The organism is Streptomyces sp. CA189 (assembly GCF_056428985.1).
Map to the genome: position 1 here is coordinate 1 of NZ_JBWJVM010000060.1, position 55,272 is coordinate 55,272.

General features: G+C 72.6%; 47 protein-coding genes, 2 pseudogenes and 1 riboswitch. Of the genes and pseudogenes, 23 read left to right on the forward strand and 26 right to left on the reverse strand.

Annotated elements, in window-relative coordinates; genetic code table 11:
* Window positions 1–174: 174 nt before the first annotated feature.
* Both AC061S_RS32210 and AC061S_RS32215 read right to left on the reverse strand, forming a co-directional pair.
* A complete protein-coding gene (locus AC061S_RS32210) occupies window positions 175–375 on the reverse strand; it encodes an Lrp/AsnC ligand binding domain-containing protein (RefSeq protein ID WP_478689462.1) in 201 nt (66 codons plus the stop codon).
* Window positions 376–509: 134 nt separating this feature from the next.
* Window positions 510–1,769, reverse strand: a complete 1,260-nt coding sequence (locus tag AC061S_RS32215; protein ID WP_478689417.1) for a hypothetical protein — start codon at window positions 1,767–1,769, stop codon at window positions 510–512.
* Window positions 1,770–2,127: 358 nt separating this feature from the next.
* Here AC061S_RS32215 and AC061S_RS32220 point away from each other — a divergent pair, with 358 nt between their 5' ends.
* The 8 genes from AC061S_RS32220 (at window position 2,128) to AC061S_RS32255 (ending at window position 8,929) form a co-directional block, all read left to right on the forward strand.
* Window positions 2,128–2,976 (forward strand): CAP domain-containing protein, encoded by an 849-nt coding sequence (locus tag AC061S_RS32220; RefSeq protein ID WP_478689418.1) that lies wholly within the window; start codon window positions 2,128–2,130, stop codon window positions 2,974–2,976.
* 181 nt (window positions 2,977–3,157) lie between these two features.
* Complete coding sequence (locus tag AC061S_RS32225) at window positions 3,158–3,721, forward strand: hypothetical protein (RefSeq protein WP_478689419.1); 564 nt, start codon at window positions 3,158–3,160, stop codon at window positions 3,719–3,721.
* 297 nt (window positions 3,722–4,018) lie between these two features.
* Window positions 4,019–4,798 (forward strand): thioredoxin family protein, encoded by a 780-nt coding sequence (locus AC061S_RS32230; RefSeq protein ID WP_478689420.1) that lies wholly within the window; start codon window positions 4,019–4,021, stop codon window positions 4,796–4,798.
* A complete protein-coding gene (locus AC061S_RS32235) occupies window positions 4,795–5,412 on the forward strand; it encodes a TlpA disulfide reductase family protein (RefSeq protein WP_478689421.1) in 618 nt (205 codons plus the stop codon). The genes AC061S_RS32230 and AC061S_RS32235 overlap by 4 nt, the downstream gene beginning before the upstream one ends.
* Window positions 5,409–6,143 carry a cytochrome c biogenesis CcdA family protein gene (locus AC061S_RS32240; protein ID WP_478689422.1) on the forward strand — a complete coding sequence of 245 codons (735 nt, stop codon included), beginning with the start codon at window positions 5,409–5,411 and terminating at the stop codon, window positions 6,141–6,143. The genes AC061S_RS32235 and AC061S_RS32240 overlap by 4 nt, the downstream gene beginning before the upstream one ends.
* Window positions 6,144–6,200: 57 nt before the next feature.
* Entirely contained in the window at window positions 6,201–6,761 is a 561-nt protein-coding gene (locus AC061S_RS32245) for a hypothetical protein (RefSeq protein ID WP_478689423.1), read from the forward strand.
* Between the two features lie 27 nt (window positions 6,762–6,788).
* Complete coding sequence (locus AC061S_RS32250) at window positions 6,789–7,520, forward strand: response regulator transcription factor (RefSeq protein WP_478689424.1); 732 nt, start codon at window positions 6,789–6,791, stop codon at window positions 7,518–7,520.
* A complete protein-coding gene (locus AC061S_RS32255; RefSeq protein WP_478689425.1) occupies window positions 7,517–8,929 on the forward strand; it encodes a HAMP domain-containing sensor histidine kinase in 1,413 nt (470 codons plus the stop codon). The genes AC061S_RS32250 and AC061S_RS32255 overlap by 4 nt, the downstream gene beginning before the upstream one ends.
* Before the next feature lie 22 nt (window positions 8,930–8,951).
* Here the strand turns inward: AC061S_RS32255 and AC061S_RS32260 are convergent, their stop codons facing one another.
* The 8 genes from AC061S_RS32260 to AC061S_RS32295 form a co-directional block, all read right to left on the reverse strand.
* Window positions 8,952–9,599 (reverse strand): TetR/AcrR family transcriptional regulator, encoded by a 648-nt coding sequence (locus AC061S_RS32260; protein ID WP_478689426.1) that lies wholly within the window; start codon window positions 9,597–9,599, stop codon window positions 8,952–8,954.
* Window positions 9,600–9,731: 132 nt separating this feature from the next.
* Complete coding sequence (locus AC061S_RS32265; RefSeq protein ID WP_478689427.1) at window positions 9,732–10,592, reverse strand: 3-hydroxybutyryl-CoA dehydrogenase; 861 nt, start codon at window positions 10,590–10,592, stop codon at window positions 9,732–9,734.
* Between the two features lie 147 nt (window positions 10,593–10,739).
* Window positions 10,740–11,915, reverse strand: coding sequence for an acyl-CoA dehydrogenase family protein (locus AC061S_RS32270; RefSeq protein ID WP_478689428.1), 1,176 nt, complete (start codon window positions 11,913–11,915; stop codon window positions 10,740–10,742).
* A 78-nt stretch (window positions 11,916–11,993) separates the two neighbouring features.
* A complete protein-coding gene (locus AC061S_RS32275) occupies window positions 11,994–13,169 on the reverse strand; it encodes an acyl-CoA dehydrogenase family protein (protein WP_478689429.1) in 1,176 nt (391 codons plus the stop codon).
* Between the two features lie 93 nt (window positions 13,170–13,262).
* Window positions 13,263–15,338 carry an acetate--CoA ligase family protein gene (locus AC061S_RS32280; RefSeq protein WP_478689430.1) on the reverse strand — a complete coding sequence of 692 codons (2,076 nt, stop codon included), beginning with the start codon at window positions 15,336–15,338 and terminating at the stop codon, window positions 13,263–13,265.
* A 1-nt stretch (window position 15,339) separates the two neighbouring features.
* Window positions 15,340–15,531 (reverse strand): ferredoxin, encoded by a 192-nt coding sequence (locus AC061S_RS32285; protein WP_478689431.1) that lies wholly within the window; start codon window positions 15,529–15,531, stop codon window positions 15,340–15,342.
* Window positions 15,528–16,865 (reverse strand): NADH-ubiquinone oxidoreductase-F iron-sulfur binding region domain-containing protein, encoded by a 1,338-nt coding sequence (locus tag AC061S_RS32290; protein ID WP_478689432.1) that lies wholly within the window; start codon window positions 16,863–16,865, stop codon window positions 15,528–15,530. Before AC061S_RS32290 ends, AC061S_RS32285 begins: the two co-directional genes overlap by 4 nt.
* The gene (locus tag AC061S_RS32295) at window positions 16,862–17,368 is read right to left on the reverse strand and encodes a hypothetical protein (RefSeq protein WP_478689433.1); all 507 of its coding nucleotides are present in this window, start codon (window positions 17,366–17,368) and stop codon (window positions 16,862–16,864) included. Before AC061S_RS32295 ends, AC061S_RS32290 begins: the two co-directional genes overlap by 4 nt.
* A gap of 403 nt (window positions 17,369–17,771) precedes the next feature.
* Between AC061S_RS32295 and AC061S_RS32300 the strand changes: the two genes are divergently transcribed.
* The 7 genes from AC061S_RS32300 (at window position 17,772) to AC061S_RS32330 (ending at window position 26,147) form a co-directional block, all read left to right on the forward strand.
* The gene (locus AC061S_RS32300) at window positions 17,772–18,977 is read left to right on the forward strand and encodes an aromatic ring-hydroxylating oxygenase subunit alpha (protein ID WP_478689434.1); all 1,206 of its coding nucleotides are present in this window, start codon (window positions 17,772–17,774) and stop codon (window positions 18,975–18,977) included.
* A 156-nt stretch (window positions 18,978–19,133) separates the two neighbouring features.
* Window positions 19,134–20,264, forward strand: a complete 1,131-nt coding sequence (locus tag AC061S_RS32305) for a polyamine ABC transporter substrate-binding protein (RefSeq protein WP_478689435.1) — start codon at window positions 19,134–19,136, stop codon at window positions 20,262–20,264.
* Between the two features lies 1 nt (window position 20,265).
* Window positions 20,266–21,189 (forward strand): ABC transporter permease, encoded by a 924-nt coding sequence (locus AC061S_RS32310; RefSeq protein WP_478689436.1) that lies wholly within the window; start codon window positions 20,266–20,268, stop codon window positions 21,187–21,189.
* On the forward strand, window positions 21,186–22,028 hold the full coding sequence (locus AC061S_RS32315) for an ABC transporter permease (protein WP_478689437.1): 843 nt from the start codon (window positions 21,186–21,188) through the stop codon (window positions 22,026–22,028). Before AC061S_RS32310 ends, AC061S_RS32315 begins: the two co-directional genes overlap by 4 nt.
* Window positions 22,029–22,033: 5 nt before the next feature.
* Entirely contained in the window at window positions 22,034–23,182 is a 1,149-nt protein-coding gene (locus AC061S_RS32320; RefSeq protein ID WP_478689438.1) for an ABC transporter ATP-binding protein, read from the forward strand.
* Between the two features lie 231 nt (window positions 23,183–23,413).
* A complete protein-coding gene (locus tag AC061S_RS32325; RefSeq protein WP_478689439.1) occupies window positions 23,414–24,730 on the forward strand; it encodes a flavin monoamine oxidase family protein in 1,317 nt (438 codons plus the stop codon).
* 79 nt (window positions 24,731–24,809) lie between these two features.
* Window positions 24,810–26,147 (forward strand): aminobutyraldehyde dehydrogenase, encoded by a 1,338-nt coding sequence (locus AC061S_RS32330; protein WP_478689463.1) that lies wholly within the window; start codon window positions 24,810–24,812, stop codon window positions 26,145–26,147.
* Here the strand turns inward: AC061S_RS32330 and AC061S_RS32335 are convergent.
* From AC061S_RS32335 to AC061S_RS32345, 3 genes are all read right to left on the reverse strand, one after another.
* A complete protein-coding gene (locus tag AC061S_RS32335) occupies window positions 26,137–26,712 on the reverse strand; it encodes a putative glycolipid-binding domain-containing protein (RefSeq protein WP_478689440.1) in 576 nt (191 codons plus the stop codon). The two genes, AC061S_RS32330 and AC061S_RS32335, sit on opposite strands and share 11 nt — an antisense overlap.
* Before the next feature lie 20 nt (window positions 26,713–26,732).
* On the reverse strand, window positions 26,733–27,260 hold the full coding sequence (locus AC061S_RS32340; RefSeq protein WP_478689441.1) for an Ohr family peroxiredoxin: 528 nt from the start codon (window positions 27,258–27,260) through the stop codon (window positions 26,733–26,735).
* Between the two features lie 2 nt (window positions 27,261–27,262).
* Window positions 27,263–27,325: riboswitch (guanidine-III (ykkC-III) riboswitch) on the reverse strand.
* Between the two features lie 213 nt (window positions 27,326–27,538).
* A complete protein-coding gene (locus tag AC061S_RS32345; RefSeq protein WP_478689442.1) occupies window positions 27,539–28,558 on the reverse strand; it encodes an AraC family transcriptional regulator in 1,020 nt (339 codons plus the stop codon).
* 199 nt (window positions 28,559–28,757) lie between these two features.
* On the opposite strand from AC061S_RS32345, the pseudogene AC061S_RS32350 reads away from it, so the two are divergent.
* Window positions 28,758–30,500, forward strand: a pseudogene (locus AC061S_RS32350) (discoidin domain-containing protein); the annotation flags it as partial.
* 436 nt (window positions 30,501–30,936) lie between these two features.
* On the opposite strand, the gene AC061S_RS32355 reads toward AC061S_RS32350, so the two are convergent.
* Complete coding sequence (locus AC061S_RS32355; RefSeq protein ID WP_478689443.1) at window positions 30,937–33,402, reverse strand: ATP-binding SpoIIE family protein phosphatase; 2,466 nt, start codon at window positions 33,400–33,402, stop codon at window positions 30,937–30,939.
* Window positions 33,403–33,624: 222 nt separating this feature from the next.
* Here AC061S_RS32355 and AC061S_RS32360 point away from each other — a divergent pair, with 222 nt between their 5' ends.
* Entirely contained in the window at window positions 33,625–34,440 is an 816-nt protein-coding gene (locus AC061S_RS32360) for a sulfite exporter TauE/SafE family protein (RefSeq protein WP_478689444.1), read from the forward strand.
* A gap of 53 nt (window positions 34,441–34,493) precedes the next feature.
* Here AC061S_RS32360 and AC061S_RS32365 read toward each other — a convergent pair whose 3' ends face one another.
* On the reverse strand, window positions 34,494–35,168 hold the full coding sequence (locus tag AC061S_RS32365) for a hypothetical protein (protein ID WP_478689445.1): 675 nt from the start codon (window positions 35,166–35,168) through the stop codon (window positions 34,494–34,496).
* 188 nt (window positions 35,169–35,356) lie between these two features.
* Window positions 35,357–36,238: a S1 family peptidase gene (locus AC061S_RS32370; protein WP_478689446.1), complete on the reverse strand. Its 882-nt coding sequence runs from the start codon at window positions 36,236–36,238 to the stop codon at window positions 35,357–35,359.
* Between the two features lie 526 nt (window positions 36,239–36,764).
* Between AC061S_RS32370 and AC061S_RS32375 the strand changes: the two are divergent.
* Window positions 36,765–37,934 (forward strand): annotated as a pseudogene (locus AC061S_RS32375) (collagenase); the annotation flags it as partial.
* A gap of 30 nt (window positions 37,935–37,964) precedes the next feature.
* Here the strand turns inward: AC061S_RS32375 and AC061S_RS32380 are convergent.
* Genes AC061S_RS32380 through AC061S_RS32390 form a run of 3 tightly spaced genes read right to left on the reverse strand, consistent with a single transcriptional unit; the run spans window position 37,965 to window position 42,059 of the window.
* Entirely contained in the window at window positions 37,965–38,606 is a 642-nt protein-coding gene (locus tag AC061S_RS32380) for a response regulator (RefSeq protein WP_478689447.1), read from the reverse strand.
* Between the two features lies 1 nt (window position 38,607).
* On the reverse strand, window positions 38,608–39,789 hold the full coding sequence (locus AC061S_RS32385) for a sensor histidine kinase (RefSeq protein WP_478689448.1): 1,182 nt from the start codon (window positions 39,787–39,789) through the stop codon (window positions 38,608–38,610).
* A gap of 5 nt (window positions 39,790–39,794) precedes the next feature.
* A complete protein-coding gene (locus tag AC061S_RS32390; protein WP_478689449.1) occupies window positions 39,795–42,059 on the reverse strand; it encodes an MMPL family transporter in 2,265 nt (754 codons plus the stop codon).
* A 188-nt stretch (window positions 42,060–42,247) separates the two neighbouring features.
* Here AC061S_RS32390 and AC061S_RS32395 point away from each other — a divergent pair, with 188 nt between their 5' ends.
* Window positions 42,248–43,201, forward strand: a complete 954-nt coding sequence (locus AC061S_RS32395; RefSeq protein ID WP_478689450.1) for a hypothetical protein — start codon at window positions 42,248–42,250, stop codon at window positions 43,199–43,201.
* Between the two features lie 51 nt (window positions 43,202–43,252).
* Here the strand turns inward: AC061S_RS32395 and AC061S_RS32400 are convergent, their stop codons facing one another.
* The 3 genes from AC061S_RS32400 to AC061S_RS32410 all read right to left on the reverse strand — a co-directional run bounded on the left by AC061S_RS32400 (window position 43,253) and on the right by AC061S_RS32410 (window position 44,103).
* Window positions 43,253–43,567: a hypothetical protein gene (locus AC061S_RS32400; RefSeq protein ID WP_478689451.1), complete on the reverse strand. Its 315-nt coding sequence runs from the start codon at window positions 43,565–43,567 to the stop codon at window positions 43,253–43,255.
* A gap of 57 nt (window positions 43,568–43,624) precedes the next feature.
* On the reverse strand, window positions 43,625–43,906 hold the full coding sequence (locus AC061S_RS32405) for a hypothetical protein (RefSeq protein ID WP_478689452.1): 282 nt from the start codon (window positions 43,904–43,906) through the stop codon (window positions 43,625–43,627).
* A 65-nt stretch (window positions 43,907–43,971) separates the two neighbouring features.
* Complete coding sequence (locus AC061S_RS32410; protein ID WP_478689453.1) at window positions 43,972–44,103, reverse strand: hypothetical protein; 132 nt, start codon at window positions 44,101–44,103, stop codon at window positions 43,972–43,974.
* A 213-nt stretch (window positions 44,104–44,316) separates the two neighbouring features.
* Between AC061S_RS32410 and AC061S_RS32415 the strand changes: the two genes are divergently transcribed.
* The 4 genes from AC061S_RS32415 to AC061S_RS32430 all read left to right on the forward strand — a co-directional run bounded on the left by AC061S_RS32415 (window position 44,317) and on the right by AC061S_RS32430 (window position 49,425).
* The gene (locus AC061S_RS32415) at window positions 44,317–46,134 is read left to right on the forward strand and encodes a glycoside hydrolase family 35 protein (RefSeq protein WP_478689454.1); all 1,818 of its coding nucleotides are present in this window, start codon (window positions 44,317–44,319) and stop codon (window positions 46,132–46,134) included.
* Between the two features lie 246 nt (window positions 46,135–46,380).
* Window positions 46,381–47,574: a serine hydrolase domain-containing protein gene (locus tag AC061S_RS32420; protein ID WP_478689455.1), complete on the forward strand. Its 1,194-nt coding sequence runs from the start codon at window positions 46,381–46,383 to the stop codon at window positions 47,572–47,574.
* Between the two features lie 175 nt (window positions 47,575–47,749).
* Entirely contained in the window at window positions 47,750–48,196 is a 447-nt protein-coding gene (locus tag AC061S_RS32425; RefSeq protein WP_478689456.1) for a hypothetical protein, read from the forward strand.
* A gap of 35 nt (window positions 48,197–48,231) precedes the next feature.
* Window positions 48,232–49,425 (forward strand): MFS transporter, encoded by a 1,194-nt coding sequence (locus AC061S_RS32430; RefSeq protein WP_478689457.1) that lies wholly within the window; start codon window positions 48,232–48,234, stop codon window positions 49,423–49,425.
* A 51-nt stretch (window positions 49,426–49,476) separates the two neighbouring features.
* On the opposite strand, the gene xdhC is transcribed toward AC061S_RS32430, so the two are convergent.
* From xdhC to AC061S_RS32450, 4 genes are all read right to left on the reverse strand, one after another.
* The gene (gene xdhC / locus AC061S_RS32435) at window positions 49,477–50,349 is read right to left on the reverse strand and encodes a xanthine dehydrogenase accessory protein XdhC (RefSeq protein WP_478689458.1); all 873 of its coding nucleotides are present in this window, start codon (window positions 50,347–50,349) and stop codon (window positions 49,477–49,479) included.
* Window position 50,350: 1 nt separating this feature from the next.
* Complete coding sequence (xdhB, locus tag AC061S_RS32440; RefSeq protein ID WP_478689459.1) at window positions 50,351–52,750, reverse strand: xanthine dehydrogenase molybdopterin binding subunit; 2,400 nt, start codon at window positions 52,748–52,750, stop codon at window positions 50,351–50,353.
* On the reverse strand, window positions 52,747–54,222 hold the full coding sequence (locus AC061S_RS32445; protein WP_478689460.1) for a xanthine dehydrogenase small subunit: 1,476 nt from the start codon (window positions 54,220–54,222) through the stop codon (window positions 52,747–52,749). The genes xdhB and AC061S_RS32445 overlap by 4 nt, the downstream gene beginning before the upstream one ends.
* A gap of 314 nt (window positions 54,223–54,536) precedes the next feature.
* Window positions 54,537–55,272, reverse strand: a 736-nt coding sequence (locus tag AC061S_RS32450) for a cytochrome P450 (RefSeq protein WP_478689461.1), incomplete at its 5' end; no start/stop codon positions are given.

A 55,272-nucleotide genomic window follows, 5' to 3' on the forward strand; every position in this document is an offset into this window, starting at 1 on the left:
TGAGCCGGGAGTATGCCGCCCGCTCACGAGCGAGCTTCTTACGTCCCTGCGGCTGCCGGTCCTCGCGGATCTCGAAGCCCATGCCACCCCTTGAACTGGGGTGTTGCAACGACTCCTAGAACCCAAGTTCCAGGGAGGGGCCCTGCGTGGAAGTGGCCTCCGGGGCGGCCCCGGTTACGGGGACTCGGCGGCCGGAGGCTGGTTCGCGGGCTCCAGCGCGAGGGTCTCGACCTGGCCGACGCCCCAGCCGTAGGCGAGCTTGTGCACTTCGAGGACGAAGAGCGATTCGGTGGTGACGACTCCGTCGATGTGGTGCATGCGCTCGTTGAGGAGGTCGGTGAAGTGCTCGGTGTCGCGGCAGATGACCTCGGCCAGACGGCGCTCTCGCCGTCACGCTGGAACTGGTCCGGGTGGCGCAAGGCCCTGCCGCATTCCACTTCGAGGCACGACACGCTGTTGGCGGTGCCGGTCACCGGCTCGTACGCGTCGCAGTCGGGGATTGCTGGACATCAGGATCCCTTCCGCTGCTCTTCCGACGTGCTCAGGGCGACCGCGTAGTCGCCCATCTGGGCGTCGAACGTCTTGCGGTAGAGCTCCTGATGGAACGCGACGAAGCGGAGCGCCGGAGCTCCGGCCAGCGGACTCCCCGTACGCCGCTGCAGCTCGTCGGCGCGTTTGCCCAGTGAGGTGAGCGTGCGGCGGTACAGCGTCGTCACATGGTCCAGCCGGGCTTCGAAGAGGGCCAGGGCCGATGCGGCGGGCAGGCCGCGGATGCCGTCCAGGCAGATGTTGAACTCACCGAACCGGACGTCCTTCCTCAGCCGTGTCAGCAGAACGCCCTCCTCCGCCTGCGCCTTCCACAGCAAGCCGGACAGGGTGAGGTCCTGCTCCCTGCCGGCGCGGGCGCGCAGCCGGGCGATCAGCAGCCGGCGGTCGTGCCCGTCCTGCTCCAGCAGCCGGGTTCCGACGTCCTTGACGAGTCGTACGACCAGCGCCGCGGCGGTGAAGAACCGTTCCAGGCTGCCGTCCCGCAGAGTCCGGGCGTAACGGGGGAGAGGGCGGACGACTTCGTTGATCAAGCCGGTGTAGTACGCGAGGGTCGAGATGGCCATGATGCTGTCCGTACCGGTGGAGATCAGCTCGGGCAGGGCTCCCGGCCGGTCCGTGACCAGCCGCTGGACCGCGTCGTAGCGCCCGGTGAGGCCGGTGATGAACACCTCCCGGGTGGCCAGGTCGCGTACCGCGTCGGCCAGGGCGATCCCGGACTCGATGTTCGCCAGCAGGCCGGGCACTATGGAGAACTCCAGTGCCCGGGGGTCCTCTTCGGGGTGGGCCTTCAGGTAGGCCCCGGCCAAGGACCGGTGCTCGGCCTCGTCGTTGCTGTGCACGGGGGCCGAGATCCGGTCGGCGGCGGTCTGCCAGTCGGGCAGGGCCTTCCTGGCCGGCAGGGGGTCCATCGCGCGCAGGCAGGCCACCGCGGCCGGATTGAACCTGCGCAGCAGGTCGCTCCTGGCGTCGGCTCCGGCGGAAGGTTCTGCCAGGCCGATGGCGAGGTTGTCGGACACGACCTCGTAGATCTGATGGACGCTCATCAGCGTGCTGTGGCCGACGAGGACGTCCACCTCATCGGGACGGAGCGGCAGGCCCGTGAGGAGCACGTCGGTCATGCGCACCAGCTCCTCCAGCCCGATGAGCCGGCGCCACCGCGGTGCGTACTCCGGCTGGTCGAGCAGCCGCAGAGAGGCTCGGCGCCAGGGACCGTCGGGCATGAGACCGAGGCTTTCCCGGTAGGCCCTCACGGTCCCTGACAATCCGGGTCCGGACGTCATGGCATGGTTCCCCTTCGTCGGCAGCTGTGTCGGTTGCGCTGTGCCCTCACTGGAGTCGGGTGGGGATCACGCGGAAGGTAGCCGTGTCATCGTCCTGTGCGATATACGCATCTCGGCCACCCCGGACCAGCCGCGGACATCCGCCCGCCCGGACGGTCGAGGACCGCCGTCGTTCCTGTGCCGAGTCTGCGGGCTTCCTTAAGGGACCTTGAAGAACGCCTCCGGGCCGCCGTTTTCGCTGGTCATCAGCCTACGCTCGGGGACCCGTCCTCCCTTCTCGCCGAGAGGTGCCACAGGCATGAGCCGCAGCCGAACCCCCGGAACTCCGACCCGAGTCGAGGCGCGACGGAAGAAGACGGTGCGTACCCGCATCGTGCTGTCCCTCACCGCGACGGCCGCGGTGGTGGCGGTCGGGGTCGCGGTGGCCGACTCCGACGAGGGCGTACGTGCGAGCGGGCAGAAGTCCGGGGCGGCGGGCTCGCGCAGTGAGGAGGCGACGGCAACTCCCTCTCCCTCCGCCCCCACACCCTCCGCCGACGCGGCGTCCGCGACGGGCGCGATGCCGTCCGCGACGCCCGCCGCCGAGGCCACCGGATCGGCCGCCCCCACGAAGTCGGCGGCGGAGAGCCGCCCGGCCCCCGCGGCGTCGACCCCGTCCGCCAAGCCCAAGCCCACCCGTACGCCCGCCGCGACCACCGGTGGCGGTTCGGGTGGTTCGGGCGGCTCCTCCGGGTCCTCCGGCGGATCCGGCTCCTCCGGTGCTTCCGCCACGGAGTCCGCGGTCCTCTCGCTGGTCAACAAGGAGCGGGCCGCGGCCGGGTGCGGTGCGCTGACCTCGAACGCCAAGCTGAGCGCCGCGGCACGGGCGTACAGCGACACGATGGCCCGCAGCGGCGTCATGTCCCACACCGGACCCGACGGGTCCACCATGACCACCCGCGTGGAAGCCGCCGGATACGGCTGGTCCCGCCTGGGCGAGAACATAGCCCGCGGCCAGGCGGACGCCGCCGCGGTCATGAACGCGTGGATGAACAGCCCCGGCCACAAGGCCAACATCCTCAACTGCGACTTCCGGGAGATCGGCATAGGCTTCCACAAGGGCGACGGCGGCCCCTGGTGGACGCAGAACTTCGGAACACCGAGGTAGGAACTCCCGCCGACCCCGTTCTCACCGGCCCCGTTTCCGCCTGCCCCGTTCCCATCTGCCCCGCTCCCCCGGGGCCGCCGACGTCCTCCGGCCCCTACGCGGGTCAGGAGGACGTCGGCGTTCCCGCCTGATCCGGGGGAGGCGGTGACGGGCGGTCCAGCGGGTCGGCCACTATGGGGCCGTGCCCCGAATTCCGCGCTACCTGCTCATATGGCTGTCGTGCACGGCCGCCAGCGTGACCGCCGTGCTCGCCACGGTCCAGTTCGTGGTCGGTTCGACCAGGCATACGCCTCCGGTCGCGCGGTCCGCTCCCATGGTCGTCGAGACGCCGCCCGCCTGGCAGGCGGCGCAGGGCCAGCCGCCGACCCCGCAGTCCCCGAGCGCCACCCCCGACGCTTCGCCCTCCGCGAGCGGGCGGCCGTCACCCCCGGCTTCGACGCCCACCCCCGTGAAGGCCCCGACGGGAACGCCCCGGACGGCGGCACCCAAACCGCCCGTCGACTGCGGCGGGAGCGGGCCGGGCCTCTACACCGTCCCCTCGGAGGGCGGCAAGGTCACCGTGCGCTACGGCAGCCGCGGCGTGTGCCTGATCTCCGCGGTACCCGGCCGCGGTTACAAGGCCGGCACGTCGCAGACCGCGGACGACACCCTGATCGTCACGTTCACCAGCGCGGACCACCGCTCGGTCGTCACGGCGACGATCACCCCGTCGGCGAGGGCCAGCGTGCGCGAGACGTCCCTCTGACCGCGACCGCCTGATCCCTTTTGCGGGTTTCACCCCCTTGTGCAAGCTCGTCGTCCGAGCTCCGGTGAAGCGGAAGGTGAGCTGTTCCTTAGGGGAACCTCAAGATCGCGCTCACCCGGTTCCAGCGGCCCCCGGCGGTCCTATGCTCGCGTCAGCCGAGCGGCCTTCGGTGCCCGGGCACGACTGCCCCGGCGATCCGTCGGGCCGTCGCGCCATCGGCTTCACCGATCCGGAAGGCGTCTCGCCCTTCCCGTATTCCGAACCGTGCCTTGGGGTGTCTTCGCCATGACTTCTCGCATGCTCCGACCCGTCCGTGCCGCCCGTCGCACGCCGCGCCTTCGCTCCGCCGCGACGCTGAGCGTGCGGCTGCCCCTGGCGGCCGCGGCCGTGGTCGCCGTCGGGCTGACCGCAGCGTGCGGTCCGTCCGCCCAGCCCACCGGCGCCGCCGCGCCGGCCACGGCCGGACAGCCGTCGCAGACCCTCCCCGCCGGGACGGAGTCCGCGTCCGCGGCGGCGTCCGCCGAGGCGTCCCCGACCGCGTCCGCCACGCCGTCGCCGTCAGCGTCGGCGTCCGCGCCGGCCGGTACTTCGGCCGGCGCCCAGCCGGCCCCCTCGCGCGCCCAGTCGGCCAAGCCCGCCCCCAAGCCGTCCCGCACCTCCGCAACGCCCACCCCGGCGGCCCGGATACCCGGCCCCGGCTACGACGGTTCGGCCGACGCGAAGAAGCTGATCGACGCGGCGCTGCGCGCGGCCAAGGCCGATGGGCGGATGGTGCTGCTCGACTTCGGTGCCAACTGGTGCGGCAACTGCAAGGCGGCCGACAAGGTGTTCGCCCAGCCGCAGACGGCATCGATCCTCGGAGCCTCGTACCACCTGGTCAAGGTGGACATCGGCGGCGACAGCTCCGCCAACTCCGCGCTCCTGCGCACGTACAGCCCCTCGGGCGGCACGTACAAGATGCCCGTCCTGGTCGTCGTCTCGCCGTCCGGCACGGTGCGCACGGACACCCACGTCACCGGCAATCCCGCCTTGACCCCGGACGGCATCAACTCCTTCCTCCGCCAGTGGGCGTCATGAGACGAGCGGTCCCGCGTCCCACCGCCCTGGCCGGTGCCGGCCTCGCGGTGGCGGTCGCCGGCTGCCTGTACGCCGCTGCGGGCTCCGCCTCCGGCCGAGGGGAGCCGACGGGCCCGGGGAGCGCCGCGGTCAGGACCACCTCCGCGTCCGCGGCCGAGGTCGTGGACTCCGGCGCCCGGCCGCAGGCTCCCGCGCTGGCGGGCGCCGACCTGGACGGAAACCCGGTCGGCCTCACCGAGTTCCGGGGCCAGGTCGTCGTTCTCAACGTCTGGGGATCGTGGTGCGGGCCCTGCCGGGCGGAGGCCGACGACCTCGAGCGGCTCAGCGGGCAGACCCGGGCCCAGGGCGTCCGGTTCCTCGGGATCAACACCCGCGACCGGGACCGCTCGGCGGCGCAGTCCTTCGTACGCGCACACGGCCTGGGATTCCCCAGCATCCACGACCCCGACGGCGAGCTCCTGCTCCGCTTTCCGCCCGCGCTCCTCAACCCGCAGACCATCCCCTCGACGCTGGTGATCGACCGCCGCGGCCGGATCGCCGTCAGCATCGGGGGAGCGGTCACCGACGAGGAACTGAGGCCCCTGCTCGCCCGCGTCGCGCAGGAGACGCCGTGACGGCACTCACCGGGATCGCCGCCGCCCCCGTGGCGTTCTTCGCGGGACTCGTCTCCTTCCTCTCGCCGTGCGTACTTCCGCTCGTGCCGGGCTACCTGAGCTACGTGACCAGCCTGTCGGTCTCCGACCTGGCGGACGCCCGCGGCGGGCAGCGCGGCCGCATGGCGGCCGGCGCGCTGCTGTTCGTCCTGGGCTTCACGGCCGTCCTGGTCTCCGGAGGCGCCCTGTTCGGCTACTTCGGCCGGACCCTGCTGGCCCACCAGGAGCTGGTCACCCGGGTGCTCGGCGTCTTCACCGTGCTGATGGGGCTGTCCTTCATGGGATTCCTGCCGGGCTTCACCCAGCGGGAGTTCCGCAGCCACCGGCGGCCCGTGCTCGGTCTGGCGGGCGCACCGCTGCTGGGGGCGGTGTTCGCGGTCGGGTGGACCCCGTGCATCGGCCCGACACTGGCCGCCGTACAGGCCCTCGCCTGGAGCGAGGCGAGCGCGGTCCGCGGAGCCCTGCTGATGGCGGCCTACTGCCTCGGGCTGGGCCTGCCGTTCCTCCTCGCGGCCCTGGCCTTCCGCCGGGCCCTGACAGCCTTCGGCCTGGTCAAACGGCATTACCAGTGGGTGCTGCGGGCCGGCGGCGGCATGCTCGTCCTCGTCGGCGTCCTGCTGGCCACCGGCGTGTGGAACGACCTGGTGTACCGGCTCCAGTTGTGGAGCGCGGCGTTCACCACCGCCGTCTAGGGCCGGCCCGGCCCCTCCCTTCCTTTTCTCACCCCTCCCCTGACGAAAGCACAGCCGATGAACGTCTCCCCGTACGCGCACCCCTCCCGCGCCGTCCGCCTCGCGGCAGCCCTGCTCTCCCTGGCCGCGCTCACGGCATGCGGCGAGCAGCACGCCGGGACCGCCTCGGCGCCCACGACGAGCTTCACCGAGAACGGGGTCACCGTCACGCTCTCGGTCTCGGACTGGCATCCGCCGAAGGCCACCCTGACCGCGGTCTTCACCCCCGAGGAGAAGGGGTTCCACCTGTACAGCACCGAGCTGCCGGCCGACGGAATCGAGGGCGTGGGCCGGCCGACCTCGATGGAGGTCACCGGCGTCCTGCGGGCGGACGGGAAGCTGACGGCCGCGGCGGACGTACGGACGATCAGCGTGCCCGGCGTCGGCGCCCCGGTCCCCGTCTACCCGGACGGCCCCGTCACCACCACACTGCCCGTCCGCCTGGACGGCAACGGGGACGCGACCGTACTGCTCGGGTACGCGAGCTGCAGCTCGGAGGAGGGCTGCACCATTCCGGTCTCCGACCGCCCCCTCCACCTGCGCGTCACCGACGAGGGCCCCGCCTTCGGCGACCGGTAGGAACGACCGTTCACCTAAGGTGTGCCCATGCCGAGCGTCCTGGTCGTCGAAGACGACCCCAGCATCCGCCAGTCACTCATCGAAGTCCTGGCGGAGCACGGGTATGCCGTACGCAGCGCCGGCGACGGGTTCGGCGCCCTGCGCGAAGTCACCCAGTCGCCCGTCGACGCGGTGGTCCTCGACCTGGGGCTGCCCGATCTGGACGGAGGAGACGCACTGCGCATGATCCGGGGCATCTCCTCCGTTCCCGTCCTGGTGGCCACCGCTCGTGACGACGAAGCGGAGATCATCCGGCTCCTCAACGCGGGCGCCGACGACTATTTGGTCAAACCCTTCTCCGGGGGACAGCTCGTCGCACGCCTCTCCGCCGTCCTCCGGCGCACCAGCCACCTGCCGCCCGCCCATGCCGCGCACGGCGTCCGGGGTACCCGGCCGGCGCCGGCGGCCGAACCGCTGCGCCCCACCACCGTGGGCGAGCTGGCGGTGGACCCCGGGGCGCGCACCGCGTACCTGTCCGGCCGCGAGCTCCGGCTCACCCGCCGCGAGTTCGACCTCCTGGCCTTCCTCGCCCACCACACCGGTCAGGTCGTCTCCAAGCGGCGGCTGCTGACCGAGGTCTGGCGCGAGCCGTACGTGGACGACCAGACCGTCGACGTGCACCTGTCGTCGCTGCGCCGCAAGCTCGGCGAACGCGCGGCGGCGCCGCGCTACCTGCTGACCGTCCGCGGCGTCGGCATCAAGCTGGTGGCGCCGCGGTGAGACGCTCCCTGGCCGGAGTGGCGCTCGCCGTCACGTCCATGGTCGCCCTCTCCTTCCTCATACCGCTCGCAGCCCTGGTGATGTCGCTCGTCAAGGAGCAGAGCGTCACCGCCGCCGAGCAGCGGGCCGCCGCCCTGGCACCCGTACTGACGCTCACCACGGATCCGTCCGCCCTGCGGGAATCCGCCGCCAGTCTGGACGCGGCCGAGTACATGGTCGTCCACCTGCCGGACGCCCCCGCCCTCGGCACGTCCCGAGCCCCCAAGGCGCTGCTCGAACGGGCCCAGCAGGGACGCGAGTCCATATCCGAGGGGGTTCCCGGCGGCTGGATCTGCCTGCAGCCGGTGGTCCTGCCCGGCGACCAGGTCGCCGTCATCGAGAACTTCGTCCCCGAACAGGAGCTGACCCGCGGGGTCACGGCCTCCTGGACGGTCATGCTCCTGCTCGCCGTCGGACTGGTCGGCGGTTCCGTACTGGTCGCCGACCGCCTCGGCGCGAAGGTCGTCAGGTCCTCCAAGAGGCTCGCCCACGCCTCCCAGGCCCTGGGCCAGGGCAATCTGGACGCCCGCGTGGACCCCATGGGCCCGAGGGAGCTGCGCGAGGCGGGCATCGCCTTCAACACCATGGCCCACCGGATGACCGAGCTGCTCGCCGTCGAACGCGAACTGGTCGCGGACCTGTCCCACCGGCTGCGCACGCCGCTGACGGCCCTGCACCTGGCCACGGAACGCATGGCCGGCTCACCGGAGTCGGCCAGGGTCGAGGCCGCCGTGTGCGCCCTGGAAACGGAACTCCGGGCCATCATCACCGCGGCCCGCACCCCGCTCGCCGTGGGCCCGATGGGGCAGGGCATGCTCGGCCCGGAAACGGGCACGGCCCACCACACCACGCGCCCGGGACCGGCCGGACCCCGCTGCGAGGCCGCGGACGTCGTACGCCGCCGGACCGCCTTCTGGGCGGTCCTGGCGGAGCAGCAGGACCGCCCCTGCTCCCTCGACCTCACCCAGGAGCCCGCGGCCGTCAGCCTTTCCGAGGACGACGTCGCCGCCGTGGTGGACGCGCTCATCGGCAACGTCTTCCGGCACACCCCGCCCGGTACGCCGTTCGCCGTGCGCGTCGCCCGCACCGCCCAGGCCGTGGAACTGGTCGTGGAGGACGCCGGTCCGGGCATCCCCGAACCGGACCAGGCCCTCTCCCGCGGAAGCAGCACCGGCTCCTCGGGGCTCGGCCTCGACATCGCCCGCAGGGCCGGGTCCGTCACCGGCGGCTCGGTGCGCATCGCCCGCGGACCCCGCGGCGGAGCCCGGATCACCGTGGTCTTCGGGCTGGCCGCACCCCTGCCGTCCGGGCGCGGGCCGCGCGCCTCGCGGCGGCGTACGGGATGGCCGCGGGCCTACCGCGCCCGGTGAAGGCCCGGGGCGGGCCGCACCGTCACACCGCTGGGGAGACCTTGGGGGAGAACCCCGGCGCGACCTCGGGGAAGACGGGGGCGATCCCGAGGGCCGGCGCGATCGCCCGCCAGATCGTCGCCTGGGCCGTGGCGAGGTCGACCCGGGGGTCCTCCAGCATCAGCCGGTTGCCGAGGCCGTCGCACAGGGCCAGCACCAGCGTGCCGACCTCGGCGACGTCGCAGTCGGTGAACTCTCCGGAAGCGATGCCCCGTTCCACGACCCCCGCGACCCAAGCGTGCAGTTGGTCGTACAGGTCGACGGCGAGGTGCCGGGCCGTGCTGTCGCGCAGGGCGCGCACCCACAGCTCCTGCCAGAGCTTCCAGTCCTGATGGAGCTCGGCGTCCGTGGGCAGCATGCTCTGTACGATCCGGGCCAGGACGGCGGCGGCCGGGAGCGAATCGTCCTCGCTGCCGGTGTCCGTGCCGGTCTTGGCGAAGGAGTGCGTCATCGCCTCGGCGAAGAGCTTCTCTCGGGTGTCGAAGTGGTAGTGGAGCAGGGCCTTCGAGACGCCGGCGGCCTCGGCGACCTTGCGCATGCTGACGTGCTCGAAACCGATGTCGGCGATCACTTCGCACGCGGCCGTGAGGATGCGCTCACGCGTTTCGAGTGCCCGCTCGGCTTTGGTCACGTGGGCTGCTCCCCGTGTCGGCACCCGTCGGACGGGGTGCGTGGGTGGGTGGAAGGGCCCCGGCGGCCCAGCCCGCCGGACCCCCATCCTCGCGCATGGGGTCTCCGGGCCGCGGCCGTCGGGGCACCGAGGTCAGGAATAGGTGTGGAAGCCCCGGCCGGTCTTGCGGCCGAGCAGCCCCGCGTCCACCATCCGGGCCAGCAAGGGCGGCGGTGCGTACAGCGGCTCCCGGTACTCCGCGTACATCGACCGGGCGATCGCCTGGACGGTGTCCAGCCCGATGAGGTCGGCCAGGGCCAGCGGTCCGAGCGGGTGCGCGCAGCCCAGGGTCATGCCCCGGTCGACGTCCTCGGCCGACGCGGTCCGCGACTGGACCATCCGTACGGCGGCCAGCAGGTACGGAACGAGGAGCGCGTTCACCACGAACCCGGCTCGGTCCTCGGCGCGGACGACCTGCTTGCCCAACACGTCGGAGGCGAACTCCCGCGCGCGCAGGACGGTCTCCGCGGAGGTGAGCAGGGAGGGCACCAGCTCGACCAGGGGAAGCACCGGGACGGGATTGAAGAAGTGGAGGCCGACGACCTGCTCCGGCCGGGACGTGGCCGCCGCCAGCCGGATGACCGGGATGGCGGAGGTGTTCGTCGCGAGTACCGCGTCCCTGCGCTCCACGACCCGGTCGAGCCGGGTGAAGACTTCCAGCTTCGCCCGCTCGTCCTCGGCCACCGCTTCGACGACGAGGTCCCGGTCGGCCATCCGGTCCATGTCCGTGGTCGTCGCGATCCGGCCCACCGCCGCGTCGTGTTCGGCGCCGGTCAGCTTCCCGGCGGCCCTGGCGCGGGCCAGGGAACGGGCGATGCGCTGCAGGCCGGCGTCCGCGGCCTCCCGGCTCGTCTCCACCACCAGCACGCCGCGCCCGGCGCGGGCGCAGACCTCGGCGATCCCGGAGCCCATCAGGCCGCACCCCACGATCCCGACGCGTTCGACATCGGCCATCGGTTCTCCCTCTTCGCACTCGAATGGTTCTCGCGCGGTTCATCTGCCGTGCTCGTGCGGTGCTCGTGCGCTTCCCGTACGGACGGGTGCGGCGGCGGTCCGGGCCGAGGGTCGCGGGTTCGGCCCGGACCGGACCGCCGCTCCGGGTCACACGGAGGACGGCATCCGCAGCACGCCGGTGCCGCGCTTGACGAGTTCGCCCGCGATGATCAGGCGCTGGATCTCGGAGGTGCCCTCCCAGATGCGGTCGACCCGCAGTTCGCGGTAGAGCCGCTCGACGGGGTACGAGCGGTCGTAGCCGCGACCGCCGAAGATCTGCAGGCACCGGTCGATGACCCGGCCGGACGCCTCGCTCGCCGACAGCTTGGCGATGGCGGCCTTCGCGTGCAGCGTCTTGCGGTCGAGGACGCCCTCGTCGACCTCCCACGCGACCTGGTGGGTGTAGGCGCGGTTGACGGCGATGTCGACGGCGCAGTCGGCGAGCATGCCCTGGATGAGCTGGAAGTCGGCGATGGGGGAGCCGAACTGGCGGCGGTCGACCGCCCAGTCGCGGGCGAGCTCCAGGGCCCGCTCCGCCGCTCCGATCGTGCGCGCGGCGATCATCAGCCGTTCCTCGGTGAACCAGGAGCGGGTGATGTCGTAGCCGGTGCCCACCTCCCCGAGCACGGCGTCCCCGGGCAGGCGGACGTCGGTGAAGGTGAACTCGGGGTGCTCGTAGACGAAGGTGTGCATCCAGCGGGGCACCCGGGTCATCTCGATGCCCGGGGTGTCCTTGTCGACGAGGAACAGGGTCGGTGCCCGCTCCTCCCCGGCGGCCGCGAGCACGATCATGAAGTCCGCGTGGTCGCCCACGGTGACGAACCACTTCTCGCCGTTCAGCACCCAGCCGCCGTCCTCCGTACGCGTCGCCGTGGTCCGCAGGCTCTGCGGGTCGGAGCCGGCCTCGGGCTCGCTCACCGCGTAGCAGTCGCGGCGCCGTCCCCGGATCACCGGGACGAGGTACCGCTCGCGCTGCTCCGGCGTGCAGAAGGACAGGGCGTTGGCCGGACGCCACACCATGTCCCACAGGGCGCCGGTGAGCCGTCCGAGCTCGGCCTGGACGGTGACCTGCTCCAGGATGCTCAGGCCGGCGCCGCCCCACTCCGCGGGCATGTTGACGGCCTGGAGGCCGCTGTCGAGGACGGCGTCGCGGATCTCGGTGTGGGCCTGCGGGGGCAGGCCGTTGTTCTCCTCGCAGTCGAGCTCGTACTTCGTGATGAACCCGGTGAGGGCGCGCGCCGCGTCGCGGAGCTCTTCCTGACGGGCGGTGAGGCGGAAGTCCATGGTGTGTTCGTCCTCGTGGTCGTGATCGTGGTCGGGATCGTGGTGACGGGGTGGCAGGCGGCGGCGGAGGGTGACCCGTCAGGAGCGGCCGGGCAGCGCGAGTGCCCCCGTACCCCGCTTGACGAGCTCGTTGGCGATGATCAGGCGCTGGATCTCGGAGGTGCCCTCCCAGATGCGGTCGACGCGCAGTTCCCGGTACATCCGCTCGACGGGGTACGAGCGGTCGTAGCCGCGGCCGCCGAAGATCTGCACGCACCGGTCGATGACCCGTCCCGCGGCCTCGCTCGCGGCGAGCTTCGCCGTCGACGCCTTGGCGTGCAGGGTCTTGGGGTCGGTGTGGGGCTGGTCGGCTTCCCAGGCGACCTGGTGGGTGTAGGCGCGGTTGACGGCGATGTCGACGGCGCAGTCGGCGAGCATGCCCTGGATGAGCTGGAAGTCGGCGATGGGGGAGCCGAACTGGCGGCGGTCGACGGCCCAGTCGCGGGCGAGTTCCAGGGCCCGCTCCGCAGCTCCGACGGTCCGGGCGGCGATCATCAGCCGCTCGTCGGTGAACCACTCCTTCGTCAGTTCGTAGCCGTTGCCGACGCCGCCGAGCACGTCCTCGTCGGCGACGAAGACATCGGTGAAGGTGAACTCGGGGTGCCCGTTCACCGCGGAGTGCATGAACCGGGGGACCCGCGTCATCTCGACGCCCGCCGCACCTTTGTCCACGAAGAACAGGGTCGCGGCCCGCTCCGGGCCCGCATCGGCCTGCACCAGCAGGAAGTCGGCGATGTCACCGCAGGTCACGAACCACTTCTCACCGTTCAGCAGCCAGCCGCCCTCGGTGCGGGTCGCCGTGCTCGTGCACGAGCCGGGGTCCGAGCCCGCACCGGGTTCGGTGACCGCGAACGCGTCGAACCGCTCGCCCCGGATGACGGGCAGGAGGTACTTCTCGCGCTGCGCCTCGGTGCCGTGGGCGAGGACGTTCGCGGGCCGCCAGGGGATGTCCCAGAGGCAGTTGGTGACCTTGCCGAACTCCTCCTCGACGATGACCTGGTCCAGCAGGGACATGCCGGCCCCACCCCAGGCGGCCGGCATGTTGATCGCGTAGACGCCGGCGTCCATGGCGGCGCGGGTCAGTTCGCGGACCGTCTCGGCGGGCAGCGGGCCGCCGGCCTCCTCGGACTGGTCCTCGTACCCCATCAGGAGGTGTGCGTAGGCGGCGGCGCGGGCCTTGAGGTCGGCCTGCTCGGGCGTGTAGCGGAAGTCCATGGCGTGCTCCGGGGCGGAAGGGACGGGAGGGGTGGAAGGGGTGGAAGGGACGGGGGCTTGGGGAGGTTCAGGTGCGGGAGGGCCGCACGGGGATCAGCCCAGGACGGCCCGTGCGTCCAGCGCCAGGGCGCCGTCCGGGCGGACCAGCAACGGGTTGACCTCCAGCTCGGCGATCTCCGGATGCGCGGCGGCCACCGTCGTGATGCGTTCGATCACGGCCGCCGCGGCGGCCACGTCGACGGCCGGCCGGCCGCGGACACCCGAGAGCAGGGCGGCGGTCCGCAGCCCCCGCAGCAGCTCCTCGGCCCGCCGCGCCGGTACGGGCGCCAGCGCGAAGGCCACGTCGCGCAGGGTCTCGGTGAGGACCCCGCCGAGCCCGACCATGGCCACCGGTCCGAAGCGGGGGTCGCGGTTCACGCCCACGATCAGCTCGACGCCGTCCGAGAGGTCCGCCATCGCCTCGACCGAGTACGAGCCTGCGCCGAGCCGGGCGCGCATGCCCCGGTAGGCGGTGAGGAGCGCGTCCCGGTCGGCCAGGCGCAGCGCCACGCCGCCCGCGTCGGACTTGTGCAGGAGGTGCAGGGCCTTCAGCACGTACGGGCCCTCGAACTCCCCGGCCGCGGCCAGCACTCCGGCCTCGTCGGTGACCTCCCGCGCGGCCGGGAACGGCACACCGGCGGCGCCGAGGAGCCCGCGCACCCCGTGGTACCCGGCGTCCCGCAGCGGTGCGGCGGCGGCGGGCAGCGCGGAGAACTCCGGGGCCGCGCCCGCCGCCCGGCCGGTCATCGCCGACAGCGCGCGGGCGGCGTCCTCGGTGGCGGCGAACACCGGTATCCCGGCCCCGGCCAGCACCCGGCAGCTCGGCGACCGCGGATACATCGACTGCACCACCAGGGGCTTCGGCGACTCCGCGACATGGGTGACGATCTTCTCGGCGGCCCGCGTCTCACCCTCCGCGAGCGCGGAGCCGGCCGCCTGGCCGCCGCCCAGGCCGCCCTCGGACGCGGCGTACCCGCCGAAGTAGCCCGTCATCAGGACCGCGTCGACCTCCTCGGCGGCGAGCAGGTGCCCGACCGCGTCGGCGTACGAGAGGGGCTGCTGCTCGCCCATCCCCGCCAGGTCGACCGGATTGCCGACCGCGGACTGCTGCCACAGCACGGTCCGCAGCCCTGCCCGGGTCGCCTCCGCCAGCTCCGGCACGTCGAGCCCGGCGTCCTCGGCGGCGTCGGCCGCGATCGCCCCGTGGCCGCCGCCGTCGGTGAAGACGGCGGTCCGGCGCCCTCCCGTACGGGACCCGGGGCGGCTGCTCACGGCGGCCAGTACGACGGTCATCTCCCGGGGCGTGCGCACGAGTTCCACCCGCGCGTCGCGGCAGGCGGCGGCCACGACGTCGGCCGACGTGGTGAGCGCCCCGGTGTGCGACCGGGCGCTGCGGGCCGAGGCGGACCCGCGCCCGGCGGTGAGCAGGACCACCGGTTTGCCCGCCGCGGCGGCGGCCCGGGCGAAGGCCCTGCCGTCGCCGAAGTCCTCGGCGTACACGGCGATCGCCGCGGTGGGCTCGTGGCGGGCGCAGTCCTCGACGAGGTCGACGAGGGTGACGTCGGCCTGGTTGCCGAGGGAGACGAACCGGGAGAAGCCCAGGCCGTGCGGGGCGCCGCGGAGCTGGAGTTCGAGGGCGAGGTTGCCGCTCTGGCTCAGCAGGGCGATGCCGCCGGGCGCGAAACGGTCCGAGGCGAGGTACAGCTCGGTCGTGTTGTCCGCGATGCCCAGGCAGTTGGGTCCGACGAGCACGGCTCCGGCCTCCCGGACCCGGGCCACGATCGCGCGCTGGCGGGCCGCACCGGCCGGGCCGGCCTCGGCGAAGCCGGCGGTGATGCCGACGATCGCCTTAGCCCCACAGGCCAGGGCGTCTTCCACGGCGGCCTCGAACCCGCTGCCGGGGACGGAGATCACCACCAGCTCGACGGGTTCGCCGATCGCGGCGAGGGACGGGGCGGCCCGTCTGCCGAGGACGGTGCCGCCGCGCCGGTTCACCAGGTGCACCGGGCGCCGGCCGGGGGCGCGGAGCGCCTGGGAGGCCACCGCGTGGCCGTACTTCGCCGGATCGTCGCTCGCGCCGACCACGGCGACCGAGCGCGGGTCGAAGAGGGCGGTCAGATCACGTCCCATGTCACTTCTCCACTCGGAGGGCGGAGTTGGGGCAGCTCTCGGCGCAGGCGCGCGCCGCTTCCTCGGTGCCGGGCGGGACGGCGACGGCGATGACCTTTGCGTAGCCCCACTCGTCGAGTTCGACCAGGTGGGGTGCGTGTTCCTGGCACAGTCCGTAGCCCTGGCAGCGGGTGGAGTCCAGCAGGAGTTTCACGGTGTTCCTTTCAGCACGGACAAGCGGGGTACGGGCGCGTCGGCCATGGCCGCCTCGTTCGTGGCCGCCGCGTCCACGGCCGCGTCGGCGACCTCCGGGACGGCCACGGCGAGGCGGATCCCGTGACCGCCCCCGGGCAGGGCGGCGGAGCAGCGTGGACAGGGCTCCCGCAGGTGGGACCGGACGGGACCGGGGAAGGCGCGCAGAAGGCTGCCGGCGATGCCCGCGGCGGCGTCGAGCAGGCCGCACGCGCCGCGCCCGCGCAGCCCCAGCGACCACCGCTCCAACTGGGCCGGGGTATCGGGCCCGGCGGTGCCCGCGGCGAGGGCGTGCACGGCGTCGCGGACCGCCGCGGTGCCCGAGACGCAGACCCCGCACTGCCGTGCGCTCTCTGCCGCGAGGTGGCCGACGGCGTCGGCGGCGGTGCTCACCGGGCAGGCTCCGGCGGGGAGGAAGCGGATCGCTCCGCAGCCCAGGGCCGTGCCCGCCGCGGCGAGCGCGCCGGGTTCGAGGGGGAGGTCCAGGGCGCGGGCGTCGACGAGCCCGCCGAACAGGCCGCCCATCAGGGCCCCGGCCGCGTCCGCGACGCCGAGCGCGGCGGCCAGCGCGCGCAGGGGAACTCCGTAGGGGACTTCGGTGAGGACGGGGGTCGCGCTCCCGCCGGACAGGGTCAGCAGGGTGGAGCGGGCGACGGCCTGCCGGAGGTCGGGGCGGGCAGCGATGAGGGCGATGCGGGCGAGGGTCTCGACGTTGGAGACCAGGGTCGGGGCGCCGCCGACACCGCGTTCGAAGGGGCGGGGCGGCTTGGCGGTGGGCAGGGCGGGCCCGCCGTCGATCCGGCGGACGACCGCGCTCTCCTCCCCGGCGACGTAGGCGTGGGCGGTCTCGACGACCTCGACGGGCAGCCACGGCTCCCGTTCGGCGAGGGCCCGGCGGACGCGGTCCGCGGACACCGGGTCCGAGAGGTAGACGTAGCCCCGCACGGCGCGGGTGACCGCGGCGGCGTGGACGAGGCCGTCGAGGACCAGATGGGGCCTGGCCCGCAGCAGCCAGCGGTCCTTGACCGAGCCGGGCTCGCCCTCCTCGCCGTTCGCCACCACCACCGGGACGCCGCCGCGCTCGCGGACGGCACGCAGTTTGACGGCGGCCGGGAAGCCGGCCCCGCCGCGCCCGCGCAGACCGGATGCGGCGAGGTGGCGCAGCAGCTCGTCCGGGCCGGTGGCGTCGGCGTAGCCACCGGTGGCGAGGTAGGCCTCGGCGTCCTCCGCCGCGCCCGGTGCGGCTCCGAGCACGGAGCCCGGTGGCGGCCCCGTCGGGAATCGGATCGTGGTCATCGGCTGCTTCCTGTCCGGGAGTTGGTGCGCAGGGTCCGTACGGCGGTTTCGAGTGCGGCACGGTCCCCTGCGGTGCGGGCGTATCCCGTTCCCGGGAGGCCGATGAGCATGCGGTGGTGGTCGAGGACCACCTCGCCGGCGAGCAGGGCGGCCGCGCGGTCGCCCGGCCCGGGGTCGTCGGCCGCGGCGGTCACCAGCGCGGCCACCTCGGTGAGGTAGCGCAGCCAGCCGCGCCGGCTGCCCCGCAGGATCAGGCGCTCCAGGCGGCGCCGCTCGAAGGCCACCAGCTCGGGAGGCGGGGCGGGCTCCGGGGGGTCTGTGTGCCCCGTGGGTTCCGCGGGCTCCATGGGCTCGGGCTCCATGGGCTCTATGGGTTCCGTGCGCCCGGTGGGTTCCGTAGGGGGACGGTGCGAGGAAGCGCGCAGGGCGGCGACCGCAGAGGGCAGTTCCCGCTCCGGTTCGGGGGTGAGCCCGAGCCAGTCCAGACGCCGACGACCGCTCATGCGTGCCTCCGGGAGGGTGGGGGTGCCGTGAGCGACCGGGCCGGTGACGGGAGCCGGGGGCGGGATGGGGATGCCCGGGGCTCACCGCGGGGACGCCGAAGGCGTGCGGCAGGAAGGGCTGGAGGTGGGTGCGGGCCCGGGCGGGTGCCAGGGCGGCGGGGCTGCGTCCGGCCCGACAAAAAGCCCAGAAGTGGATGAACGCCGGTGCAGCGACGAGAATTACGCTAGCTGACCGATCGGTCAGCGTACAAGTCTTGACCCGGCGGAAATCAGCCAGCAATCTGACTGTCCAATCGGTCAGCAAGGCCCCGGCGTCTGCCCCGGCCCGCTGCCCACCGCTGTGTCGTCTCGATGCCCCTTGCCGAGACCGATCGCCGCACCGCCGGTACGGAGGAGTCGCCCGATGTACTCCAGAGCCCCCGAACTGCCCCCGGCCGACCAGCCGGTCCCGCCCGACCAGGCACCCCCGGACGCCCCCGGGCCCGCGCTGTCAGCCCGCTACTACACCGATCCCGACACGGCCGCCGACGAGATCCGGCACGTCTTCGCCAAGGCCTGGCAGCTCGTCTGCCACGAGTCCGACCTGCCGAATCCGGGAGCCCGGCTCGCCGCCACCGTCGCGGGCCGCGAGGTGCTCGTCGTCCGCACCGAGGACGGCGGCCTCGCCGCCCACCTCAACGTGTGCCGCCACCGCGGAACGCGCCTGGTCACGGCCCCCGAACCGGCCGGCAAGGCGATCCGCTGCCCCTACCACGGCTGGACCTACCGCCTCGACGGAAGCCTGGTCGGAGCCCCCGAGGCGCGGCAGATCCCCTGCCTCGACAAGCCCGCGCTCGGCCTGTTCCCGGCCCGCGTCGAATCCTTCATCGGCTTCGTGTTCGTCAACCTCGACCTCGACGCCGTACCCCTGGCGGAACAGTGCGCCGGGCTCGCCGAGGCAGTCGGCCACTACGCCGGGGCCGGCCTGGTACCGGTCGGCCGTGCCCGGATCCACGACCTGGCCGGAGCCGAGGTGCAGGAGGCCAACTGGAAGGTGACGGTCGACAATTACCTGGAGGGCTACCACGTACCGGTGGCCCACCCCGGCCTGATGCGGCTGCTCGACTACCAGGCCTACACCTGCGAGATCGAGGAGTCCTACGCACTGTTCGCCTCGCCCCTGCGGGACAAGCCGTCCTCGAACTGGGCCGAGCACCTCTACCAGCGCATCGCCGCCCCCATGCCCGGCCTCGCCGAAGCCGACCGGCGGGTCTGGCGGTACGCGGTCATCTACCCGAACACCCTGATCGACTTCTACCCCGACCACGTCCTGGCCTGGACCGCGATCCCGACGGCGGTGGACCGGGTGGCCGTCCCCGGCGCGTTCTACACCCGGCGCGGTACGGGTCTGCGCACCCGCCTCGCCCGCCGCCTGAACATCCACATCGGCTGGATCACCAACGACGAGGACGTCGAGCTGGTCGCCCGCGTGCAGAAGGGGCTCTCCACCCCCGGCTTCGAGCCCGGCCCGCTCTCCCTCCGCGAGTCGGCGGTCGCCTGGTTCGCCGGCCGCATCCGGGCGGACCTGGACGCCGGAGCCGATCCCGGCATGGCCGCCGCCGAGCGCTGAACCACCCCTGAGGCCCTTCGTCCGCCGGCCCGGCCCGGCCTAGTCCAGCCCAGTCCAGTCCAGCCCAATCCAGTCCAGCACAGCCCCGCTCCGCCCCCGCCCGCGCACGTCTTCCCACCCGCCGTCCCCCACGGCCCCCTACGGAGAGGACCCCGCATGTCCCCCGAGGCACACCCCCTGTCCAGACGCTCCCTCCTCCGCGCCGGCACCGCCGCCGCCCTCGGCCTCACGGCAGCCGGCTGCGGATTCGCGTCCGGTGACGACCCGGCCGGCAAACCGGCCGAGGAGACGCCGATCGACGTCAAGGTCGACGGCGACCTCGTCTACTTCAACTGGGCCGACTTCGTCGACCCGGCCGTCTTCGAAGGCTTCGAGAAGGAGTACGGCGTCAAGGTCGTCCAGTCGAACTTCGACTCGATGGAAGGCATGGCCGCCAAGCTCAACTCCGGGAACCAGTACGACATCATCTTCCCCACGGCGAAATGGTCCCAGCGCCTCGCCGCCGGCGGCAGGCTGCGGGCGATCGACCACACCCGGCTGAAGAACGCCGAGGCCGTCTTCGGCGGCTACGACTACTTCGCCGACCCCTGGTACGACCCCCGCTCGCAGCACACCGTGCCCTTCACCATGTACAAGACCGGCATCGGCTGGCGCCGCGACCGGCTCGGTGATCTGACCGGTTCCTGGGACGACCTGTGGAACGAGCAGGCCAAGGGCAAGGTCTTCGTACTCGACGACCGCGACGAGGTGCTCGGCATGGGCGCGCTCAAGCTCGGCCTCGACCTGACCACCGACGACCAGGGCGACCTCGCCCGCGTCACCGACACCCTGCGCTCGCTCCGCCCCCGCCTGCGCGGCTTCTCCAGCGACAGCTACAACAACCTGCTCAACGGCAACGCCGACATGACCCAGGCGTGGAGCGGGGACATGGCCGCCATGCTCGCCCAGGCGGAGGACCCCGCCGTCTTCGGATTCGAAGTCGCCCGCGAGGGCGCCCCCGTCAACTCCGACTGCTACGCGATCCCCGTCGACGCGCAGCACCCCGGCACCGCGATGCTCTTCATCGACTACATGCTCCGCCCTTCGAGCGTGAAGAAGAACATCGAGTACATCGGCTACCCCATGCCGGTCCGCGGCAGCGAGGACACGTACACCGCGCTCGTGGAGCCCTTCCCCCAGTGCCAGGTGACGGCGGCCGACCTCAAGGACGACCTCTACTTCCGCAACGGCACGGCGAAGGGCGAGCAGCACCGCGACGCCGCCTGGACCGATGTGAAGGCCGGCTGACATGGCACGACCTGATCCCCGGGATCCGCAGGGCCGGTCCGGCCCGGCCCGTCCGCCGCGCGCGGGCCGGGCCGGGTCGGAGGCGAGGCTGTGGACCTGGTTCATGCTCCCCGGCACCCTGTGGATGACCGGCTTCCTCCTCGCCTCCCTGCTCCTGGTCGCCACCCTCGCCTTCGGCACCACCGACCCGCTCGGAAATCCGCGCTTCGGGCTCAACTTCGAGAACTTCGCCGCGCTCGCCGATCCGGCCTACCGCACCGTCCTGCTGCGCTCGCTCGGCTACGCGCTGATCACCTGCCTCATCTGCCTGGCCGTGGCCTACCCCGTCGCCTACGCCATCGCCCTGCGCGGCGGCCGCTTCAAGAACCTGCTGATCGCCGCGATCGTCGTCCCGTTCTTCGCCAACTACCTGGTGCGGATGTACGGCTGGTCCGTCGTGCTCTCCGACGACGGGCCGGCGCTGAGGGCCCTGCGCGCGATCGGCCTCGCCGACGGCGACACCAAGATCCTCCAGACCGGCCCGGGGGTCATCGCCGGACTCGTCTACGGCTTCGTCGTCTTCATGATCATCCCGCTGTACGCGGCCATGGAGCGTATGGACACCTCACTGATCGAAGCCGGACGCGACCTCTACGGCGGCCCCCTGAGGACCTTCCTCTTCGTCACCGTGCCCGCCACCCGCCAGGGCGCGGCCGCCGGCTGCGTCCTCGTCTTCCTGCCCGCCATGGGCGACTTCGTCAGCGCACAGCTCATGGGAGGCCCCGACCAGATCATGATCGGCAACCTGATCCAGGACAAGTTCTTCCAGGGCCAGAACTGGCCCCTCGGCTCGGCCCTGACCATCCTGCTGATGGCGGTCCTGCTGCTCGGGATGCTCGGCTACCTGAGGCGCACCCGCAAGGACGAGGCGGAGGCGGTCCGATGACCCCGCGCCGCCCCGGCAGACGGCGCCGCGGAGCCGACCGCCCGCCCCGGTTCGTCATCGCCGTCACCGCGGTCTTCTTCGCGCTGCTCTACCTCCCCGTCGGCGTCGTCGTCCTGTTCTCCTTCAACGCGCAGAAGTCCCTCACCGTCTTCGACGGGGTGAGCCTGCGCTGGTACGCCGCCTTCCTCCGCGACGACGTGCTCATCGACTCGCTCGGCATGAGCCTGCGGGTGTCCCTCGTCGCGATGGCCGCCTCGCTCCTCCTCGGGGTGGCCCTCGCCCTGGGCCTGGTCCGCGGCCGCGGCCGCCTCGGCTCCTTCGCCGGTCTGGTCATGCTCGTACCGCTGATCACCCCTGAAATCGTCACCGGCGTCGCCGCGATGATGCTCTTCAAGGGCCTCGGCATCACCCTGTCCACCACCACCGTGATGCTCGCCGAGATCACCTTCTCCATCTCCTACGTCACCGTCATCCTGCGCTCCCGCATCGCCGCCCTCAATCCGGAGGTCGAGGAGGCGGCGATGGACCTCGGAGCCACCCGTCGGCAGGCCCTGCGCCTGGTGACCCTGCCCGCGCTGCTCCCCGGCATCCTCGCGTCCGGGGTGCTGATCTTCGCCCTGGTCTTCGACGATTTCGTCCTCGCCTACTTCACCACCGGCGTCGACCCGCAACCGCTCTCCGTCCGCATCTACTCGGCGATCCGGTTCGGCGTCCAGCCCACCATCAACGCCGTCGGCACCCTGATGCTCGTCGGCTCCATCGCCCTCATCGCGCTCGCACTCGCCATCCCGCGCCTCTTCGGCCGCCGAGGCGGCCTCGATCTGCTCCCGGGGAAGTGACACCCATGCAGCACCCGAACCCTGATCCGCCCGCGGACGCACACGCCGGCGGCCCGCACGCCGCCGAACCGCACGCCGTGGACGCGCGCCCCGCCGTCCGGCTCGACCGGGTCTCCAAGCGGTACCGCACCACGGACACCTACGCGGTCCACGACGTCACCCTCGACATCGCCCCGGGCGAGTTCTTCTCCCTCCTCGGCCCCTCCGGCTGCGGGAAGACCACCTTGCTGCGCATGACCGGCGGCTTCGCCGATCCCACGGAAGGCAGGGTCCTGCTCGACGGCGAGGACGTCACGGGCCTGCCGCCCAACAAGCGCAACGTCAACACCGTCTTCCAGAGCTACGCCCTCTTCGACCACCTCTCCCTCGCCGACAACGTGGCCTTCGGCCTCAAGCGCAGCGGTGTTCCCCGCGCCGAGATCCGCCAACGGGTCGGCGACATGCTGGACCTCGTCCAGCTCGGGGACCTGGCCGGCCGCAAACCGCCCACCCTCTCCGGCGGCCAGCGCCAGCGCGTCGCCCTCGCCCGCGCCCTGGTCAACCGGCCCCAAGTCCTGCTCCTGGACGAGCCGCTGGCCGCCCTCGACCTGAAGCTGCGCCGCCGGATGCAGGTCGAGCTCAAGCAGATCCAGCGGGAGGTCGGCATCACCTTCGTCTTCGTCACCCACGACCAGGACGAGGCCCTGACCATGTCGGACCGGCTCGCCGTCATGAACGAGGGCCGCATCGAGCAGTGCGGCACGCCGGAGGACGTCTACGAACGCCCCACGAGCAGCTTCACGGCCTCCTTCATGGGCACCTCCAACCTGGTCCCGGGGACCTACCGATCCGGCCGTGTCGTCCTCGACCAAGGCCCCGCCCTGCCCGTCGGCCCCCGGTCCGGCGTCCCCGACGGCAGCCGGGTCAGCCTCTCGATCCGCCCCGAGAAGATCTGGCTCTCCGGCTTCGAACCGGGCATGGCGCAGGTCAGCGGGGTCGTCCGGGAGACCGTCTACTGCGGTCCGACCACCACCTACCTCATCGAACTCGCCCCCGGCGTCACGGTGTCCGTCCTGGAGCAGAACACCGTCCGCTCCCGCATGGAGGACCGCTGGAGCGGCGGCGAGCAGGTCGAGATCGGGTGGAACCCCGAACACTGCCTGGTCCTCGACTGACCGATCCCCGGCGGTCCCCGCCCCGGCGGTCCCCGCGCCCCAGCGGGCCGGGAGCCACGCCCGGAGCCGGTGCGTAGCCCGCATCCGGTGCGCAGCCCGGAGCAGGTGCCGCCGCCGGTCCGGAGCCGGACGCCGGAGGCGCCCCCGGGGCCCCGCATCCCCAGCCGCCCACCACCCCGCCCACGCCCCCGCCGCCGTCCGGCTCCGGCACCGACCGAAGGAAGCCCACCCATGAACCACGACGTCATCGTGCTCGGCGCCGGACTGGCAGGTCTCGCCGCCGCGCGCGACCTGGCCGCGGGCGGGGCCGACGTCCTCGTCGTCGAGGCCCGCGACCGCGTCGGCGGACGCGTCGAGCAGACCACCCTCCCCGACGGCAGGCTGGTCCAGCTCGGCGGGGAGGTGGTGGGCCGGGCCCACACCGCGTACACCGCCCTGGCCGCGGAACTGGGCCTCACGCTGGTCCCCAGCTACGTCGCCGAGCCCGGCGCCCTCACCCGCGCCACCCCCGAAGGAGTCTCCGCCGCGGACCCGCCCCACTGGTTCGGCCCCGGCGACGACGCCTGCCACACCAAGGTCACCGCCGCCTTCACGGCGCTCGCCGCCACCGTCGACCCGGCCGACCCCTGGTCCCACCCCGAGGCCGCGCGCCTCGACCTGCTGTCCGTCGGCGACTGGCTCCGCGCCCAGGGCGCCACCGGGGCCGTCGTACGCCTCTGGGAGATCGGCCGACTCGCCCTCGCCGACGGCTCCTGCGAACGGACCTCCCTGCTCGCGGCCCTCCGCAAACACGCCGCCGTACCCGGCACCGGACACTACGAGTACGAGGCCTGGGAGGGCCTGCGCGTCGCCGAGGGCTCGGCGACCGTGGCCCTGCGCATGGCCGAGGCCCTCGGCGGCCGGATCCGTACGGGCTCACCCGTCGAGGGAGTCGCGGTACGCCGGCCCGGCCGCAGCTCCGTACGCCTGGCCGGCGGCAAAACCCTCACCGCCGCCGCCGTGGTCAGCGCCCTCCCCGCCGGCCCGCTCCGCTCGGTCGCCGTCACCGGGGTCTCCGACGAGCGACTCTCCTCCCTGCACCGCCAACGCCACGCCCTCGCCGCCAAGTTCACCGCCGCGTACCCCCGGCCCTTCTGGCGCGACCAGGGCCTCAGCGGCCTCTCCGAAAGCGAGGGGATCCTCGGCAGCACCTGGCCGCAGAGCCACGGCATCCTCTCCGCCCTCGTCCCGCCCGAACGCTACGGCGTCCTCCTCGGTACGCCCGCCCCCCTGCGCACCGCCGAACTGCTGGCCGACATCGCGCGCCTGTACGGCGACGAGGCGAACCGGCCGCTCGACACGTTCATCCGCATGTGGGGCACCGACCCGTGGACCCAGGGGTACGTCACCCAGTGGACCCCCGGCGACGTCATGGCCGTCGGCCCCCTGCACGGCACCCACGAACCGCCCTTCTACGTCTGCGGATCCGACCAGTGGGTGGCCGGCTACATGGAAGGCGCCGTCCGCACCGGACGCGCCGCCGCCGAGGAGGCCCTGCGCCGTGGCTGACGCCCCGCACCACCACACCGGGCCGCCCCTGCACAACCACATCGGGGGAGTGGACCGGCCCGCCGCCTCGGGCGCGACCATGGCCCTCACCGACCCGGCCACCGGCCGCGTGCACCGCCACGCCCCGCGCTCGGGTCCCGCCGACACGGACGCGGCCTGCTTCGCGGCGGCGGCCGCGTTCGGGCACTGGTCCACCACGACCCCGGCAGTCCGGCAGCGCGCCCTCCTCGGGATCGCCGACGCCATCGAGGCGCACGCGGAGGCCTTCACGGCCGCCGAGACCGGGGACACGGGCAAGCCCGCCGAGCAGTTCAGGGACGATGAGCTGCCCGCGATCGCCGACGCCGTCCGCTACTTCGCCGGAGCCGCGCGGAACCTTCCGGGCGCCGCCGCGGCCGAGTACACGGAGGGCCGCACCTCCCTGCTGCGCCGCGAACCGGTCGGGGTCTGCGCCCAGATCACCCCCTGGAACTACCCGCTGATGATGGCCGCATGGAAGATCGCCCCGGCCATCGCCGCCGGCAACACGACCGTGCTCAAGCCCGCCGACACCACCCCCTCCTCGTCCCTGCTCCTGGCCCGGATCGCCGCGGAACACCTGCCGCCGGGCGTGCTCAACGTCGTCTGCGGAGACCGCGACACCGGCCGCGCCCTCACCGCCCATCCGGCGGTCGCCCTGATCGCCGTCACCGGCAGCGTCCGAGCCGGACAGGAGATCGCGGCGGCCGCCGCGGCCGGCCTCAAGCGGGTCCACCTGGAACTCGGCGGCAACGCACCCGTCATCGTCCACGAGGACGCGGACGTGAAGCCCACCGCCGCGTCCCTGGCCGCGGTCGCCTACTACAACGCCGGCCAGGACTGCACCGCGCCCACCCGGCTCCTGGTCCACCGCCGGATCCACGACGCGTTCCTCCCGGCCCTCGCCGCCGAGGCGGCCCGACTCCGCGCCGGCACCGACTTCGGCCCCCTCAACAACACCGTCCAACTCGCCTCCGTACAGGGCCTGCTGGACCGCCTGCCACCCCACGCCCGCATCGTCACCGGCGGCCGCCGGCTGCCGCGCCCGGGCTTCTTCCACGAGCCCACCGTGGTCGCGGGCGTCCGCCAGGACGACGAGATCGTGCAGGAGGAGATCTTCGGACCCGTCGTGACCGTCCAGCCCTTCGCGGACGAGGCCGAGGCCCTGCACCTCGCCAACGCGGTGCGCTTCGGCCTGGCCGCGAGCGTGTGGACCACCGACCACGATCGCGCGATGCGGGCCACCCGCGCCCTGCACACCGGCATCGTCTGGGTGAACACCCACGGCACCACGGTCTCCGAGATGCCCCACGGCGGAGTCAAGCACTCCGGCTACGGCAGCGACCTCTCCCTGTCCGGCCTCCTGGACTACACGCAGGTCAAGCACGTCATGCTGTGAGCGGGGCCGCCAGGGACGGGTAGTCCAGGACCAGACCGTCGTCGTCGAAGCCGACGTCCGCGCGGAAGCCGCCGGACTCGTAGCGGACGCGCGCGCCGTGTCCGGCGCGCGCGAGAGGCGTGTACGTCTGCCGGTTCGCGCTGACGGCGAGGTCCGGGACGGAGACCCAGGCCATGAGGAAGTGGTGCGGTCCGGTTCCGGGCCGCCGGTGCAGGCCGTGGCGGAGCACGGGCATGGTGTTGGTCAGCGGGCAGAGGCCCAGGTCGCAGTCGAGCGCACCGTCGAGATCGGGGCGGTACGCGCCGTCCACGGTCCAGCGTCCGCGGTCGCCCCGCAGGTCCAGCTCCCGGGTCGACGCCGCCGTCTCGACCGTCACGTGGAGGCGCGAGGTCACGTAGCCGTCGGAGGTTTCGAGCGTGTACGTCAGCCAGTACGGCTCGGGGTCCAGGCCGACGGAGCGCCCGCGCGCGGTCAGGGCGCCCTGGGCGAGGTCGACCCACGCGGTCGAGTAACCCGAGCCGGGGAAGACCTCCCAGGTGCGCACGAGGCGCCGGGATCCGCTCATGCCGTCACCGTACCGGCTGCTCAGGCCCCCTCGGCGGAAGCGGGGTCGTCCAGGGCCGGGAGCGTCAGCGGTACGTTGCCGCGCACTGCCTGCGCGTAGGGGCAGACCGCGTCCGCCCGGTGCAGCAGCGGCTGGAGGTCCGCCGCCCGCCACCCCGGCAGGCTGACGGTGAGGGCCACCGCGAGGCCGTAGCCCGCGGGCGTGTCCGTGGTGCCGAGCTGTACTTCGCACGCCACGCGCGCGGCGGCGGCGTCCACCCCGAACTCGGCGGCGACCTCCGCGAGCGCGGAGGTGAAGCAGGCGGCGAAACCGGCCGCGAACAGCTGCTCGGGGTTGGGGTGGTGCCCGGGACCTTCTTGCGCGGCGGGGCGAGGCGGAGGTCCAGGCGCCCGTCGTCCGTGCGGACGGATCCGGTACGGCCCCCGGCGGCGTGCGCGGTCGTCCGGTACAGGCTGCGGGTGAGTGGCACGGTCATGGCGTTCGGCCCATCTTGCTCGACGAGGACGCTGCCCGGGCGCGGACAGCGGAAGGCGCCGCTGGTGCGGCACCTCGCGCGTCGTCGTGCGTAACCGGGTACGGCGCATCTCGTCGGGGGCCTCGGGTCGGCCGCCGGACAATCTAGTGCTGTGGCCGGAAAGGTTCACCGTGTCACGGCGCCCGGCACGGCACCTCGCCGCGTTGTCGGACCACGACGGTACGTCCAGTACGAGTCGCGGTCCTCCGCCTTGCGATGCACCGCACCGGACACCGCGACCCGGCAAACCTTTCCGGCCACAGCACTAGCAACGGACGCGACCGGCCGGGGCGTCGCCGGCGGTGACCCTGCTCACCCGCGGCCGGCCCCCTCGCGATCCGCGGACGCGGGCCGGTGACGGCTGCGGTACGCGCCCGGAGGCATGCCCTCCCACCGGTTGAAGGCGCGGACCAGGGCCGTCGCACCGCTCAGGCCGACGAGCGGCGCGATCCGGTCCAGCGGCAGGTCCGTGGTCTCCAGCAGCAGCCCGGCCCGGCCGTGGCGGGCGGTGTCGAGGAGCGTGCGCCACGACGTGCCCTCCGCGTGCAGGGCCCTGCGCAGGGTCCGCACGCTGAGGCTGAGCTCCTTGGCGGGGCCCTCGGGGCCCGCGTCCCCGAGCGCGGCGTGCTCCAGCCACTGCCGTACCCGCTCGGCGACGGTCGCGGCCGCGGACAGGCCGTGCAGGAGCCGGTCGGCGTAGGCCCGGTGCAGGGCGTCGAGCGCCGGGTCGTAGAGGGGGCGGCGCCGGTCGAGGTCCTCGTCGGCGACCGTGATCGCGGTCTCCGCGGCGTCGAAGACGACGGGACAGCCGAGGACGTGGGCGTACGGCTCCGCCGAGCCCCTGCGGGAGTGGGTGAACGACACGGCCAGGGGCGCCCAGCCGTCGCCGGCGATCCAGCGGCCCGCCCGCACCATGCTGCTGACGATCGCCTCCACCCGCTGGGGGTGCATGGCCGCCGGGTCGACGGTCGGCCGGTAACAGACCCGGCCGACGCCGCCTCGGCGCTGCAGGGTCACCTGGCCCGCCCGGCTCAGCAGGGGGTGGTAGCGCTCGGCCGCCTGCGCGGCGTCCGCGAGGCTGGCGCAGGTGAGGACGAGGTGGCCCAGGATGTGCAGGCCCTCGGGCCGGATGCGGTCGCCCACGAGGAGTCCGGTGTGCGGGCCCGCGCCCACGGCGCCGAGCACCTCGTCCCACAGGGCACGCGTCTCGCCGAACTCCGGCCGGTCCGTGGGCACGTTCCAGGAGGCGGACCCGTCGGCGCCCGCCGCCGTGGCGCTCAGGACGGCGAGGGCGTAGCACGCGGTGACGGTGGGCGGCTCGATGGCTGACACGTCGGTCAGTCAATGCGCGCGCACCGCCCGCGTCAACACCGCCCGCGGGACGGCTCCGTGGGCGGCTCCGTGGGCGGGTCCGGGGAGTCAACGGGTTGGCCGCCGAAGTGAATGACGGCGCCCCGGGCTGCTCCTAAGGTCGGCCTTCGGATCTCTTCCCGCATGTCATGAACGCATCATGAAGGAGAAAGGGATGGGGATGAACCGACGAAGAGCCCTCGGGCGAAGCCGGTACCTGTTGCCCGGCCTGGTCCTCGCGCTGGTCACCTTGCTGCTCGGCCCCTCGACCGCCGGCGCGTCGGCGGGCCCGCAGTGGTGGGAGCCCGTGGCGCGACCGGTCCCGGACTCGCAGGTCAACGTCACGGGAGAGCCGTTCACCGGGACCGACGCTCAGGGCCGGGTCCGCGGATACGTCGACGGGCACGTCCACCTGATGTCCGACGAGGGCTTCGGGGGACGGCTGGTCTGCGGAAAGACCTTCTCCCCGGCGGGGGTGGCGGACGCCCTCAAGGACTGCCCCGAGCACTACCCGAACGGCGTCCTCGCCCTCTTCGACATGATCACCAAGGGCGGTGACGGCCGGCACGACCCGACCGGCTGGCCGACGTTCCGCGACTGGCCGGCCCACGACTCCGCCACCCACCAGCAGACGTACTACGCCTGGGTGGAGCGGGCCTGGCGGGGCGGCCAGCGGATCCTGGTGAACGACATGGTCACCAACGGCGTCATCTGCTCGCTCTACTTCTTCAAGGACCGCGGCTGCGACGAGATGACCGCGATCAGGCTCCAGATCCAGAAGACGTACGAGCTCCAGGCCCACGTCGACGCCATGTACGGCGGCGCCGGCAAGGGCTGGTTCCGGGTCGTCACCGAGCCCGACCAGGCCCGCGAGGTCATCGAGGAGGGCAAGCTCGCCGTCGTCCTCGGGGTGGAGACCTCCGAACCGTTCGGCTGCAAGCAGGTGCTGGACGGTGCCCGCTGCACCATGGCCGACATCGACCGGGGCCTCGACGAACTGCACCGGCTGGGCGTGCGCAGCATGTTCCTGTGCCACAAGTTCGACAACGCCCTGTGCGGCGTCCGGTTCGACTCGGGCACGCAGGGCATGGCCGTCAACGTCGGCCAGTTCCTGTCGACGGGCACCTTCTGGAGCACGGAGCCCTGCACCGGCGCCGAACACGACAACCCGATCGGCTTCGGGCTGGCCGCCGGGGGCCACCGGGAGGCGGGCGCCACCGTGACGGCCGAAGGCCCCGGCACCTCCCAGGAGCCGGCGGAGGCGGAGGCCCGGATCCGTGGCGCCCTACCGGAAGGGGTCGAACTACCCCAGTACGGCGCCTCCTTGCAGGCCGCGCAGTGCAACCGCCGGGGCCTGGCCGCACTGGGCGAGTAGGCGGTACTGGGCATGACCAAGCGCAACATGATGCTGGAAATCGACCACATGAGCGTCAAGGCGGCCAACCAGGCGCTGCGCGTGCTCGAAACCGAACGCTACTCCGGCGTGCTCTCCACCCACGGCTGGATGGACGACAACTGGACCGAGCGCGTCTACCGCCTGGGCGGCTTCATCACGGGCCACATGTACGAGGCGCCCGCGTTCGCCGCCGAGGCGCGCAGGCACGCCGCCCTGCGCGCCAAGTACGGTGCCGGGTACGGGATCGGCACCGACATGAACGGCTTCGCCTGGCTCCCCGGCCCCCGGGCCGCGGCCGGGAACCCCGTCCGCTACCCCTTCCGCAGCCCCGACGGCGGCTCGGTCCTCGACCGGCAGGTCACCGGCTCGCGCGTCTGGGACGTCAACACCGACGGCGGCGGCACCCACTACGGCCTCGTACCCGACTGGATCGAGGACATCCGGGTCACCGGCGGCCAGGACGTGGTGGACGAGCTCATGCGGGGAGCCGAGGGCTACCTGCGCACCTGGGAGGGAGTCGACGGCCACACCACCCCGTACGTACCCCTGGTCCGCGGCCACCGCCCCCACGCCGGGCACCTGGCCTCCTCACGCCCCCTGCCCGCCGGGTTCACCCACGAGGGGGTCTGGAAGGTGCTGCGGGACCCCGCACCCGGCACCGTCCGGCTCTACGAGTGCAAGGCTGCGAACCACTCGCTGCTGACCCCCGACCCGGGGTGCGAGGGCCTACAGCCCCTCGGCGCGGTCGGCTACGTGTACACCGGGGCGGTGCCGGGCTCGGTGCCCCTCTACCGGTGTTACGCACCCTCCGTATTCGACCACTTCGTCTCCAACAGAGCCGACTGCGAAGGGCCTTACGTGAAGGAGGGGCTGCTCGGCTACGTCATGCCCGTGGCCGCGCCGTAGCCGCGGAGACGCGGAGGTGCCCCCGGTGCGTGCGACCCCGGGGGCACCCCCCCCGCGTTCACACGGGGGGCAGGGCCTGCTCGGACCAGACGGTCTTGCCGCCCACGGTGTAGCGGCTGCCCCATCGGTGCGAGAGCTGCGCGACGATGTACAGTCCGCGCCCGCCTTCCTCGTGGCTCCGCGCACGCCGCATCCTCGGCTGCGTGTTGCTCGAGTCCGACACCTCGCACGTCAGGGTGTCCGCCCGGATCAGCCGGAGCCGGACCGGGCCGCCGGCGTGGCGAATGGAGTTGGTGACCAGCTCGCTGACGATGAGCTCCGTGCTGAAGGCGAGCTCGTCGAGGTCCCAGGCGGTCAGCTGCTCCAGGACGAGATGGCGCGCGTCGCCGACGACCGCCGGGTCGGCGTCGAGCAGCCACGTCGCGACGGCGCCGTCGTCCACCACCCGGGTACGGGCCAGCAGGAGGGTGACGTCGTCCCGCAGCCGTCCCGGCGGCAACCCCTCCACGATGTCGTGCCGGGCCTGCCGCAGCGGCCGGCCGAGTACGTCCGCGCGCAGCAGGCGGTCCGCCAGGTCGCGCATCCCCTGGTCGATGTCCCCCGCTCCGCGTTCGATCAGGCCGTCGGTGTACAGGGCGAGGACGCTCCCCGGAGGCAGATCGCGTTCGACCGGCTCGAAGGGCCAGCCCCCGACCCCCAGGGGCGGGCCGGGGCTCAGCTCGACGTACTCCACGGTTCCGTCCGGGCCGACCACGGCCGGAGGCGGGTGTCCGGCGCTCGCCATGACGCACCTTCGGGTCACCGGGTCGTAGACGGCGTACAGGCAGGTGGCACCGGCCGGTCCGCTGCGCAGCGGCGTGCCCGCGTCGCCGTCCTCCGCGTAGTCGCTCTCCGCCTCGGCGGCGACCTGCAGCACCATGTCGTCGACGTGCGCCAGCAGTTCCTCGGGCTCGAGTTCCAGGTCCGCCATCGCGCGTACGGCGCTGCGCAGGCGTCCCATCATGGCCGTGGCGTGCAGCCCGTGACCGGCGACGTCCCCGACCACCAGGGCGACCCGGGCCGACGACAGGGGGATGACGTCGAACCAGTCGCCGCCCACTCCGCTGTCCGCGTCGGCGGGCAGGTAGAGGCCGGCGGCTTCCAGTGCGGGAGTCTCCGAGGTGGCCGGCGGCAGCAGGCTGCGCTGTAGGCCCACGGCGATGCGGCGTTCCTTGGTGTACCGCCGCGCGTTCTCCACGGCGACGGCCGCACGGGCGGCGATCTCCTCCAGGAGCGCCAGGTCGTCCTCGTCCAGCGGGGGAGCGTCCCCCGTGCGCCAGAGCGTGATCCTCCCGAACCCGACGCCCCGTGCGCACAGCGGCGCCGTCATCGCCGAATGCGCACCGGGGACGGCGGTCGCCCACTCCGGGGCAGCGTCGCTCCCGGACATCGCGGGCCGGGTTCCGAGGCCGGTGACCAGCTCTCCCCGGCACTCCCGCGCCGCGGGAGGGTCGGGGGCGGACGGGTCGGTCTCCGCCGCCGCGAGAGGAGCGGTGAAGTGGGCCGTACCCGTCCGCAGCACGGCCGCGTCCGCTCCGGCGACGGCCATCCGGATCAGGGGCGGCGTGGGACGCCCGTCGGCGGCCGGCTCACCGCCGGTCAGAACGGTCTCCGCGAGATCCACCGCGGCACCATCGCCGAACGCGGGCGCCAGGATTTCGACCAGGTCCTCGACGGTGCGCAGGACGGACAGCGAACCGCCCAGCGCGCCGGTCGCGCGGTAGAGCAGGTCCAGGCGCCCACGCGACCGCTCGTGGTCGGTGACGTCGGTGAACACCGCCGCCACGCCCATCGCATGTCCGTCGGGTTCCTGCAGCCGGAACGCCTGGATGGTCACGACCCGGCCGCCCCTCGGGTCGTCCACGGTGCGCGCGGTCGTGTTGAAGCCGATCAGGGGGTTCCCGCTGTGCAGGACCTCCCGCAGCCGGTCGTCGATGACCCGCGCGTCCTCGGCCCGCAGGAAGTCGGCGAGGCGCCGGCCGTTCAGGTCGACGGGCACCCCGGTGTACGGCAGCAGGTGCGTGTTCGTCCGGAGCAGGCGCAGGTCCGCGTCGAAGACGGCCAGGCCCACCCGGGCCTGCAGGAACAGTTCGTGCGTGAAGGCGTGGTCCTGCCGCCACCGGGCGACCAGCTCCAGGGGTGAGCCGAGCACGAGGCAGCGGGCCGGGGTCCCCGGAGCGCCGTCGTTCAGCGGGATGACACGGAAGCCGACCTCCAGGTCGCGCCCCGAGCCGTGCCGCACCGTGGCCCGGCCCTCCCACCCCTCCTGTGCTCCCCGAGCGCCCTGGGCCAGAACCGCTTCCCAGCTGCTCGCGTCTGCCAGCAGCTCCCGTGCCGGTCGGCCGCACACGTCGGCGGACCGGCGCTCCAGGAGGGATTCGGCGGCCGGTGTCCAGGCGACGATCGTCCCGGCACCGTCCAGCAGCGCCGCGGCCGTGTTCGTGACAGCGAAGGGATAGTCCTGGTTGCCATCAGTGGCGCGCATGCGTGCCCATTTCGTCCGCCGGTCCCGCTGCTCATGCTGGTCGATGTCCGGAACGAGGGCCAGAGGCGTTACGCCATCCGGTACTGGTTCTGGCGGCAGCGAGAGGAAGAACACCGGCGATCCAGCCCCCGATGATGTCGGAGATCCGGACGAACCCCGAGCGGACGCCCTGTGCCTTCCTGCCATGGCAGGAAGCGGCCGCAACCAGCGAGGATGCCGTCCATGGCCACCGATCAGAACCTCACCTCGCTCCGCCCGACGCACTCCGCACCCGTTGTCTTCGGCGCGGGAGCCGCGATCGGAGTGCTGGGTGGGATGATCGGCCTGGGCGGCGCGGAGTTCCGCCTGCCCCTGCTGATCGGCCTGTTCGGGTTCGCCGCCCTTTCGGCCGTCATCCTGAACAAGGCGATGAGCCTGGTCGTGGTCCTGGTCGCATTGCCCGCCCGGCTCGCGGCGGTGCCGGCCGCCGAGGTCGCGGCCCGCTGGCCCGTCGCGGCCAACCTGCTGGCCGGCAGCCTCCTCGGCGCCTGGGCCGGGGCGAGCTGGGCGGTCCGCATGCGTTCGGCCACCCTCTACAAAGTGCTGGCCGCGCTGATGGTCGTCATGGCCGCCGCCCTGGTCCTCACCCACACCACCACCCTCGACACGCTCGCGCTGCCGATCTGGGCCCGGATCCCCGCCGGGGTCGCGGCCGGGTTCGGCATCGGGGTGGTCGCCGCGATCATGGGCGTCGCCGGCGGCGAGCTGCTGATCCCGACGATCGTGTTGCTGTTCGGCGAGGACATCAGGACCGCCGGAAGCCTCTCCCTGCTGGTCTCCCTGCCGACCATGCTCGTCGCCTTCGCCCGCTACAGCCGTGACGGCAGCTTCGCCGTCCTCGGCGCGAACATCCGCTTCACCGCGGTCATGGCCGCAGGCTCGATGGCCGGCGCGGTGCTGGGCGGACTACTGCTGGGAGTGTTTCCGGACCTCGTCCTCATCCCCCTGCTGGCCGTGATCCTGCTCGTCTCCGCGGTCAAGCTCGCCCGACACGACTGACACCGCCGAGCCTTCCGACCCCGAGGCGCAGCACCGCCTCCAGGTCGGCGGGACTATCGAAGAGGGCGGTGACGGTCGACGAACACGGCCAGATAGCGGAACTCCCCGCCTGCCCCGCCCTGTTCGGAGTACGGCTCCCAGGCCAGACGGTAAGTGCCGTCCAGCGTGCACGTGTTCTTCTGGAACGTGCCGTTCGCCCAAAGGCGGGTTCCGGCGAGCTCGCCTCTCGCGTGGATCCTGAACTCGTGATCACGCGTGGCCCGGTGGCCGGGACCCGGCGGTGTCCACAGCGCCGGGTCGTTGGTCAGCATGAGGGCAAGGCCGTTCTGATCGGTCTCCCCGCAGAAGCGCTCCAGTCGGGCTATGTCCCGGACGAAGTGGAGGCGCGCGAGGTCCGTGGCCGCGTGTGCTTTCAGTTCGTAGGCCTCGGCCGGGACACCGGCCACGCCCTTCCAGCGGCGGGTGAAGTACTTGAACTCGACGCAGGTACGCGCCTTCGGACCGATGCAGAGCAGGTCCAGGTGCTCGGTCCCCTCGGCTCGCCGCAGCGGGACCTCGAGCCTGGATTCCACCTCAGGCGCCAGCTCCCACAGGGCCCTCGCGAAGCCGTGCTGGAGGTCGGCCTCGGAGTGGAAGACCGGTCTGCGGTGCCGTAACCGCCCCATGACCTCGGCGAGCGAAGCCTGTCCGGCGATGGTCCGTGAGCTGTCCAGAGGATTCGTGGTCACGGCGGCATTCAAGTGGCTTTCCGGCCGCCGCTCAACCCCCGGCCGCCCGCCCCGGGTGCGAGTCCGGGGCGGGCGGCCTGGGGTTTCCGCTCTCCGCTCTCCGCTCTCCGCTCTCCGCTTCTCCGCTTCGGATCGCTGCGGGAGGGAGCCGGTGTCTGATCGACCTGTCGGACCGGTACCGGCAGGTCTCAGAGGAGGGACACCCGGTACTTGGCGAGGGCCTCGGGCACCGGCTGGTAGAACGTCGTGCCGCCGACCGAGCAGTTGCCGCTGCCGCCGGACGTGATGCCGAGTGCCTTCGTGCCGTCGTACAGTGCGCCGCCCGAGTCGCCCGGCTCCGCACACACGTTGGTCTGGATCATGCCGCGCACGGTGCCGCCGCCGCTGTAGTGGACGGTGGCGTTCAGGGCGGTGACCGTTCCGCTCTTCGTGCCGGTGGTGGAGCCGCTCCGCTTGACCGGCTCGCCCACGTAGGCGTTGGCGGCGGTGAAGCCGCCGGGGTGGCTGAGGGAGGCGTTGTCGTAGCGGACCAGCGCGTAGTCGTTGCCCGGGAAGCTGGACCCGACGGTGGGGCCGATCAGCGTGCTCTGGGCGGAGTTGGTGTACCAGGTACCGGCCACGTCGCCGCAGTGGCCGGCTGTCAGGAAGGAGTACGTGCTGCCGCTGACGACGTTGAAGGCGACCGAACAGCGGTAGCCGCCGCCGTAGATGGCATCGCCCGGACCAAGGAGGCGGGTGAACTTCCCGGGGGTGCGCTCGATCCGCAGCGCTCCCGCCTCGGCCCCCGCCGCCTTTCTGATCTTCGCGAGGCCGGCGGCGGACACGGTGCTGTCGGCCGTCACGACGACCCGGCCGGCTGCCTCGTCCACGTACCATGCGGTGCCGCCGACACCGGCGCCCAGGACGGCCTGGTCGACCTCGGCCAGCTGCGTCGCGCCGAAGGACTGGGGGGCGGCCGCCTGGGCGGTGGGCAGGGTGAGCGCGGCGGCCGTCAGCAGGCCCGTGGCTACGGCAGTGAAGGCGGCTCGCCTTGCTGTGCGGGTGGGGGAACTGGTGCGCGTGATCCTCACTGATCTCCTCCTCGGAGCGTCGGGGCCCATGGGGTGGGGGCCCTGTGAGGCGCATTCAGGATTTGGCGTGTCCCTGACAGGCGCTGCCAGTGAAGTATGTGGAGGCGCGCCGTCGCGCACAAGACTGCCGCCCGATCACCCGCCCCGGCCCGTCTCCGGTGTGTGCGTGGCCGAGAAAAGCCCATGACGCCTGGGGGGTTCTCAGTGCAATTTCACATTGCTATGTTACGCGTCACTGTCATACCCACCCCTGCCGACCCGTCAGGAGACCTCGTTGCGCGCTCCGAGATCCGTGCGTACATCCCTGCTCACCGCCGCGATAGCCGCGACGCTCGCACTGTCCGCGTTCCCCGCCGCCCAGGCCGCCGCCGTGCCGGCCGCCCAGGGATCCGCACCCGCTGCCGCGGCGAAGGCGGGATCCGCGCCGGCCAAGTCCGGCCGTGACAAGCACGACCGCGTGGAGCGGGCCGCCACCGTCGCGAAGGCCACCCAGGCCGCGGGCGGGGGCGCCTGCCATTCGCCGAAGTGCAAGGCAGAGCTGGAGGCGCGGCTCTTCCCGTACACGTACACCTACGACAAGGGCGCGATGAAGGTCCGCACCGCGCTCGACCGGGCCACGGTCGACCAGCTCTACTACGCGAGCAAGCAGGTGAAGACGCAGTACCACCGCGTTCTCGGCACCGATCAGCCGCTCGCGGGCGACACCAACGGCACCCTCAACATCGTGCTCTACGCCTCGCGCGCCGACTACGTCGCGTACCAGCCGGTCCTCACGGGTCTGAGCACCGACAACGGCGGCATGTACATCGAGTCCACGGCGACCTTCTACACCTACCAGCGGCGCGTGCCCCAGGACTCCTCCCTGACCCTGGAGGAGCTGTTCCGGCACGAGTACGCCCATTACCTCAACGGCCGCTTCGCCGTCCCGGGAACGTTCGGCTCCGGAGCCTGGTACAGCGGTGACCGGACCACGGCGATGGACGAGGGGACGGCGGAGTTCTTCGACGGCGCCACCCGCGACGACGGGATCGCGGTGCGCAAGTCCCTGGTCCAGGGGGTCATCGACGACACGGCGGCCGGCGGCCCGCGGATGACCGTGGACCAACTCCTGCACGCGACCTACGCCGGGGACGGCTTCCGGTTCTACGACTACGCCGGCACCTTCTACGAGTACCTGTGGCGGGACAAGCCCTCCGAACTCCAGGCCATGTACCGGTTCCTGCGGTCCAATGACGTCACCGGATTCGACGCCTGGCGCAGCCGCCTCGGCGCCGACGCGGCCGTCCAGAGCGGGTACGACGCCTTCCTCGACGAGCAGATCGCCAAGGTCGGCGACCTGTACGTGCCGAACACGGCGTTCCAGCCCACCGGGACCCTCACCCACGACACCGCGGCCCAGGTGCAGTCGGCGCTGACCGCGTCGAGCGGGACCACACCGCAGTGCGCGGACACGGGCGCCGCCGGCACCAACCGGCGATTCGTGTGCACGGGCCAGTTGACGGCCACGCTGAGCGGCGCGACCAACCCGGACCTGGTCTTCAAGGACGTGTCCGCTGCCGCCGACAGCCGGCTGATCGAGCGCGCCCTCGGCAGCGGCACCAATTTCCAGGACATGAACTGCTGGTTCGGCCCGACCGCGATCGCGGGAAGCTCCGGCACCTCGCCCTATACCTGCGAGGGTCCGCTGCGGGGCTGACGGAGGACGATCACGCCCGGTGCGGGGACGTCAGCGGCGGACCAGTAGTCCCCGCTCCAGGGCCACGACCACCGCGTGGGTCCGGTCGCTGACGTCCAGCTTGGCGAAGACCCGCAGCAGGTGGGTCTTGACCGTGGCCTCGGCGATGACCAGCCGCCGGCCGATCTCCACATTGGACAGTCCGTCCGCGACCGCGTTGAGCACGTCCACCTCGCGGGCTGTCAACGGCACGACGGCGGGCCGGCGCATCCGCGCCACCAGCCGCTCCGCGACCCGGGGGGCCAGGACGGTCTCACCCCGGGACGCGGAGTGGATGGCCTCGACGAGCTGCTCGCGGGTCGTGTCCTTCAGCAGGTATCCGATCGCCCCGGCTTCGACCGCGCGCTCGATCTCTTCGTCGGTGTCGTACGTCGTCAGGATCAGCACCCGGGTGGGGGCCGGGCCGGCGGCGATCTCGGCCGTGGCGCTCGCCCCGTCCAGCACGGGCATCCGCAGGTCGATCAGCGCGACGTCCGGCCGCAGGCGTTCGATCAGTTCCACGGCGGCACGGCCGTCCCCGGCTTCGCCGACGATGTCGACGGTCGGTTCCGAGGCCAGCAGGGCGACGACGCCGGCGCGCATGACCGTGTGGTCGTCCACCACCACGACGCGCAGGGGCGGTTCTGGGCTCATGTCATGCCTCATCGTTCGTGGGGATCAGGGCCAGGATGCGGGTGCCGTCCCCGACGGAGCTGGTGACCGTAAGGTCCCCGCCCAGTTCGGCGAGGCGCTTTCTCATGCCGCCGAGGCCGAACCCGCGGGCGTCCTCGACGGCGAAGCCCTGGCCGTCGTCGGTGATCTCCAGCTCCACACCGTACGGGCGCTGCGCGAGGACGACGTCCACCGTGGAGGCGGCCGCGTGCTTGCGGACGTTGGCCAGCGACTCCTGGGTGCAGCGCAGCAGGGCGATCCGGGTCGGCTGGTCGCATTCCACCTCCGCCAGGTCGGAGATGACGTGGAGCCCGGTGTCCTCGGAGAAGCGGTCCAGGGTCCGGCGCAGGGTCACCGCGACGGATCCCGGTGTGAGCCCGCTCTGCGGGGCGGCCCCGACCAGGACCCGGGCCTCGGCGAAGTTCTCCCGCGCCGTCTGCTCGATGGAGAGCAACTGCTGGGCGCTGCGGCCCGGATCGGTCTCCAGGCTGGAGCGGGCCGCCTCCGCCAGCACGATGATGGAGGCGAACCCCTGGGCCAGGGTGTCGTGGATCTCCCGGGCGAGGCGTTCACGCTCCTGCGCCGCGCCCTGGATCCGGTGGGCCGCGGCCAGGTCGAGCTGGGCGCTGTCCAACTCCGCGCGCAGTTGGGCCCGTTCGTCGCGGGCCGCGAGTGCCCTCGGGGTGAGTAGCGCGATCAGGACGCTCACCGCGTAGACGGCGAGGGAGGAGAGGGCGTTCGTGGTGAGGTTCTCGGCGCCCCAGCCCTGCCGCAGCGTGCCGCCCAGGGTGATCGCAGTGGCACCCAGGCCGCTGAGGACGATCGCCGCCCGGAGGTTCTCGACGAAGATGACGAACTGCGGCAGGGCCAGGGTGTAGAGCACTCCGTATCCGTCGCGCAGGTACGAGAGAGCGGCCAGGGTGACGAGCAGCAGGATCAGGTGGGCGTACCCCCCGCGAACGGGGTTCCCCGGCAGCCGCCTGACGAACGTGTAGCTGAAGGCGAGCAGGGCCAGCAGCGCGAGCGACCCGAACTTCACCGCACCGGGGAGATCGGCGAGGGCGGTGAGGAGCATCAGGAGTCCGATGACCGCCCAGGACAGGATGTCCCACCAGTGGAGCATCCATATCCAGAACGGGTCGCCTTGCTGTGGCCGTTGCAGCATGATCGTCAGCCTACGTTCTGCCGCGGACGGGTGTGGGGCACGTGGCCTTTCACGTCGTCCGCTGCCGGAGTGCGACGTGAGCGGCGCAGCGGCCGCCAGGCCCGGTCCCCGAGGAGGAGGAGTAGGGAGGGAAGGACCATGAGCCGGACCACGACGGCGTCCAGCAGGACCGCGAGGGCCAGGCAGAAGCCCATCTGCTTCATCTCGGTGAGGTGCAGGGCGACGAAGGCCCCGAACACCGTCACCATCACGACGGCCGCGCTGGTCACCACCTTCGCGGAGCGGCCGATGCCGTCCAGCACCGCTTCCCGGGCGGTCATCCCGCCGTCCATGGCCTCCTTGATGCGGCTGACGACGAACACCTGGTAGTCCATGGAGAGTCCGAAGAGGATGACGAAGAGGAACAACGGGACCCTGGAGGCGATCGCACCAAGGGAGTCGAAGCCCAGGAGCCCTTCCGCCCAGGTCCCCTGGAAGGTGGCGACGAGAGCTCCGAGGGCGGCCCCGGCCGACAGCAGGTTGAGAAGCGCCCCGATCAGGGCGATGACCACCGACCGGAAGGCCCAGAGGGTCATCAGGAAGGTCGCCAGCAGCAGGAACCCGAGGACCAGGGGAAGTTTGCCGTTCTCGTGATCCACATAGTCACGGCCGCGGGCCACGTCTCCCGATACGGCCGTCTCAACTCCCGCCAGCACACCGGCCGTCGCGGGTAGGTGCTCCTGGCGGAGCCGGGTCAGCGAGGCGACTCCCTCCTCCGAGGTGGCGGCGAAGGGAACGGCCAGCTCCAGCACGCTGATCCGCCCGTCGGCCGAGGTCAGGATCTTCGGCTCAGCGGTCTTGGTGAACAGCGCATCGCTCTGGGTGCGTCGGCCGAGCTCCGTCAAGGCCTCGCGGACCTCGCCGGCGCGTTCAGGGGTGGACCGGGCACTGACCCGGTGCTGGGTGGTCAGCTCGGGGAAGGCCGCGTTGAGCCGGTCGTAGACCTGCATGGCGGGGATGTCCCGGGAGAAGGTGTCCCGGCCCGGATCGACGAGCTTGATGCCGAGCCCGGGTGCGGCCAGGCCGAGCAAGATGAGGACGGACACGCACAGGGTGAGCACGGGACGCTTGCGGGCAGGCCTCAGCAGGACACCGGACAGCCGTCCGGTCTTCGCGTGGGTCTCGGGCTCGCCACGGCCCGGCCGGCGCGCCCACGGCAGCCGTCCGCGGGCCTGCTCGCCGCGGCGTGCGTCGCGCTGCGCGGCACGGGCCGCCCGGCGCTCGGTGCGGTGCCCGATCTTCACCAGCAGGGCGGGCAGTACGGTCAGCGAACTGGCGACGGCCACCGCGACGACGAGGATGGTTCCGGTCGCGAGGGAGGAGAAGATGACGTCGGTGGCGAGGTAGAGGGAAGCGGTGGACACGATCACGGCGAGCCCGGAGACCACGATGGCCCGTCCCGCGGTCGCGGCCGCCACTTCGACCAGGGCCTCGGAGCTCAGCCGGCCCCGGGAGCGGGCCCGCTCCTCGCGTTCCCGCTCCAGGTAGAAGAGGGTGTAGTCGACCCCGACGGCGAGGCCGATGAGCAGGATCATGTTGGTGCCGACGCCGGGATCGGGCAGGACGTGGGAGGCGACCATGGACAGTCCGAGGGCGGCCGCGATCGAGGAGAGCGCGAGCAGCAACGGGACGCCTGCCATCACGACGGAGCCGAATACGAGCAGCAGGGTGACCAGGGTGATCGGCAGCGTGAGGCGTTCCGACAGGGCCAGGTCCTTGCCCCGCTGGTCGTTGACCCCCTTGCTGATGGCCGGGGAGCCGGTCTCCTCCACGATCAGGCCGGGGTGGGCGGCGGCCACCCGTGCGGTCTGCTCCAGGAGCGGACCGACGTTCTTCTTCCCGTCCAGCTCGGGGCCCTTCATGACCACGGCCACCATCAGGGCCGCGCCGTCGCGGGAGCGGAGGGGGGCGGCGACACTGTCGACCCCGGGCAGTCGGCGCATGCGCTCGGTGACGTCCTGAGCGGCCGCGTCGGCCGCCGCGGTGTCCAGGGGACCGGACCGGGAGCGGATGAGTATCTGTTCGGTGGGCCTGCGCTCCAGGCCGCCCTCCGCGGCGATCGCTTCGGCGCGGCCGGCCTCGCCGACACGGAAGTCCTCGGAGGCGGCCTGTCGGGTGCCGACGGCGATGCCGGCGCCGAGGCAGAGGATGACGAAGGCGAACCAGCAGGCGATCGCTCGTCCTGCGTGACGGGCGCTCCATCGGGCGATTCTGACATGTAGTCGGTTCATGCTTGGATCATGCGCGGCGGGGCGTGGCGGGCATGACGTCCGGCAGACTGAACTTCTTGTCCACCGGTCGGTGGACCCCTCAGCCCGCAGTCGCAGAGGGCGGATGAGTATCCGTACTCATGGCGTGAGCACGGCAGTGGTACCACGATGGGTCACCGGGGTCGATCTTCATCGAGGGGACGGCAGGCATGGGCGTCACGGCGGAGGACCAAGGCGGCGGTGGGGCGGGGTGGCGCGGCCGCGAAGTGCTCCGACCGTTGATCCGGCCCGCCGGCGTGGGCGCGCTGCTGGGCTGCCTGTGGATCCTGGTGGTCGCGCTGCCCTGGGACTTCGAGGACTTCTGCCGGAGCGAGGGTTGGGGGTGCCTGGGGTTCGGTCTCCTGCTGATGGTGGCCATACCCGTCGTCGCCGCTCTGCTCGGGTGGGTGGTCCTGCGGGTGGCCGGGGTCCGTCCTGCCTGGCAGGTGGCGGGATTGGGTGCGCTGCTGGGCGTGCTCGCCGACGTCCTGTCCTTCCGGGCGGGTGGTCCGGGCCTATGGGGTTCGTTCGCCGCTCCGCTGCTGCTGGCCGCGGTGTACGCGGCCGCGGCCGCCGTCGTGCTTCCCGGCGTCGGCTCCCCGCGGCGCTGGGGGGTGCTCGCCGGCGCCCTCGTACTGCTGTGGCCGTTGACGGGCGTGCTCGGCGATCAGCGGGTGTCCGAGTACAGGGAGCGGCAACTGGCCGCCGCCCAGGTTCCGTTGCTGGCTCCCGAGCTGGACGGGTACCGGTTGTACTTCGCGGAGGCCGACAAGTTCAGCGGCACGTTCGGCTACCTGATCCTCCCGTCGTCGGTCCCCACCAGCGCCGCCGACCGGGAGCGGCGCGGCATCCGGGTGACCGTCGGACCGCAGCTGCCGGGCTTCGCGCCTCCGAACGCGTGCCAGGTCGCGAGCGGCCGCACACAGGAGGGCGCGGACCGCTGCGAACAAGTGGCCGCCGACACCTGGCGCTCGAACACGTACGACTCCGTCCGGTACATCGCGCGACGCCAGGGCGTCATCGTGGTCCTCACCGGAGGCGGCCCCACCGTTTCCGACAGCGACCTGCGGGCGATGGCCCAGTCCCTCGCGGTGCGCAAGACCGGCTTCTTCCTCGACGAGTGAGGTCGGTCCCTGCGCGGCCGGACCGACGAACTCGCCATCACCCACCAGGTCTTACTCCACCTCGCCGCCGTCCTGGACGCGCTCTCGTCGAACGTCGTCGCGCGTGGTGCCCATCTTGAGTCCGTCGACCCAGTTGACCGACTCGACGCCGGTGATGGTCGACCGTACGAGCGCGGCGCGCACCTCGCCCGCGGAGGCGAGGTCGGGCAGTCGGTCGAGGCGCCGCTCGAAGTGATCGATCTCGCCCGGTTCCAGCCTTCCGGCGGCGAGAGGTCGCCCTCGGGCAGGGCCGAGGGAACCCGCCGCCGCGCGGTACCCCTGCCGCAGGGTGGGTGCGGTGTGCGTGGCGCGGGACAGCAGGGCCACACGGAGATGGCCGGCCGCCATCTGGCGGACGCCGGCGGCGGCGCCGTCCGCATGGGCCTAGCCGACCAGGTCGATCTCCGCTCCGGGCGAGCCCGCCGGCACGTGCCGCTCCACGAGCACGGCGGGGACCGGCAGGTCCGCGAGCTCCTGGAGGTCGTCGGGGTCCGGGCCGGCCACGCCCCAACTTAGGTTGAGGAGAAGGCCGGTGTCGCCCGCCTCGCTGAGCGTGTCGATCCGCGCCCCGTCCTGGTCCCTGTCGTACTCGGTGGTCGCGACGAGCAGCCGGGCGCCGACGTCGGCAGCCGCGTCCCGGGCGCCGCGAACCGCGGGAACCGGCATCCCGGGCACGAGCCCGCGGGGTGCGGCCGGAGGCGCCTCGTGCGCCAGGCGGGCCTCCTGGGGGCTCAGTCGCGCCGTCGGCCACAGGGCCGACCCGTGCAGTCTCCGTACGAGCCCGCGTCGAAGGGCGCCGCGAGGTCCCGTCTCGCGGTTTCCACGGAGATCCCGAGCTCGGTGGCGAGGCCGGAGACCCGCACGCTCCCGTGCTACCGCACGAGCCGCACTGCCCTCCTGTGCCGCGCGTCGTCCCTCTCCCGCATGTGCGATCTCCCTTGACCCCTCGGGCTGCTTCGGCCTAGCGTGATCCACGGCCCGTAGAAAGCGCTTTCTATGCGAGGTTCTCCTTCTGCCGGAACCCCGTCGGCCGACGAGTCGAGCACCACCGGACGTCACCGAAAGAGAGCGCACACGTGAAGCCACCCCACCCGCCGATCACGCAGCCGAACACGACGCCGGCCACGACGCTGACCACCGACGAGACCGGCTTCCTGCGGAACGGCCGCCCGCACCGGATCGTCTCCGCTGCCATCCACTACTTCCGGGTGCACCCCGCCCTCTGGTCCGACCGCCTGCTGCGCCTGCGCGCGATGGGCGTGAACACCGTCGAGACCTACGTGGCCTGGAACGTCCACGAGCCCAGGCCCGGCGCGTTCACCTTCGACGGGCCGAACGACGTGGCGGCCTTCATCCGGACCGCCGGCGACCTGGGCCTCGACGTCATCGTCCGGCCGGGACCGTACATCTGCGCCGAATGGGACTTCGGCGGACTGCCCGGATGGCTGCTGGCCGACCGCACCATCCGGATCCGCCGCCGCGACCCCGCGTACCTGGCCGCGGTCGACGCGTGGTTCGACACCCTGGCCCCCGTACTGGTCCCCCTCCTCGGCAGCCGGGGCGGGCCGGTGGTGGCCGTGGGTGTCGAGAACGAGTACGGCAGCTTCGGCAACGACACCGGCTATCTGGAACACCTCCGCGACGGCCTGGTCCGACGGGGCATCGACTGCCTGCTGTTCACCACCGACGGGGCCGACCACGGGTTCCAGCTCGGCGGGCGCATCCCCGGTGTCCTGACCACCGGGACCTTCGGCTCGCGCCCCGAGAGCTCGCTCGCGACCCTGCGCACGTACCAGCCGGAAGGGCCGCTGGTCTGTGTGGAGTACTGGCACGGCTGGTTCGACCACTGGGGCGAGCCGCACCACACGCGCGACGCCGAGGACGCCGCCGCCACCCTGGACAGCCTGCTCGCCGCGGGCGCCTCGGTGAACATCTACATGGGACACGGCGGCACCAACTTCGGCTGGTGGAACGGCGCCAACCACGACGGCGCCACGTACCAGCCCGACGTGACCAGCTACGACTACGACGCCCCCGTCGGCGAGGCCGGCGAACTCACCCGGAAGTTCCACCTCTTCCGCGAGGTCATCGGCCGTCACACCGGCCCCGTCACCCACGAACCCCCCGCTCTGCCCCCGCGCGTGGTTCCCCGGCCGCTCTCCGTGGACGGACGCGTCTCGCTGGCCGACTCCCTGGACGCCCTCGCCAAGCCCGTGCACCACGTCGAACCGCTGACCATGGAGGAGGCGGGCCAGTCCCTGGGCCTGATCCACTACCGGACCCGCCTACGCGGGCCCCTGCCCGAGGCGGCGCTGCGCATCGACGGGCTGGCCGACCGGGCCCAAGTCTTCCTGGACGGACGGGAGATCGGGCTCCTGGAGCGGGACGAGCCGCTCGCGGCCCTGACCGTCGCCGTGCCCGGCGGAGGTGCGGAGCTCGACATCCTGGTGGAGAACCAGGGGCGGATCAACTACGGGCCCCTGCTGGCCGATCGCAAGGGCATCCGCGACGGAGTCAGGCTGGACAACCAGTACCAGTTCGGCTGGGAGATCAGGCCGCTGCCCCTCGACGACCTGTCCGGACTCGAGTTCGGCCACGGCGCGCTCCCGGACGGCCCGTCCTTCCACCGGGTCCCCGTCGAACTGGACTCCGCCGCCGACGTGTTCATCGCCCTGCCCGGGTGGACCAAGGGCATGGTCTGGCTGAACGGCTTCGCCCTGGGCAGGTTCTGGGAGCGCGGCCCGCAGAAGACGCTGTACGCACCGGGTCCCCTGTGGCGCGCGGGCGAGAACACCCTGGTGATCCTCGAACTCCACCGGCCCGGGGCCACCGTCGAACTCCGCGACGCACCGGACCTCGGCACGGAGGCGCCCGCCCCCATCCCCGTCTGGTAGGCCGCAGCGCCCGGTGTCGAAGGAACCGGCCCCGCGGTCACTGCCCGACGCCGTGGCCGCGGAACAGAAGGCGAGAGCAGAAGGCGAGAGCAGAAGTCGAGAGCAGAAGGCGAGCGAACGTCCTCGGGCCCGCACGCAGGGCCGGATGGGCCACCGCCCGCCGGTGTGCGGCCGTGTCGCCGACGGTGCCGCTACGGCCCCTGCCATCGTGGGCCACCGCGTCCGTCTTCCCCGGGAGGTAGCTCCGTGTCCCGACGCCCGCACGCCCACTCCGGTCGGCTCCGCCCGTCGCTGCGCCTGGCCGCCGCCACTGCTGTGTGCAGCGCCCTGCTCGCCGTCTCCGTGCAGCCCGCACAGGCCGGAGCGGACCGCAATCCGCCCGGCGGGGCCGCCCTCCACCAGGAGCTGCGCGAGCTGGTGGAACGGCCCGACGGGCCCCCCGGGGTCATCGCCGTGCTGCGCGACGGGGACCGTACGGAGGTCTACCGGGCGGGCGTGGCCGACGTGGAGAGCGGTCGGCCGCCGCGGGCCACGGACCACATGCGGATCGCCAGTGTCGCGAAGGCCTTCAGCGGAGCGGTGGCCCTCGGGCTCGTCGACCGCGGCCGGCTGCACCTCGACGACACGATCGGCGAGGTGCTGCCCGGGCAGCCCTCCGCGTGGCATCAGGTGACGCTCCGTCAACTGCTCCATCACACCAGCGGGTTGCCGGACTACTCCTCCTCCCAGGGGTTCATCGACATCGTCTCCGAGGACCCCCGCCACCGCTTCGACTCCCGCCGCCTGCTGGAGTTCGTCGCAGACCAGGACCTCGCCTTCCAGCCGGGCAGCCGCTACGCGTACTCCAACTCCGACAACATCGCCGTCGCCCTCATGGCCGAGGCCGCCACCGGACGCCGGTACGAGGCGCTGCTGCGCGAGCTCGTCTACGAGCCGCTGGGCCTGCGGGCCACGAGCCTGCCCCAGGGATTCCGGCTGCCCGAGCCCTACCTCCACGGCTACCAGATCGATCCGCAGGAGGGGCCCATCGACGTCAGCGAGGCGGTGGGCGCCTCGGGGGCCTGGGCGTCCGGAGGCATCGTCTCGACGCCGAAGGACCTGACCGCCTTCATCCGCGGCTACGCGGGCGGCACCCTCGTCTCGGAGCGCACCCGGCGCCAGCAGTTCACGTTCATCCCCGGCGCCCTGTCCCAGCCCCCCGGCCCCGGCCGCACCGAGGCGGGCCTGGCGATCTTCCGCTACACCACGCGCTGCGGAACGGTGTACGGCCACACCGGCAACACGGCCGGCTACACGCAGCTCGTGGCGGCCACGGCGGACGGCCGGCGCTCGCTGACCTTCTCGATCACCACGCAGACGTCCCTGACCATCAACCCGGACCTGCTCGCCCAGGTCCGGGAGGTCCAGGAGGACTTCGTCTGCGCCCTGCTGCGCAAGTGACCCGGCGCCCGCACCCGCGGGGCTCCCCCGGGTGCGGGCTTCACCCCCGTGGGGGAAGCTGGGAGTACCCCGGTGGTGCCGGCGGCGCGCAGAGTGGCGAGGAAGGTCTTCCGTGAACGTTTCCGCAGGTGGCCGCCCCGTACACGCATCCCGGCGCACCGCATCCCGTCGCAGGGTGCGGACCGCCACCCTGCTGTGCGCGGTGGCGGCCATGGCCGTCGCCGTACTGCCGGCCTCCGCGCACACCGGCGCCGCTTCCTCGGCCCGGGCCCCGGTCCCCGGGGACCCGGTCGTGGTCGTCGACTGCTTCTCGCAGGCCCAGATGCGGCCCGCGGAGTACCTCCTGGCCTGCGGCGACGGGAACAACCGGCTCGTCGGCCTCCGATGGCAGACCTGGGGGCCGGACCGCGCCACGGCCACCGGTACCGACATGGTCAACGACTGCCGCCCGTACTGCGCGGCCGGCCGCTTCCACGCCTACCCGGTCACCGTGACCCTGAGCAACCCGCAGGCCTGGCCCGAGCACCCCGATCTCCGGCGCTTCACCACGATCCGGCTCCTCTACACCGACACCGCACCGGACCCGGTACCCAAAGACGTGACGTACAAGTTGGTGTACTGACGCGAACCGGGGGCTCCCGGGTTACGGTCGGCCGCATGGACCTTGATCGACAAGGGTGGAGCCGTTGCCTGCTGAGCGGGGCGGTGTTCGCCGTGTGCATGGCAGGCACCACGCTGCCGACCCCTCTCTACGGGCTCTACCAGGAGAAGTTCGGCTTCTCCGCGCTGATGGTGACCGTGGTGTACGCCGTGTACGCCTTCGGGGTCATCGGCGTCCTGCTGCTGGCGGGCAATGCCTCGGACGCCGTGGGCCGGCGGCCGGTGCTGCTGGCGGGGCTGGGATTCGCCGCGGTGAGCGCCGTCTGCTTCCTGTGCGCCGACGCAATGCCCTGGCTGTACGCGGGACGGCTGCTGTCCGGTCTGTCCGCGGGCCTGTTCACCGGGGCCGCCACCGCGTACGTGATGGAGCTGGCGCCGCCCGGCGGCGCCTCGCGGGCCACGTTCGTGGCGACGGCCGCGAACATGGGCGGACTGGGCTGCGGTCCGCTGCTCGCCGGAGTCCTCGCGCAGTACGCCTCCTGGCCGCTGTACCTGCCGTTCGCGGTGCACCTCGCGCTCGTGGCGGGCGCGGCCGTCGTCCTGCTGCGGCTGCCGGAGACGGTGCGCGAGCGGCGGCCGCTGAACACCGTACGGCCACAGCGGCCCGCGCTGCCCCCGCAGGTGCGGGCGGTGTTCGCGCCGGCCGCGATCGCCGCGTTCGTGGGGTTCGCCCTGTTCGGGGTGTTCACCTCCGTCAGCCCGGCGTTCCTCGCGCAGTCCCTGGACGTGCACAACCGCGCCGTGAGCGGGCTGGTGGTCGCGCTGGCCTTCTTCGCCTCGACCGCCGGGCAACTGGCGGTCGGCCGGGTCGGGGTGGAACGCTCGCTGCCGCTGGGGTGCGCCGTGCTCCTCGCCGGGCTGGCGCTGCTCTCGGGCGCGCTGTGGTGGGACCTGCTGCCGCTCGTGGTGCTGAGCGCCCTGGTCAGCGGACTCGGACAGGGGCTGGCCTTCCGCGGGGCACTGTCCGCGGTGGCCGGGGCGTCCCCCCCGGACCAGCGGGCAGCCGTGATCTCCACGCTGTTCCTGGTGGCGTACACGGGCATCTCGCTGCCCGTGATCGGGGTGGGCGTGCTGGAAGGCCCCCTCGGGCTGGAGGGTGCGGGACTGGTGTTCATCGCGTGCATGGCGGTGCTCGTCCTGGCCGCGGCCGGCTACCTGCTCAGGCGCCCCGCGCGGATCGCCGCGAACTGAGCGCGCGGGACCGCCGGACCGGCCGCCGGGGGCGCGTGGATCCGTGGGGACTCACGCGCTGCCGGCGGCCGTGGGGTACGCCACCTCGGCAAGGCTGTTCGGGACCGGGACCGACCAATGGCGGTCCTGCTCGAAAGTGCGGAGCAGGTCGGCCGCGACGCTCACCGCGATCGTGGCGGGCTCCTTGCCCGTGATCTCGGTCATTCCGATCGGGGTCGTGATCCGGTCGATGGTGCCGGCGTCATGACCGCCCTCGGTGGCCAGGCGCTGCCGGAACCGCGCCCACTTCGCGGACGAGCCGATGAGGCCGATCGAGCCGAGACCGGCGGTGCGCAGGGCGGCGTCGCACAGCGCGGCGTCCTCGGCGTGATCGTGCGTCATGATCAGGACGTGGGTGCCGGGCGGCAGCTCCCCGAGCACCGTCTCCGGAAGCAGCGGGGTGTGGTGGACGTGGACCTGCGCCACCGCATCCGAGAGCACGCCGAGGCGTTCTCCGGTGAGCATGTCGGGGCGGCTGTCGACGAGGTGCAGGTCGAGGTCCTGGCGGGCCAGGATGCGCGCCAGTTCCAGTCCGACGTGCCCGACGCCGAAGACGGCCACCGCCTGGACCACCGGCAGCGGTTCGAGCAGCACGGTGACGGCTCCGCCGCAGCACTGCACGCCGTGCCGGCTGGTGACCTTGTCGTTCAGGGCGAACTCCATCAGCTCCGGCTCCGGATCGGGCGCGCCGCTCAGTTCGCGCGCCCGGTCGATGGCGACGGCCTCGATGTTGCCGCCGCCGATCGAACCCCAAGTTTCGGTCCGCCCCACGACGAGCTTGGCACCGGCCCGCCGGGGCGCGTGGCCGCGCACGGCCGCGACGGTCACGAGCACGCCGGCTTCCCGGCGTGCCCGCAACCGCGCGACCGCGGCGACCCAGCTCATGTCAGACATTGCTCAAAGCGCTTGCGTCGGCGGGGACCCCGCTGCCGTCGGGCGCCTGCCCGTCGCGGAGCGCACCGCCCCGGCGGGCTGCCTCGACCGCCCAGTACACGGCCTCGGGCGTGGCCGGCGAGGCCAGCTCCACGCTGATCCCGGCGGGCCCGAACTCGGCGGCCGCCTGCCGCAAGGCCTCCCGTACGGAGAAGGCCAGCATCAGCGGGGGCTCACCCACCGCCTTGGAACCGTAGACCGCGCCCTCCTCGGTGGCGTTCTCCAGCAGCCTGACGTTGAACTCCTCGGGCATCTCCGAGAAGCTCGGCAGCTTGTACGTGCTCGCGGCCTGGGTCAGCAGGCGGCCGCGGTTCGGTCCGTCGCCGGAGTCCCAGCGCATGTCCTCCAGCGTCAGCCAGCCCGCGCCCTGGACGAAACCGCCCTCGACCTGACCGATGTCGATCATCGGGGAGAGGCTGTCGCCGACATCGTGGACGATGTCCACCCGACGGATCCGGTACGCGCCGGTGAAGCCGTCCACTTCCACCTCGGTCGCGGCGGCGCCGTAGGAGAAGTACTTGAACGGCGAGCCGTGGAACGCCTTCGCGTCCCAGTGCAGGCCCTCGGTCCGGTAGAAACCGGCCGCCGAGAGCTGGACCCGCTGGAAGTACGCGGTGCGCACCAGGTCGTCCCAGGCCAGCTCCTTGTCGACGCCCAGGGCGCGCGCGATGCCCTCGACGATGCGCACGTCCGAGGCGTTCGTACCCAGCTGCGTGCCGGCCACCTGGAGCAGCCGCTCGCGGATCTGCTCGCAGGCGTTCTTCACCGCCGCGCCGTTGAGGTCCGCCCCGGCGCTGGCGGCGGTGGCGGAGGTGTTGGGCACCTTGTCCGTGCGCGTCGGGGCCAGCCGTACCTTGTGCAGGGGGATGCCGAGCGTGGTCGCGGCCACCTGCAGCATCTTGGTGTGCAGGCCCTGCCCCATCTCGGTGCCGCCGTGGTTGATCAGGACGGAGCCGTCCTTGTAGACCAGCACCAGCGCGCCGGCCTGGTTGAAGGCGGTGAGGTTGAAGGAGATGCCGAACTTGATCCCGGTCATCGCGAGCGCCCGCTTGGTGTGCGGGTGCGCGGAGTTGAAGGCCGCGATCTCGCGCCGGCGCACGGCCAGTGCGGCGTCGTCCTTGACCTGCTGCCAGATGACGGAGATCCGCTCGGGGTGGGGGACGGGCTGCCCGTACGGCGTCGACTGGCCCTGCCGGTAGAAGTTGCGCTCGCGCAGCTCCATCGGATCCAGGCCGAGCAGCGGCGCGCACCGGCCCATGATGTCCTCGATCACCAGCATGCCCTGGGGTCCGCCGAAACCGCGGAAGGCCGTGTTGGAGACCTTGTTGGTCTTGGCGATGCGGCCGGCGATGCGCGCGTTGGGCAGCCAGTAGGTGTTGTCGATGTGGCACAGCGCGCGGGCCGTCACAGGCTCGGACAGGTCCAGGCTCCAGCCGCCGTCGGCGGTCAGGGTGGCGTCCAGGGCCTGGATGCGGCCCTCGGCGTCGAAGCCGATCTTCCACGTGGCGTGGAACCCGTGGCGCTTGCCGGACATGGTCAGGTCCTGGGTCCGGTTGAGCCGTACCCGGACCGGCCGGCCGGTGAGCTTGGCGCCGAGCGCGGCGATGGCCGCGAACCCGTGCGGCTGCATCTCCTTGCCGCCGAAGCCGCCACCCATCCGCAGGCACTGCACGGTCACCTCGTGGCTGTGCAGGCCGAGTACGTGGGCGACGATCTCCTGCGTTTCCGAGGGGTGTTGGGTGCTGCTCTGGATGAACATCTGCCCGTTCTCGTCGAGGAGAGCGAGCGCCGCGTGCGTTTCGAGATAGAAGTGCTCCTGGTCGGAGAACTGGAACTCGCCGGTGAACACGTGCGCGGAGTCTTCGAAGCCGGCGTCGACGTCGCCGGTCACCATCAGGGGCCGGGCGCCGTGGAAGCTCTCGGTCTCGATCGCCTCCCGCAGGGTGATCACGGAGGGTTCCTCGTCGAGTTCCACCTCGACGGCCGCCGCACCGAGCCGGGCGGCCTCCACGCTCTCGCCCAGGACCCAGGCGACCGCGTGGCCGTGGAACATGACCTTGTCGGGGAAGAGGGGTTCGTCGTGCTTCATTCCGGCGTCGTTGACGCCGGGCACGTCGGCCCCGGTCAGTACGCGGACCACGCCGGGCACGGCGAGCGCCGGCTCGGTGCGCAGCGCCGTGATCCTGCCGTGGGTCTTCATGACCTGGACCGGGTAGGCGTGCAGGACGTCCTTGGTGCGGTGGACCAGGTCGTCGGTGTAGAGCGCCGCACCGGTGACGTGCAGGTTCGCGCTCTCGTGCGGCATCGAAACCCCGACGACGGGCTTTTCGGGACGCTGGGACAACTGGCTCATGACGACACCGCCTCGGTGGTTTGCGCGTACAGCTTGTGCAGGCTCTGGCCGAGCATCGCGGAGCGGTAGAGGGCGCTGGCGCGGTGATCGTCCATCGGGGTGCCCTCGGACCGCAGGATCCGGGCCGCGGCCTCGACGGTCTCCGCCGTCCAGGCGTTGCCCTCCAGGGCCGCCTCGGTGGTGAGCGCGCGGACCGGGGTGGCGGCCACGCCGCCCAGACCGATGCGCGCCTTGCGGACGATCCCGTCCTCGATGTCGAGGGCGAAGGCGACCGCCACGCTGGAGATGTCGTCGAAGCGCCGCTTGGCGATCTTGTGGAAGGCCGTGACGGGCGACAGCGGCAGCGGGATGCGCACCGCGCGGATCAGCTCGCCGGGACGGCGCACGCTCTGCCGGTAGCCGGTGAAGTAGTCGGCCAGGGGGACCTCGCGCTCACCGTCCGCGCCGGCCAGCAGCAGCGACGCCTCCAGCGCGAGCAGCACCGGCGGGCTGTCACCGATGGGCGAGCCGGTACCCAGGTTGCCGCCGAGGGTCGCACTGTTGCGGATGAGCCGGGACGCGAACTGCGGGAACAGCTCCGCGAGGAGCGGGACGCTGCCGTCGAGCCGGCGTTCGATCTCGGTGAGCGTCTGAGCCGCCCCGATCTCGATGTGACCGGACTCGACGCGCAGCTCCCGCAGTTCGGGCAGCCGGTCGACCGCGACCACGCAAGCGGCCCGGCGGGACCGGATGTTCACCTCCACGCCCCAGTCGGTGCTGCCGGCGACCACGACCGCCTCGGGCCGCTCGCGCAGCAGCCGCACCGCCTCCGCGAGGGTGCCGGGCCGCAGGAACACGCTGTCTTCCCGGGCGTATTCGGTGGCGGCAGCCTCGGGCGGGGACTGCTCACGGCGCTGCGCCAGGACGTCGTCCTCGGTGGGAGACCCGACGGCGAACGCGGCATCGCGGATCGGGCGGTAGCCGGTGCAGCGGCAGAGGTTTCCGCTCAGCGCGTGCAGATCGAAACCGTTCGGACCGTGCTCGGAGTGGGCGCCGTCGGCCGAGCCCGCGGCAGGGTCCGGGTGTACGCAGCGGTCGGGCCGGTAGTACTCGGAGGCCATGCTGCAGATGAACCCCGGTGTGCAGTAACCGCATTGGGAGCCGCCGCGGACGGCCATCTCCTCCTGCACGGGGTGCAGCGCGGTGGGTGCGCCGGACGCGTCGACGGTGGCGAGGCCTTCGGAGGTGACCACCTCCTGGCCGTCGAGCGCCAGGGCCGGAACCAGGCAGGCGTTGACCGCCACCCAGTCGGTGGGCTTGTTCACCCCCGGCCGGGCCACGAGCACCGAACAGGCGCCGCATTCCCCCTCGGCGCAGCCCTCCTTGGTGCCGGTGAGTCCGCGGTCGCGCAGGAAGTCCAGCACCGTGGTGTGGACTGCGGCCGGAGAGATCGGTGTTTCTTTTCCGTTGACCGTGATGCGCGCCGCTACCACGGCACGTCCCCGTTCCGGGGCGCGGTCGATCGGACTGTCCTAGTTGCCATGGCAGGAGCTTTCTCGTTCAGTGGCCGCGGCTCGACAACCCGGAGCGCGGCAAATCGGCACGCGAGGAGGCGCCGTAAGTGATGACAGAGTGGTGCAAAATCTCCGGGGCCGCGATCGGGCACGCCGGGAAAGGCGCTATTCAGCAGCCGTGTGCTACCCGACCCGGAGCCCAGGCGGTCTGGTGTGCGAGGCGAAGCGGTACGGAGATGGTCGACATCCGGCTTCGCCTCCTTCCAGTGGCTCTCGAGTTGGTGCGGTCGAAGTTACGTGCCGAAGATTGATCGGTCAAGCACATCTTGGTCGATTCCACGAAGGCCGGCGACTGCGCGGGGGCGGCCCGCGACGTCGAGGGTGAGGCCGCGCGGCTGGAGGATCGTGCGGGTGTCGAAGGTCGTCGTGGTGCCGGGGGACTGGGTGATCCGGTAGTCGCGGCTGAGGGCCGCGGCGGCGATGGTCATGGACGTGGTGGCGAAGTGCGTCCCGAGGCAGTTGCGCGGTCCGCCCCCGAAGGGCATGAACGCGTACTTGGGCAGGGGAGTGGCGGGGCGCTCGATCCAGCGGTCCGGGTCGAACGTGGCGGGCCGGTCGTAGTGGTGCGGGTCGCGGTGGAGGACGAAGGGGCTGACGCCCACCCGCCGGCCGCGGCGGAGCGGGTAGCCGGCGAGTTCCGTGGGCTCCTCCACGGTCCGCTGGACGAGCCAGAGCGGGGGATGGAGCCGGAGGGTCTCCTTCACGACGGCCCCGGCGACGGGCAGCCGGGGCACATCGGCCGCGGTGGGGGGCCGGCCCGCGAGTTCCCGGTCGGCCTCCTCCCGTACCCGCCGACGGGCGGCGAACAGGTCGGCGACGATCACGCTGGTCGCGCCCTCTCGGGTGAGTGCGCCCTCCTCGCAGGCGGTGTCGAGGACGTCCGCGACCGTGGGCGGGGAGTCGTCCCGCCGCGTGCCGCGCCGCCGGCGCATCAGAGCGGAGACCTCCTCGGCGAGCTCGCGGGAGGGG

Coding starts and splice junctions, on each gene's coding strand:
- AC061S_RS32215 (WP_478689417.1), bottom strand. CDS start 1,769: ATGCCCGACGGTCCCTGGCGCCGAGCCTCTCTGCGGCTGCTCGACCAG.
- AC061S_RS32220 (WP_478689418.1), top strand. CDS start 2,128: ATGAGCCGCAGCCGAACCCCCGGAACTCCGACCCGAGTCGAGGCGCGA.
- AC061S_RS32230 (WP_478689420.1), top strand. CDS start 4,019: ATGCTCCGACCCGTCCGTGCCGCCCGTCGCACGCCGCGCCTTCGCTCC.
- AC061S_RS32235 (WP_478689421.1), top strand. CDS start 4,795: ATGAGACGAGCGGTCCCGCGTCCCACCGCCCTGGCCGGTGCCGGCCTC.
- AC061S_RS32245 (WP_478689423.1), top strand. CDS start 6,201: ATGAACGTCTCCCCGTACGCGCACCCCTCCCGCGCCGTCCGCCTCGCG.
- AC061S_RS32250 (WP_478689424.1), top strand. CDS start 6,789: ATGCCGAGCGTCCTGGTCGTCGAAGACGACCCCAGCATCCGCCAGTCA.
- AC061S_RS32265 (WP_478689427.1), bottom strand. CDS start 10,592: ATGGCCGATGTCGAACGCGTCGGGATCGTGGGGTGCGGCCTGATGGGC.
- AC061S_RS32270 (WP_478689428.1), bottom strand. CDS start 11,915: ATGGACTTCCGCCTCACCGCCCGTCAGGAAGAGCTCCGCGACGCGGCG.
- AC061S_RS32275 (WP_478689429.1), bottom strand. CDS start 13,169: ATGGACTTCCGCTACACGCCCGAGCAGGCCGACCTCAAGGCCCGCGCC.
- AC061S_RS32280 (WP_478689430.1), bottom strand. CDS start 15,338: ATGGGACGTGATCTGACCGCCCTCTTCGACCCGCGCTCGGTCGCCGTG.
- AC061S_RS32290 (WP_478689432.1), bottom strand. CDS start 16,865: ATGACCACGATCCGATTCCCGACGGGGCCGCCACCGGGCTCCGTGCTC.
- AC061S_RS32295 (WP_478689433.1), bottom strand. CDS start 17,368: ATGAGCGGTCGTCGGCGTCTGGACTGGCTCGGGCTCACCCCCGAACCG.
- AC061S_RS32300 (WP_478689434.1), top strand. CDS start 17,772: ATGTACTCCAGAGCCCCCGAACTGCCCCCGGCCGACCAGCCGGTCCCG.
- AC061S_RS32305 (WP_478689435.1), top strand. CDS start 19,134: ATGTCCCCCGAGGCACACCCCCTGTCCAGACGCTCCCTCCTCCGCGCC.
- AC061S_RS32310 (WP_478689436.1), top strand. CDS start 20,266: ATGGCACGACCTGATCCCCGGGATCCGCAGGGCCGGTCCGGCCCGGCC.
- AC061S_RS32315 (WP_478689437.1), top strand. CDS start 21,186: ATGACCCCGCGCCGCCCCGGCAGACGGCGCCGCGGAGCCGACCGCCCG.
- AC061S_RS32320 (WP_478689438.1), top strand. CDS start 22,034: ATGCAGCACCCGAACCCTGATCCGCCCGCGGACGCACACGCCGGCGGC.
- AC061S_RS32325 (WP_478689439.1), top strand. CDS start 23,414: ATGAACCACGACGTCATCGTGCTCGGCGCCGGACTGGCAGGTCTCGCC.
- AC061S_RS32330 (WP_478689463.1), top strand. CDS start 24,810: ATGGCCCTCACCGACCCGGCCACCGGCCGCGTGCACCGCCACGCCCCG.
- AC061S_RS32335 (WP_478689440.1), bottom strand. CDS start 26,712: ATGAGCGGATCCCGGCGCCTCGTGCGCACCTGGGAGGTCTTCCCCGGC.
- AC061S_RS32355 (WP_478689443.1), bottom strand. CDS start 33,402: ATGCGCGCCACTGATGGCAACCAGGACTATCCCTTCGCTGTCACGAAC.
- AC061S_RS32360 (WP_478689444.1), top strand. CDS start 33,625: ATGGCCACCGATCAGAACCTCACCTCGCTCCGCCCGACGCACTCCGCA.
- AC061S_RS32380 (WP_478689447.1), bottom strand. CDS start 38,606: ATGAGCCCAGAACCGCCCCTGCGCGTCGTGGTGGTGGACGACCACACG.
- AC061S_RS32385 (WP_478689448.1), bottom strand. CDS start 39,789: ATGCTGCAACGGCCACAGCAAGGCGACCCGTTCTGGATATGGATGCTC.
- AC061S_RS32390 (WP_478689449.1), bottom strand. CDS start 42,059: ATGAACCGACTACATGTCAGAATCGCCCGATGGAGCGCCCGTCACGCA.
- AC061S_RS32395 (WP_478689450.1), top strand. CDS start 42,248: ATGGGCGTCACGGCGGAGGACCAAGGCGGCGGTGGGGCGGGGTGGCGC.
- AC061S_RS32405 (WP_478689452.1), bottom strand. CDS start 43,906: ATGCCGGTTCCCGCGGTTCGCGGCGCCCGGGACGCGGCTGCCGACGTC.
- AC061S_RS32430 (WP_478689457.1), top strand. CDS start 48,232: ATGGACCTTGATCGACAAGGGTGGAGCCGTTGCCTGCTGAGCGGGGCG.
- xdhC (WP_478689458.1), bottom strand. CDS start 50,349: ATGAGCTGGGTCGCCGCGGTCGCGCGGTTGCGGGCACGCCGGGAAGCC.
- xdhB (WP_478689459.1), bottom strand. CDS start 52,750: ATGAGCCAGTTGTCCCAGCGTCCCGAAAAGCCCGTCGTCGGGGTTTCG.